We start from the raw sequence: 43489 nt of genomic DNA, 5'->3' as shown, positions 1-43489 counted from the left end.
CCGGAAGCGAATCCACGGTTCATTGGGTTACCTATCTCCTGACCGATTTGAAGCTGAGTACTATAAAAGCATTTGTAAGCAACGTTAGTTGGTGTCTACTTTCTTGACAGAGGTCCAAAAAACCTCTTACTGATGACAAATCGTCGTAAAAACGCTTCGACTATCGCTGTAAGGTGGAAAAATCGCGTTACAGCACGGAAAAATAAAGCGAGTTGCGCTGTAAGGCTGAAAAACCTTCTTACAGATGACAAGGCGTCTTAGAATTCCCTTCGGCAATCGCGACACAGCGGGAATACCGTGTTACAGCATGGATTAGTACCGCGAGGTAAGCTTGATATTCGAAATGCAAGCGACAGCTGATACAGCCCCGGCCCACCCAGATGCCCACTAGATCTCGACAGCCTGAGACACCTGTTAGAGTGTCTTTATGTTTGTATTGGCGAGGGACTAGGTGTGGCTGTTTTGAACTATAATTTGCCGCCGCGTGATGATCCGAATGATTGGCCTTGGCAGCCGAGCCTTGATTGTTCGTGATGGTTCCAACTAATTGGGATCTTCGATATTGTTACCATCTCGGTACGGTCGGTTATCCTAATTTTCGTGACTAATCAGAATATAACTGTGCAATCGTCATACTCTTCACATTGATTATAAAGCTCTTTCATTACTAAACGATCTACACGATCGTTTTCCTCAACGATGCAGAAACAGTTGCCCGTTGCAGATGCGGTGATCCTTGCGAGCTGCTTATTGCCTCTCCAAACAGAAAGCACATAATCAAATATGAAATTAATCTCATACCTATCATCTATAAACTCAATATCTCCTATTTCTACCTGGTTGCAATCAAGCACCTCGACGAAATCGTACTCACTGTTTTTATTTTCAGATTGAAATCCATTTACAAAACACTGAACAAATTTAGAAGCATGACTTAAATTCTGAATATACTTGGACGCTGCTTCTTCTATTAGCCACTCATCTAACAATCTATCTTTCAGCACATCTATTTTCAATTGCGGCTTGTCTCCTTTCTTTCGATGTAGCGTAGATCAAATGACTTCCAAAATGCATTAAAAGAGGGATAGTAAAATCATTTCTGAATCCCTTATTCAAGTTATTGGAAACGATGCAGAAAGTCAAGATTGCTTGGTTTTACATGGTGGAGGAGAGAGATTTAAATTCCTATCCGAAGACAACGCCACGCTTGCTTCTACGGGTGTAGCCACAGTTTTGATCTCACCTGAGTTTCAATCTCTGCTACTACTAAACAATCTTTATTATTCTTCAAATCATATGTATAATTGTTATAACAGTTGAATAGTATAATAAGGAGTGAATTGTATGGGTAAGGTGATAGAGATGGAACGTAAAGTTACAAAGTTCGGCAATAGCCTTGGGATCACGATGACAGAAGCATTGAAGCAAATCGGCCTTGAGCTTGGTGACACTGTCCATATTGATGTGAAAGAAACAGATGGAGAAATCATCATTCGCAAGGCAAATAAAGTTGAGCTGCCCGTTGGTATTGGCCCCGACTTCTTAGAAACCCTCTCACAGGTCATGGAACAATATGATGATACCTTAAAAGGGCTGAAGGATCGCTAGTATGGAGATCCGTTATTTATCTGTTCAAGAGGTTATTGCGATTCATGTAGCTATGATTCAAAAATATAGTCCAAGTGAACACGTTGGAGTCAAAGAGAGCGGCTTACTGGAATCAGCTGTTCTACGTCCACGTTCATCCGCCTTTGGTGATGATTCCTATCCTTCATTATTCGATAAAGCCACTGCTTATTTTGAATCGTTAGGAATGAACCATCCATTCCAAAATGCTAATAAGAGAACGGCCTTTGCATCTCTTGTTATCTTCCTACAGTTGAATGGATATCGATTTGTGATGAATCAGCAAGATGCTGAGGATATGACTGTTGATATGGTGAATCACAAATATTCTTTCCAAGAACTCTCTACTCTTATCGAGCAGCACTCCGTAAATAGAAAGTCATAGCAAAAACCCGACCGCATTTGGTCGGGTTTTCATGGTATTGGTGAAGCCGAAGTGTGGGGAGGCAAATCCACCCTTCTGTATCCCTATTTCACTGCTTGACTCTCGCTGTATTGATACGCTCTCATTGCAACAACGAAAGCCATCTCTCTTGTTGCTGTATCCTTCGGATTAAATCGGTCAGCGTAACCCGTCATAATGTTTAACGCTGAAATGTCCGCAACATGTCCCTGTGCCCATGATGCAATTTGGTCACGGTCTTGATAGGCAGCGCTTGATTGCGCCGGCTCCCGTTTCAACACTCTTGCAATCATTGCCGCCATTTCTTCTCTTGTAATTGTGTCATTCGGCAGGAATTGTTCCCCGTCCCCTGCAACTATCCCTGCCGCATAAGCGGTGTTGACGTAAGGATAGAACCAGTTCGTTGCCCCAACGTCACGGAAAGGACTAGCTGTCCCACCGTCTGCCTGAACGTTAAAAATTTCCACGATCAGCTTGGCAAATTCAGCTCTGGTAATTTCTTTTTTCGGATTTAGTCTGCCGTTATAACCTTCAACAAACCCTTTCTCTGTTGCTTCTATAATGAGATCATGAGCCCAGGAAGAGATGTCTGAGCTGTCTGTATAGACGTCTGCCAAAGAAATTTCTTTCTTGGCATCAGTTGCATACAAAACGAATGCCGAGAAATGATTCGTTTTGACAACAAGATCCCCGCCATCAACATAAGCATACAACACATCTGAACCTTTTACTGCTGCTTTCCCTTCATCGTCCGTCGAGTAGATTGTTATTGGAATCCACTGGCCCTTATGATCGATCATGCCGATCTGACGATCGCTCACACCTTGCAGCCTTAACGTTACGGGCTGATTAAATAAAGTTGTCTTGGACGAATCGCCCATTTCAAAAGCTTCAACCCTCGATGCCTTTTTATCTATCAGGTGCCCATCGATGAGCTTCGTCAGTTTTTGCTGCTGATCGCTCATCTGTGCAAAGAGCTTGATCTTGCTCTGTTCGGAGCCCAGCTTGGTTCCACTCTCGATAATCAGCCTCTTGTTGCCCCTGTTCACTTCAATGAACGGAACATCCTGTTTGACAGCCTCCAAATCCAGCCACACCGTTACCTCTTCGTCTGGAATGTTAACCGTAATTTTGCCCGTTTGGTTTGATCCCTTTGAGATCGTTACGACATAGGCTCCATTGTTAGCCTTAGGCACATCAATAACCTGATTCTTGTCAGTAGGATCGACCATAATTTTCGTGCTTTGATCGCTTCCGCTTGCGCCTGTACCTGTGCTTGCGCCTGTATCTGGATTTTCTTCCCATCCCGAAGGGTCCTGACCCAAATCGATGCCAAGATTGGTCGTATAGCGCCATTGAACTCTGTCACCCTGTTTGAGCTTATATTGACTCGCGCCGTAGTTAGGGTATGTTCCATTGACGCTATACATCCAGCCGCTGCCGCTGCCATGATCAAACTCTCCATCGCCTGCAATGGACTCGATATAGACACTGTTGTATTTATTCGAGAAAGAGTAATCATAAGCGATACCGCGTTGATCCAGCTCTCTCTTCAAAACATCCCAGACCGATTCGCCCGGTTTGAATTCAACCGTTGTTGGCGACAATACATGGCCTTTATTGATCGTTATTTTGTCAATCGATAATTGAATCGTTGATTTCTCAGGGGTTGATCCGTCCCCGCCACCGTTGCCGTTGCCGTTGCCCGGCTGAGTGCCACCGCCATTATCAGTCTTGTCCTTAACCGAATAGACGGCAAAGTCTGTAAAGTGATTCGTTTTAACAATAAGGTTATTTCCATCTTCATACGCATACTCATGCTTGCCGCTTGCCAATCCTTCCTGGTCGCTGGCAAACTTTTGAATAGCGGCAAGCTGGCCATTTTGAATAAATACGGCCTCTTTGCCCTTCATGCCTGCAAAGGTGAACGCAACAAATCCATTCGTAAAGCGGATCGGTCCGTCTCCGCCGATCGTGAAAAATTCATGAACAGCATCTACTTGTTGATCCGCATCGAGCAGACCGATCAGACTCGTCTTAAGCGCCGCATCAGCTTTATTGTTGGACGTGATCAGTTCAAGCGCTTTATTCGACTCGCCATCCATTGTAATCCCTTGCGGGAGTTGGACAGTGATGCCGCCTCTTGCGATAGACAGATGCGGCAGCGCAACATTGGCGGGCAAATCGATGAATGTTCTCGATTGCGTTTGATCAGGCAGTACGATGGATACCTGCTTATCTCGATCTGATTCTTCCACATGTATCGTGTAGTCTTTGCCATCGTTCGGAATAACGACAGGCTGCCCGTTGTCAGGGAGTTGAACCGTTGCATTCGGCTCCGTTTCCTCCTCAAGGACAACATCAGTCATATCATACAGACTGGTATCTCCATTCAGAAAACGGGCGTAAGCGACAAGGGCATAGGTCCCTTGGTCTGTTGCCATTCCATCCACATTGCCGCCTTTGGGATGAACAAATCCGCCTGTCGGCACCGTATAGGTCAGCAAATTATCGACTGCTGAATGGCCGTTCTTGTTAAACCTCTCATCCGTATGCGGATCAATGCCCAGACTGGTTAGCGCAACGATCACTTGGGCGACGCTTTGGACATTCTCAACGCCCCAGCTCGAATAACCGCCAACCTCGTTCTGTACAGAAGAAAGCCAGAGGACCGCCCGATCTGCAGCCGCTTTAACCGCTTCATTCTCATCATAATAAGGGGCTAAAGCTTGAAGCGCCATTGCCGTTATATCCGGATCAGCAGCTCCCGACAAGGACCAGCCTCCGCCGGAAACTTCTTTCTCCACAATATAGTTAATCAGCTTGCCGCGTGTTGTTGGATTCGTGGTCCCGTCTACTACAGGGACATCATATTGATGGCTGTCGAGTGCAATCAGTGCAAAGATCGGCCCGTTAATCCCTTGCTTGGTTACGTAATTGAAATCGGCTAACGCTGCGCTGATATCATATCCGGCCACATCATAGATGTCTTTGCCGATTGCCGTAAGACCTAAGATGAGCCTCGAATGCTCTGTGCCCTTATTGGAATGCAGCTTTCCTTTAGGCATTAAGCTTTCGACTTCACGAACTACATTGCTGTAATACGTTGCGAAATAACCCTCAGGAGCCTCATAGTTCGCACGCGCAAGAGACAGAATACTCCATTCCCCGCCATTCGTACCGAATGTAGGGTCGCTTACAGTTTCAACCAAATAAGCCAACTGCTTATTCAACTGTTCGTTTATTACGTTCGGAGCGTCTTGTTTCAATCCCGGCTGCTTGGCACTGTTGAAGGAGTCGTGCGCTTGATCTAGCGCCAGTACTTTTGCATCAACCTCATCTTGACTGGCATTTTCGTCGGCGATTAAAGCTTGGGCAGCTTCAATAAGCTGAACAAATTGACTGTATACTTCTTCTGTCACCCAATATTCGCTTGGATGAACATCTGCTCCGTCTGTGCTGACAGAGACCGATTGCAGTTCTCCATTCGCATTGTCAACAGCATGCTGTAAAGCAGTCTTATCCGCCGGAATCGGCTCATCTGCCTTAACAATTACAATCTCGGGAAAAATACTATAGTATCCTTCTCTAGTCTGCGCCGTGAAATTAGGGTTAGCCCCTATTACCGGATCAATATTACGATGATCGCCAATGGGACTTCCGAAGAAGCCCAATTTAATATATCCGTCATGCAGACTGTAGCTTCCTTCCAAATCGTTTGGCACTTTGAACGTCAAGCTATTGGCCTGGGTAGTAATGTTATACTGTTTCACAAGACCGGCAAGCAGCGCCCGCTCTGGTCCCGCCAGAAAATTGATTTGCGCATTAAAATTGTAAATACCCGATAATTTATTGGCTGGGAACGATAGCCCATTCAATACAACCGTGACTTGATCACCGGGGCCAGCTTCTTCTCCCGGACGAGTCACATTGTCGATTGTTACGGTCAGCGGCCTTGCCGTCATGACCTGGTATTCTGCCAGACCGTCTCTTTCGACCTTGACAATGTTTCTGCCTTCCGTCAGCAGCACACTGAATGAACCATCATGATGCGAAGTCACATTTTCCGTTGAAAATGTACCGTCCCCATAATTTGCAGTTCCCGCTGCATGATTAATTTCAGGACGAAGTACACTTACTTCACTGCCTGCGGAAGGGGTGAACGTATAGATCGCTCCCGGCTCCGTATCAACGAAGTACACACTATCGATATCCGCATCGAATGCACCATTTTGAAGGTTCATCACATTATTGCCGGTCTTGCCTTCATTGGCCTTTTGATTGCGTTCCTTGTTGCTCTCCATGCCGGTAGAAATACCTGTCTCGCCTTGACCTACCGTGACGACAAACAGACCAACATTTTCCGGCCAAATCGCACTGAATGCATCGCCTGCATCTTTAATATAAGTCGACCCGTTTACCTTTAGAGCATCGTAAGTCACTTTAACAATCGCTGTACCATTTTCTTTCGCACGGATCGTTGAATAACTGCCGGGCTCGCCTGCAGAAATATCAATGACATCGTGACCCGCAACGATCTCATAATGAAAATCAGGCTCAAAGAAGTAATTATTAATGCCTTCAATTAAAGCTTGCCAGCTGCGCAAACTTAATAGCTGAAATTCATCGCCTGGCGCTGCCAGCTTCAAATGATTTTGTTCGTTGATATTGAGATAAATATTCCCTTCCAGATAGGTTCCCCGGTTTAAAATCGAATCGGGCGAAAGCACATTTAATTGTGCTTCCGTAATCTCCATCGACGCATTCGCATCATTCGCTTTGAAGGTCCCTGTGTTTGTAAGCTTGCCCTCTTGACTTACCCTGTAGTTATAATCGGAATTATTCATCAGTTTGAAGCGATATACTCGTTTGCCGTCCTGACTCGTCGTTTCCAGAGGCTCAACCTCTTCAAATGACACAAAATGCTTTATTTTCCGACCAAGAAATAACGTGGCTTCCTCAGGCACTGTGAACGTAATCTCTCGCGCTAACGGAATCGCTCCGGTAACATTTTGTGCGGAAGTGGCTATCGTGACTGTAACGCTGTTGCTAAGTGCAATATAACCAGCAGCTACACGCGCTTCGCTTGGCTCAAAAGAATAGAAATACGTACTGCCCGCAACAACGAGCACGGGATATTGACCCGCAGCCGTCTTCGTCCCCAACGTCAGAGACGTATCGCTTGGACTGTTTTGACCGATCCTTACCGTATAATCAACATCCACGTTCCATCCAGAATTATTTGCTTTCAGGTTCAATTGACGGAATTCAAATGTTTGAGTCGGCTCCGTTGTTACCGTTAACCCGCCTCCGCCGATACTGTTCCCGTCACGATCAAATCCTTTATAACTATAGTCGCCCGCAGGCAAAGAAGCTGTATATACTTTATAAGTACCCTCTACACCCGCGCCGATATCCACCAACTGATCTTCAGCATTATAAAGCTCTATCGTTATCGTTTTAGGTGCAGCCGTAAACGTGATATTAAATTCAGGTTGAACGACTTCTTCCCATAAACCCGGTTTTTTCGCTTCATTGAAGGCCGTTTGGGCCTGTTCGAGCGCTAATACTTTTGCATCCACGTTATCTTGAGTGGCATTTAAATCAGCGACTAACTGTTGCGCCGATACTATCACATCGACCAAAGCGTCAAGCTCTGTCTGGACAACCCAATAATCCGTTGGAATGACATCGGACCCGTCCGTACTAACCTTCACTGATGCTTTGTTTAACTCTGCCGCTTCAATGGCAGCTGTCAATTCAGCCGTGTTGATTTCTTCGCTCTCATCCAATGCTTCAATTAAATCGGCCAGAGCCGTGTCAACGACAGCTTGACTGCTCTCCATGTTCGTGAGTGCAGCATAAGCGTTGTCATACGCTAATCGAACAGCATCCTCTGCAAGAATTTCTGTTTTATCTATGTGGCTGTTTATCTCTGCTACTTCTTTAGTTAGTGCATCTTTGTTGGCAGGTTGAATAAGTTCGCTTGACCCTTCAAAGCTGCTTCCCAAGTCCTCCCCGTACCCATAAACCGTAAATTGCCAACGAATGACATCGCCGTTCTCCACAAGGGTTTCTGAAGATCCGACATTCGGGAATGCATTGTTGACTGCGTACATCCAGCCCGATTGATCGGAGTAATCGAATTCTCTTAACCAATCTGCGTTCTCCCTCGCGCCGATCTCCCCTGCTCCTCCAATGGCTTGCAGGATATAGGCGGGAATGTTGACCTCTCCTGCGGCAGGGTCGTATACCCCCGATAAATAGAAGCTGTTCTCCACAGTGCCGCCATGCCGATAGCGCTCTTCTCCTAAAAGATCTGCAATGACTTCCGCCGCATTGTCTCCTTCTTGAAAAGGAACACGAACCGGCTCATGTATGTAGCCTTGTCCCAATGTAAACTTCTCAACAGATACCGTCACATAGCCCTCAGCATCTGAATCTTCCCCCGCTGCCATCGCAGCTGTTGGGCTGAATAATGAAAAAATCATCAATAATGTCAGGCATAGTGCTATCCATTTCTTCCCTGTTTCTCGCAACAACATGACCCATCTCCCCAGACTCTATTTATTTTGACAAAACAAAAAAACACCTATCACTAGTCATTGTGAAAGGTGTTTGACATACGGACATAAAAAAGTCCACATAAGTGCACAGTTAAACATCTCTCCTTTCATCCTCGTGAAATCGCAGAAAAAAGCAAGTGGCATGTATCCTGGCTTAGCTTCATCGTATGACTAACTCCTTCCCGTATTTAAAATACAGTGGAAACACGTTAGCATACTAAGCGTTACAGTGGCGGGACCGCGTCAGATTTGCACTGATCTTCCATTTTAAGCTGTGTAAACACAGCACCATTTACCTAAGTATTATGAAGTTGTCGTGTAATGCTGCCGATTTGAAAGTAGACCTCTGAAATCGGCGGAAACAAACCGATCAAATAAACGGAATATGCGTGCTGATCTGCTCCTCCTCATGGATTCCGTTAATTGGCTCGATTCTATCACCATCAGCATGCAGCGTAGCCCACACAAATGGACGGCGCTCATTGAAGAATACCCCATTTAAGAACGGAGTGCAATCGTTACTTCGTGACGAAGAAGTGAATGATGTTATATCGATGGCCGGTTGCTGCGAGAAAGGGGACTATTCACCATGTATGTCTACCTGGATTCCAGGCTAGCAGAAAACCCAGTCCTCATGCTCATGCGGACTGGGTTTTTATGGAAGAAAAACAAGGATTCGAATAACTGCCCGAAGACATGTTACATAGGCATCTGTGGGTGTAGTCACTGTTTGATGTCACCTCAGGAACTCCCGTGAAATAAAACAAGACCAGCACGAGGCAGCTCCTAGACAGAACCACAACACCAGTCTTTATTAAAATTATACTTATGATTTGGCTAAAGTCAACTATAATCGAAGTTAATTAGATGAGACCAGCACGAGGCAGCTCCTAGACAAAACCACAACACCAGTCTCATACTATACATACCCCAAATCGACTTTTTATTCTAAGTATTCATTAATAATCTTAATGGGAGCTTGTATATACCGTGTAATTGCTGTCCTCCATTCGGAGAAGGCACAACACAAGATCTGGTTTGAAGCTTTGAATACAATTCATTGATCCATGTAGAGAATGGATCAATTATCACGTTTCCGACACATAACTCATTATATTTTCTAATTATCCCTGCACATAAATCTGCAAGCTGTATTCCCTCTTCAACTCTTGAACTTACAAAAAAGGCTGATTCAACAATCGAAGTACAGTGATTCCCTTCTGTCGATCGGAATAGATAATTTTTCATTTTATACGAAATCAGCATATCATTTGCTTCATCTTGAGAATCAAAACAAACAACACATTTTTTTCTTCTCATGGAAGAATACCCATTAATTCGTTGCAACAAAAACCGATAATGATTCGGAAATGTACCTTCTTCTGGTTGAAGAGGGGCATCTGGCTTTTCCATAACAATTGCAAAAATTTTGAGGTTTAAAATATTTACTAATATTTCATTAACAACTCTATCCGTAAAAACTTTATTATTCGTGTTTTTACTTATCGACTTCGGCTTTAATACATTCACAGCTTTTAACTCCACATCATGACGACCATAGACATCCATCTTAATATTATACATTCGTTGCATGATAGTTCTAATCTCATCCTTTGGAATGCAAACAGCGGCAAGCACTGGGTTCTTAGTTTCATCGTTTGGATGAGGAAATCCACTTTCATCTATGTACGCTAGCAAGTAACATCCCCCTTAGATCATATATACCATATTATAGTACTAAACATTATTGCTTTATTAAACGAAATCAGTTCTTGACACGCTAAACTCCGGCTAAAAAATGGAAAAGCATCTGTCAATCCTGTATTGTTGTAAGTCCCCACCAACAACAAAAAGGAATATACAGATGCAGATGGACAAACGCAACGGTAGAAGGCCGACATAATCGTATTAAAGCCTTTCAGCGCCGTCATTACTTTACACGGAATCGCAGACGCTATAAAGCAATTATTCTCATTGAATGCAATCGTCATCGAATATGGAGCTAACAGTCAAGCACTAATCCGCCCTATACCCCTATACCCCGAATATAGTTGAGCAACCTATCATTTAGAGATAAATATATTGAAACAGCCCTAAAGGTTGATTACATGAGGGCCTCAGTGCTTCCGCTTGCAAAGGGTGACTAAGTCACATAAACGCCTGCGCCGCGAGTAGTCTTCGTCAATTATCTATACGAGTCGCAGATACATATCGAACGTTTGCTCCAAAGTCCCAGTAACCAATGAAACAAACATTGTATTATCCTTGCTTGTATGAGCGTGGTCCAATGCGGTGTAATACTCGCTTCGATTCTCCTTTTGAATAACAATGGGAGGATAGCCGTTTTTCATTAGCTCAAAATTCAACAACAAACGCGCTGTTCTTCCATTCCCATCAATAAAAGGATGGATTCCAACAAAATCAATATGAATGATCGATGCCCTTTCAATAGGATGCAGGTCCTGACCCTCAAGCTCATACCAATTGGCGAACTGCTCCATCTGAGATTGGATCTGCACCGCATCGGGCGGGATATGACGCGCACCGCTAATGATCACATTTTCTTTTCTATATACGCCAGCATGCTCATCTTCAATTCCCTTTAATATGAGTCGATGGATGCTTTTGATCTGCCATTCCGTTAAGCCCTCTTGCTTCTTGACGATCTCTTCGACGTATAAAATAGCATCTTTATGATTAATAGCTTCCAAATGCTCCTTTATCGTTTTACCGCCCACTGTAATGCCTTCGAGAGCTACTTTCGTTTCCGATAAGGTTAATGTATTTCCCTCAATAGCGTTGGAGTGATAAGTCCAATTGATGATCAAGTGCTCTCGTATGCTCCTGAGCGTGTGGACAGGCAAGGGCCTTTTTTGATCGAGCAATCTTTTTTTCCTATCGATTTGTTCAAACACTTCTCTCACTCCAAACGTACTTAATTCGAATCTTAAAGATTGATCATCATTATATCATAATGCTCAAATAATCAGCACTTTAGCCTAATACGAATGCTGCTAGTCTTCCACAGAGAAACAGCTCTTGTGAGTAAGCTATTAAAATCCCGCAAGCCGAAGAACATTCCTATTTCCATCGAATGACTTCCCTTTTTCCATTCCATTACTTATAATGATAATCATTATCAATGATAAAGGGGGTGTTGATTGTATCGATGAATATGAGCAGTCATCTCTTATTATGGAATCATGCCTTTATTAAAATTATTGATGTTCGCCATGCGAATCTGGAACAGGGAGAAGTGCTTCCTAATTATTCCCTGCCCACAAGTGCATTTCTATATACGGTGCGCGGCAGTGCCACTATTAGTATTGACCATCATATTCATATGGTGGATCGCTTCTATATTTTTCACGGGGGAAAAGACTCGCGCGTCCATATTGCTGCCAAGGAATGGTTTGAATATTATTGGATTCTATATCAAGCAATCCTGCCATTGCCTTCACGCCAAGACATCATTCGATTATGGGAAAACAATAATTCGTTTCAGTCCCAATACACCTTTGTACCCTCGCATCCGTTATCGCTTTATAGCAGTGTTGAACAGATGCATCAGCAATGGCAGCGATCCGATGAATGGGAAAGGCTCCATGTGAAGGCTTTATTGTACCAGTTCATCGCCGAGCTGTTCCGGCAAATGCAGCTTCAGGAAGTTGAACCCGTCAAACCGGATTTGACAGCGCAGGCCATTCGCTATATTCAAGAAAATTATCAGAAACCTATCTCTCTCGATACGATTGCTGGTGAATTTGAATGCAGTGTCGGCTATTTGTCAAAGTTGTTCAAGAAACATATGAACACAAGTCCCATTCATTATCTCGGTGAAGTTCGCATACATCATGCGAAGAAGCTGCTGCTTCAAACTGGCGCCACATTACAGGAAATCGCTGAACACACAGGTTATCCGGACGGATACTCCCTTAGCCGCAGCTTTAAACGTTATGAAGGAATACCCCCTGTTCAATACAGGGATCGCTTGCAAAAGCATGGGGCCGATGAAGAATTGCTACGCCACAGAAGAAAATATGCTATTCTCCCTCCCAAATTAAGACGATACAATGATAGTGATATTGAAAATCATTATCAATTAAAGGGAGATGAACCGTTTACGATGTACAGAAATATGAAAGTAACTGCAATGACATTCGTACTATGCCTTACCTTGCTTATGAGCGCTTGCTCTGGCGCGCAGAATACGACGACCGGAAACTCGCAGTCATCGGTCAATCGCGTAGAAGCACAAGGAAATAACAACGCATCGGAGCAGCCAGCGCCAACTGCCGCTACCAGAATCGTTTCAACACCAAAGGGCGATGTGGAAATTCCGGCAGAGCCTCAGCGTGTTGCCTCTGATCAATATATGGGACACTTACTTAAGCTTGGCATTGTTCCTATTGGAGTAAGAGAAGGCATGCTGGATGAAGGCTGGATTGAGAAATCCAATATCTCGCCAGATGTTATTGCTCAAATCGAGAGTTTGGGCGCATTCCCAATGAATCTTGAGAAACTAACAACACTTGAGCCAGACCTGATTATCGGCTCCATAGAAGATAATATTGAACAATATCAGAAAATCGGAACAACGGTGTTCATTCCGTATTGGGAAGGTCTATCAACGGCTGATCCTTTAGAGAAATTCAGAAGAGTTAGCGACATATTCGGCAAACGACAGGAAGCTGATGCATGGATTGCCGAATATGAAGCGAAGGCAGAGCAAGCGAGACAACAAATCAAAGGCATCATTAAAGACGGTGAAACAGTATCCGTCGTGCAGATAGGCTCGAAGGCTCTCTATGTGCTTGCAGCCAAAGGCGGAAACTATGGCAGTCCAACGATCTATCAGATGCTTCAGCTCCCTCCAACTGAACAGGCCAAGCAAATGGGTGAAGGATTCGATAACGTATCCTTAGAGCTGCTTCCTGAATATATGGGCGATCACGCATTCGTATACGTGAATTCGAAAGCGGATGCCGATGAGATCATGAACAGCGCTGTATGGAAAAATTCCAAAGCAGTGAAGAACGGCAATGTCTATATGTATGGCGAGTTTGGCGACGAATTTGTTATGGAGGACCCCTTTTCTCTGGAGCAGCAGCTGGATACCATTACAGAAATTTTATTGGCGAAGAAAAAATAAACGAGGCACGATCATGAATTTCAGCCGATGAGATGAAAGGACATAGTGCCATGGAAAATAAACAAGTTTTTGATGTAACGATTGTTGGCGGTGGACCTGCTGGATTATATGCGGCCTTTTATGGCGGATTACGGGAAATGTCAGTCAAAATCATTGAGTACCAGCCGCAGCTCGGAGGAAAGGTGCACGTCTATCCCGAGAAAATGATTTGGGATGTAGGCGGGCTAAGACCGCTATCCGGCGCACAGCTTATTGAGCAGCTCGAAGCGCAAGCGCGTACCTTTGACCCTGAAGTGGTGCTGGGTGAGAAGGTAACGTCCATCTCAAGAGATGCCGATGGTATTTTTACATTACATACCTCAACGGAGCGCAAGCATTACTCCCGAACGGTTATTTTTGCAGTGGGCGGCGGCATTCTCAAACCTACCAAGCTGAATCTGGAAGGCGCTGAACGATTCGAAGTAACCAACCTGCATTATACTGTAAAGTCCCTCGCATATTTCAAGAACAAGACTGTCCTGATTTCCGGCGGCGGCAATGCAGCGATTGACTGGGCGAATGAGCTAGAACCCCTTGCCAAGAAGATTTACTTAACCTATCGCAGCGATCTGTTAAAGGGACATGAGGCTGAGATATCACGCCTTCGCAATAGTACTGTCGAGCTGCTGCTTAATACAACGATTGAAACTTTAATTGCTGCAGAGGATCATGAGCTGATAGAGCGTGTTATTTTGCGCAGCAATGATGAGGATGCTGAGCTAGCGCTTTCTGTTGATGAAGTCATTATTAATCATGGCTATGATCGTGAAACAGAGCTGCTCAAGCAAAGCAAGCTGCGAATCGAGCTGAAGGATAATTATTGGATTGCAGGCAGCCCGATGAGTGAAACCTCAGTTGAGGGGATTTATGCCGCCGGTGATATTTTGCATCATGAAGGCAAGCTTCACCTCATTGCCGGAGCGTTTCAGGATGCTGCCAATGCAATTAATAGGGCTAAGCAATATATTGCTCCTGATGCAAGAGCTTATGGAACCGTATCGTCACATAATGAATTGTTTAAGAAAAAAAATCGCGAGATATTGAAGGATTTGTTCACGTCCTAAAATAAGGCTGTCCAGAAAGTCTACTATCCAATGCGTTAGTCCCATATGATGTGAAAAGATGCCTCCAAAACCACTACTATAAAAGTGGCGCTGGAAGCATCTTTTTCTATCCTATATAGGGGGCTTAGATAGGACTCTGAAATCATTAGCCGACTTTCTGGACAGCCCCATGATGAAGCAAATCTGCATTCCCGAGATTATTCAATCGCTTCCGGCTCTACGAACAGATGCTGATACTTCTCATAGTCCGCCCTCTTGCATTCCATCGTGAGGCGGGTTCCGTTCGGCTCATAGCCAGTTTCCCGGACATGCGCATTCGCGTTGAAATAAGCGACCAATCGGCCCTCTGCGAAAGGAATGATGACCTCGCACTCCATATAATCCTGGAAGATCCGCTCCTTCACAAGCGTAATCAACTCCTCCAATCCAGACTGTTGCTTGACAGAAAGATATACCTTGTCTCCGTTCACCTGCGGATACCGCTCGCCGGTCAGATCGGTCTTATTGTACGCATAGATCATTGGAATATGGTCAGCGCCCAGCTCCTTGAGTGTCGTATTGGTCACTTCAATGAGTCGTTCGTATTCCAGATTGGAGTAGTCAACGACCTGTATCAGAAGATCGGCCTCAGTCACCTCTTCGAGGGTGGAGCGGAACGCTTTGACCAGATAATGCGGCAGCTTGCTGACGAAGCCGACTGTATCCGTGAGTAGAAATGACTTGTTATCCGGCAGCTCAATGCTGCGAACCGATGTCTCTAATGTGGCGAACAGCATATCTTTAGCCAATACCTGTTTGTTCGAGTCCGGCATATATTGATCCAGCATCGCATTCATGAGACTGGACTTGCCCGCATTCGTGTAGCCGACGAGACAGACGACAGGCACGCCGGTTTTCTGGCGCTGTTTGCGCTGAACCTGACGCTGTGCAACGAGCTTCTCCAGCTCGGTCTGCAGCGCGGAGATTCTATCCTCGATACGCCGGCGATCGAGCTCCAGCTTCGTCTCCCCCGTCCCTTTGTTCTTCATGCCGGAGCCGCCGCCCTGGCGGCCGAGTGATTCACGCAGACCGACAAGTCGCGGCAGCATATATTGCAGCTGCGCGACTTCCACTTGCAGCTGCGCTTCACGCGTTCGGGCCCGCTGGGCAAAAATATCAAGAATCAGAATCGTCCGGTCGATCACCTTCTTCTGCAGCGCACTCTCCAAATTACGAATTTGCGAAGGGGACAGCTCATCATTGAAAATAACGGTCGATGCGTCCAGCTCTTCCACAAGCGCGGACAGCTCCACCACTTTACCAGTACCAAGATATTGCGAGCTGTTGATCTTGGCCACCTTCTGTGTCAGCTCCCCGACCACATCGATATTGCATGCGTCCGCAAGATTGCGCAGCTCCTCCATGGAGTACGCAAAGTCGGGCCTATCCTGCACATTAACGCCGACGATAACAGCTTTGTTGTTTGGTTGTTCCATATAAGAATTCCTCCTTGGATATGACGAAATGAATGAAAAAAAACGCACTGGCGCTGCGGCCTGTGCGTTCGGTTTACGAACGAATAGAGGAGCTTGGATGCTGCCCTGATGAAAGCGGCGCTTGCCGCTTTGCGGGCAAAAGGTCATTTTCGAGCATCTACAGGAAAGAAACCCACCGCTATGGCGAGCAACTAATATATGCATCGAATATTGCTGTTCTTAAAGGCAACACGAGACCAATATCCCGGAGCATCTCGTGATAAATACAAGTATGTGGGTTACCTTTAATGGGGCAGACCTATCCTAAGTCCTCTGCACACAGGCAGAGCCTTGGCGCTATTCAATTAGCCGCGCAAAGTTCTAACTCGGATATAGTCTATCACACGTAACCCTCCGTTCCAATTTAAGTAAACCCATTCTAACATACGCCTTTGCAGAGTTGCAACCCATTAGATGCAACCTGCTTTATTGGATATTCGCAAGTGAGAAAGCAGCCCGGAGATTAGGGTAGTTTTATCTTTTGCAGCTCGTCAATGAGAGCACGCCTATTCGGATAAGCTAGACCCAGTTGTTCGATGATTTCCTTCGCATGGGCTTCTCCGCCTGCCTTAATGAGGTGACGGATCACCTCGCACACCTTCTGATACTCTTTTCGATTGGAAGATCGCGCCGTTTGATTCATTATAAATTGATGGAATATAACGAACACTTCTTCCGCATGCTCGCCGACGAGATGAGGATAGTACTCCACAACGGTGCTTTCTTGCTTCTGAACATAATCCAGCAATCTCTTCGTTTCTTTTTCTTCTACAAGTACCCGGGTGTATAAGTAATCTGCATTCCAGTTTTTTCTTCTAGTAGTATCCAACCTGTCCAGAATCCTCTCGTATGCAGCCGCCCAATCATCCTTGCCATATAATCCTTTTAACCGTGCATAATACGAATATTCACCCTCTATTACGAACTCCTCGGCAAGCTTTATTTGAAGCCCTACTTGGCCGGTAAGCTCATATATTTCATAGCGGAGCTTTTTCCATTTAACAACAAGACCAGGTTTAGCTGCGTCCTGATGTTCACCTTGTTCGGCTAATTGAAGCGCTTGGTCAAACCGTTCACTCTTCATTGCAGCTTCTATCGCCCATTGACGAAAAGCCTCAATATGGAGATTATCATGTAAGAAATTCAATGCCAGAGCTTCACCATCAAGCTTTTGAATCACGTTATATCGGAGACCGGCTGCCTGCTCAGAGAAATATTGGCTGTAAGAAGAATCACCCTTTTCCATGCTCTCTAAAAGCTGATCCCACATTTTTCTTTCCGCAGCACTCGTTATTAAGTATATAGCACTTTCCAGAAGAGATAATTGCCATTCATTCCATCCCTCCAAACTCGGATGAAGCGCCTCTTTTAGCAGCAGCTGAAAAATTACCGATCTATCCTTGGCGACGATCCTTTCGAGTTGACTCCCTGTATGATGGATTAATCTTAAGCAGTCCTGAATCATGGCTCCAACGTATCCGTCAGAATCATCGCAGGTTTGCATCAACTCCCCCATTTCATGCATGATGCAAAAGCAAATTTCAACCGTACGAAGATGACTTCCTTTCTCAGAGGCCTCCTCCGCTTTCTCCATTATTTTCTCGGCACCGGATATGGCATAGAAGACATTACGATAAGTAACAAAGCCATGACGATCGGAATGCTTCTTAATAGAATCTCGGATAATTTTTTTATATTGGCGCAGACCCTCATTATGATCGGCATCGACAAATTTCAGAGAAAGCTCTTGCTCTACTCCCTCTATTTCTTTGGATAAATGGATAAGCAACGCAATCAGCTCATCCTTGCCAAGCTTGAACAGGTGGTCCGTGAGCTTCGCAGACTTGCTCTTGGGAGTTTTGGGAGCCGCCTTCACTTCGTTGGAGGTCGGCTCTCTGATTTCCAGAAGGACAGCTGCTATATGTTTGCATATCGGAGTATCCTCGTAAAGACATTCACAATCCGTAAAAGACACATTGTCGCTTTTACTAAACTCAATACTCACATTGTAAAGCTCACTCCCCTGAACCTGGGCATAATAAACCGTAGGACTCGTCTCTTCTATGGAAAGGATGTGCCCGTTTTTTCGATACTCCTCTGCTCGCTCAAGAATGATGGGATCTATGAATCTCTCCAATTGTTTCAGCTTCATTCGACAACCTACTTTCTCCACGTAATGATCTATCTCCATATTATCTAGTAGATCAGGAGTAGGGCACGTAAAGTTTGGGTCATTCCAGTCAAGGTCACTCCACTTGTACAAAACCTAACTTACGAGAACGCTCTTCCATCATCCATTCGTGGCTGCGTCCCTTGGCAAAATCTGCTTTCATGTCGGCAATCAGCTTCTCCAGGCTGAGCTCGTTCTCATAGTGCATCTGCAGCGCGGCCGAGGTATATAACTCGCTTAGCTGGGCGAGCGTAAATCCTTCCGTCCTGCGGGCTGCCAGCGCGACGGCCTCCTCATCCGCGAGACGCCCCATTCCTTTATGATGCAGATAGGAACAGCGCAGCGTCTCGCTCGGCGGCTTCACCTCGTATGCCCGGTCGAATCGGCCTGCCCGGTTCATGAGCGCAGGATCGATTTTTTCCGGGTAGTTCGTCGTGCCGATCAGGTAGATCCCCTCCTTTGAAGTCGCACCGTCCAGTGTATTCAGGAAATAAGATCTGCAAGAGGCCGGCATCGAATCAATGTCCTCAATGACCAGCACCATCGGAGCCATCTGCGAAGCAGCCTCGAATACCCGTTGAATCGAGCCGCTGGTCGTGTACTCGGTGATCTGCCAGTAAGCGACGGGTGCTCCGGTTGTGGAAGAGATCGATTTGACCAGTGTCGTCTTACCGTTGCCCGGCTTGCCGTAGAGTAGAATTCCTCTTTTGTAAGGAATGCCGTAGGTTTGAAAAAACGAACGGTCCTTGGAGAAAAATTCGTCGATCGAACGGTAAATTTGCATCTTCAGCTCTTCCTCCATGAATACGTCGCTTCGATTGACAGAGTCTGCAACCCGCTCGCGAGTCTGATCCAACCCATCGCTTGTATCGGTAAATACAACAATTTTGGGGTTTGCAAGCTGGCGCTTCCTCATCTCTTCCAAGAATCGGACCAGACCCTCATCGGACTCGCCGAAAATGAGATCTTCATAGCCGAGACCGTGCTGCGTTAACCTCGGAACTCTGGCAAGCGCGACTCGATGCTCTGGATAAGCAAATAAGTTATTGCGCACACCGGGCTTGATCGCATACCCCGTTTGCGTCGGATCAGGATCGGATTCATAGTCGAACACGCTCGTCTCCACCATGTCGAACAAGCTGGCCATATGCTCCACACCGTCATATCCGCTGCGAATATCTTCCTCCAGTCCGTTCCACACCTCGTACCCGTCTTCTTGCTCGTACAGACGGAAGCTGCACCCAAACTGCTCGCCAAGAACATGAACGATGGCTTGAACTGCCGCGATATAGTTAAAATAGCTTGCAGCGTCCAACGCTTGACCGGGGGCATGATCCGCCCGAATCAAGAACCGCAATTCCTTCGCTTTCAATTGTATAGTCATATCGATTACACCCCTTTTACCGCCGCCAGAGGGCGGCACTTGGCCACGACAGAGGCCAGACCCGCCTGAACGACGCTCTCTATAATTTGGTCTACATCCTTGTACGCTTGAGGTGACTCATCAATCAGCGCTTCCAGCGCCCGATGATTGAGCACGATCTCGTCCTCCTGCCCGATGCGAAGGGAGGATGCGAACTCGTCTAGTGTGACGAGCTGCTTGGTCGCGTTCCGTGAACGGACCCTGCCTGCCCCGTGGCAGATCGAATGATAATTCCGTGCACCTTCCGGCAAGCCCGCCATCAAGTACGAGGCAGTTCCCATGGAGCCAGGAATAAGTGCAGGATGTCCCGTGTCGCGATAGGGCTCCGGATTGCCGGAATGTCCGGCCGGAAGCGCACGCGTAGTGCCTTTGCGATGAACGAACAGCGGCTCATCGCCATGGCTTTCCTCGCAAGCGTAATTATGCATCAAATCATAAAGCGTGCTCAGCTCCGCCTTGGAACCGAACGTCTCCCGAAATGCGTCACGGACGGCGAAAGCCATCAAGTGCCGATTGGCTACGGCGAAGTTGAGCGCCGAATACATCAGATTCGTGTACGTCTGGCCAGCTTCGCTATCCAGCGGCGCGTAGGCGAGCTTGGGATCAGCTGTCCCAAGTCCGAGCCTGCTCATCGTCTTTACGACTTGCGAGCTGCAAATTTGGTTGACTGTACCGCCCCAGGAACGGGAGCCGGAATGGATCATAACGACGACTTGACCGTCCCTTAACCCCCAGCGCTCCGCGATATGGCGGTTCTCTTCGTTAATGCTCAGAGCCTGAATTTCGATAAAATGATTGCCGTTGCCAAGAGTGCCAAGTTGGCGATGTGCCCGATGCCATGCCTGTTCTGGAATACGGTCGAGTTCACTTTCATCGAACCGGAACCGGCTGCATTCAACATGGGTGAGCGAGGTCGCCTTTCTCGGCGTATACATATCAGGAACATACTTGCCTGGCAGGCCGTGAAGGCCCTTGCGCAGCACATCCTCCAAGCGGATGTCGGAGAAATAGCCTCTCGCATGATTTTCCACTGGTATCCGCTTCTCGATCGCTTTGACCAGCTTGCGGCGGAGCTTGACGTCCTGCAGCTCATGCGCTTGCAAATTCGTCAGATGCACCCGCATGCCGCATCCGATATCGCTGCCGACGATGGATGGCGACACGAAGCCGTCCTCTGTCCCCCAAACCGCCGTCGTACCGATACAAGTGCCCACTCCGACTTGGGCATCGGGCGTGTAGCTCATATACCGGATATTAGGAATCTGCAAATTGTTGTTCGCCATTTCGAGCACTTTGGCCCCCAATGGCATGGAATAAATCATCATGCGCGAATACGTGCAGATCTCCCGCAGGAAGATCGATTCGCCGATAATAAGGATCGTTTGAATTCATATTGTCAGTTGCTTCCTCTCTTTAATAAATAAAAATGATAGTCATAATGGGAGAATGAGCCGTCAACCGGTGATTCTAGTGTTAAGCCCTAATGAGAACGCAAAAAGACCGTAAGCCCCATCGCTTACGGTCTTCGCGCAATGTGAAATTAGAGGTTAGCCGTTCTTCTCCCATTAAGGGGAGAGAAGACGTTATCCTTGTCTTTTCTTTGCTTGGGCCCGTAGAGGCCGATGGACAATGAAGCGATTATTTATTTGCGACGATTTGGCAGCATTGCGGCGATTGTGAAGTACGGTCATGTCTTGTCGGCCTCCTTTCTAATTAAGATAGTGTTTATCATAATGCTTTCAGGGAATGGTTGTCAATACGTTTTCATCCAGTAATGTTTTCATCCAGTAAGCGGCTTGCAAGCTCTAGAATCGCAAGATCCCTGCGAAGCATAAACATCTCGGAATACTCATCACAATGACGAATTGAGTATTTCACTTGGACAATAGCATCTTCGAGGCTCATCCATTTCAGCCGCAAGCCAAGTAGAATCTCGTCCTCCGTTAACGCCGCAGTCCCTTGCTCGCTCGCGACCTTGGCGATATAGCAATAGGATCTTTGCATATATTGATTCCTATATTTATGTTCATCCATGTACCCTAGTTCAAGCAGAATGACAGCATCGAAGCCCGTCTCTTCCTTAAGCTCACGCAAAAATGCCGTTTCTCTATCCTCCCCCTCTTCTAAACCGCCACCGGGCAGCTTATATAAATTGAGGCTCGACATTTCCATCATAGCGACTTGCCTATCTTCATTGATCAGCACGCCCCTGGACGCATGCCGAGACACATAGTCCAAGAATAGCGGTTCCCCGCCGAAAAAATCACTATCCGTAATGCTCATAATCAGCCGCACACTTCTCACCTCTTCTGTCTGGGATCAACTCCACCGTTCCTAATGGAGCACACTTTCAAGCAACTGTAATCAAAATCAGACTAACCCCTAAAAGCAAGCAAAGCGGGGAAAAAAGAACGCTATCCCACTCGGCAAAGGGAGTCCCTTTGTTGCTCTTGAAAAACCCTAACCATCTAAAATCTCCGATTGCTCGCAAAATAAACAAGATTGCCAGGCCCCAGCCGACATACAGAAATAGCCACTCGGGGAAAATCGGCTGCCCATACCCGCCCAATTGAAAGACGAACCAACCCATTGCGGCCAATAATACGGCAACAACACCTGTGGCAGATTTAGATGGACGGAACAACGGCTCCTCCCCCGCGGTTGGAACAGCGATGCGAAGCCCTTTCCTACCGCCTGACACCCAATAAACATGAACACCACTTAAGAGGAACGAGACTGTTCCAACAAACCAGGTCAGCAGTTCAACCATATGACGCCCTCCTTAAAGCTGTATCAGATGCTCTCGAAGCAAAGTTACATGATGAAGCACGTCTTCCTCCGTGAGCTGATGCAATTTGTGCCGCTCATACCATCCAAGGTAATAATGGTAGAGAAACCAAGCCTTATGAGCAGCAGCCTCTGCGGGCAAGCCAATCTGCATGAATAACGCTTGTGCAACGTTCATTCTGGCCCGCTCCATTTGATCGAGCACTTCCTGATAATCAGATTCTTCCGCTGACAGCTTTCGGAGATAGAATAGAAAATCCCCCTTCCGCGTAACCGCGAACATCTGGCAAAGCAGCTCTGTCAGCTTTTCTTCTGCCGCAATTGGCTCCAATGAAGCTGTTATCACCTGTTGTGTCGACTTTTCGATCCAATCATCCACGATTCGCCGAATGAACGCACTACGATTGGTAAAATACCAGTAAAAGCTGCTTTTACTGCACTTTAGCTCCGACGACATACTCTCAATTACTAATGCTTCGGGCCCGCCCCGGGCAAACCGTTCTGCGCCTAACTGAATCCACTGTTCTTCCGTCACAATAACTTTCGGCATGGCAATCGTTCTTTCTGTACGATATCGTCTAGATACATCCAGTATATGCTATATTCTTGCTTTGCACCACATCTGTACGATAGCGTTCATAAAATCGTAAAAAAAGATCCCCTGCCGTTCAGGGGATCTTGATAGAGAGGCGGAGTACCGCCGCCAGTATGAAACAATATCTTGAAGTAACAGCTATACTCATAGCTGCAATAATCTTGATGTAACTTCTCGGCTTGACCGTGGCTGTGCAAAACCACAATACGCCGCCGAGCACAATTGAGAATGTTCGATAAGGTTGCACATGCCAACCCCTCCACCTAAACCATGTCGTTTTCGGCTATATCGAAGCAGAGGCTAGATGCATGTATTCTTTTATTTGTTGTTTCCAATCAGTAAATTAACGATGATATCCAGCTGTTGTTCTACTGAAATCGGATCACTGGGAAGAAATTGATCGAAATCAATATTGTAGATCCTTCCCGCTTTCCCTGCTGGCGAATTCTGTATTAACTTTTCTACCTCCTTCATGTCTCCCTCTGCTCCTTCATTCACAGCCAGAAATAATCGATCACCTATGAAATCCGGAATCACCTCCGCAGATATTTCCCATGTTTCACCATTAATGACGTCAGTTTTTACTTTTTCGTTTGACTTCAAACCCAGATACTTGTAAATAATGTTGCCTCCCATATTGGTATCACCGTAAACATAAAACGCACCGGGACGCACATTCAAAATCGAGAAGGTTTCATCAGCCCCAATAAACGGGCTAATCTTCTCTCTATATTCGGCTATTTTTGTCGCAAATGCCTCATTCCATTGCCGCGCTTCCTCTTGCTTGCCGAGAATATCACCAAACATTTCGACATCCTTGACCGGATCATTGTACTGCTCCACAACAATTGTTGGCGCGATCCGGTTCAGTGCTTCGTACCCGCCCTCTACTACCTCCGCGAATGGCCCCGTTGTAACAATCAGGTCGGGCTCCAGCGACAGAATCATCTCCACATCAGGCGGAACTCCAACATCTGCAATATCAGAAGTATCGCTTAACAGCGGATTATTCAAAATGTAGGTAGTTGCACCTACCGGCTTTACCCCAAGCGCCATCAGTTCACCTAAATGAAAGAGGCTGATCACCCGCTGAGGCTTCACAGGAATTTCCGTCTTGCCCTTCAAATGCTCGTAAATACGTGTTTCCACAGCCGTGTTGTCCTTAGCGGTATTTGCTGGAGCAGGCTGGGAGTCCGTCGTTCCTGTGTTGCTGCTTGCCTGACATGCGCTCAGAAGCAAGGTTGTGCATAATAGCATCATTGCTCCGAACGATGGTCTTGAAAATCTGAACATCGATGTGTCCCCTTCCCCAATCCATTGATAATAACTCTCATTCTCATTATGAGAAACTGGCTTTGGGGATACAATAGACGATTTTAATAGACATAATGGATTATTCTGAACAGCCTGCCGATTGTCTTCCCGAAATTGAAGCGGAGAGCAGCCCGTATGCTTTTTGAACAAACGACTGAAATAATAGACATCCGCATAACCAACGCTGCCGGCTACTTCCTGAATACGAGCCTCCGATTTCAGCAAAAACTGCTTTGATTTGTGAATGCGAACATGAATCAGGTATTCAATCGGACCGACTCCAAGCTGGTTTTTGAACAAACGAGACAAGTAGCTCACGCTGCAATTGTAAATCCCGGCCAATTTCTCGGCTGTAATCGACTCTCTGTAATGCTCATGAATATAGTGTATCGCTTCGGTTACCGAGTTCGGTCTGCTGTTGTCCGCTGCTGACGTGCAGATTTGCCGCATAACCTCATACACAAACGAAAGAAAGGCAGCCTGCGCCTGCAGTTTGTCCATCGGGGTTGCTTGCTGCCACAGTCGATTCATGGCTTGACACTTTTCCTGCAGCGGCAGCAGCGCATAAGGAGTGAATGCATACGGCATATAGAAGCTCTCCCAATCCTCCGGCGATTCACAAGCGGCTTTATACAGAATCAAATAGCAGGCAAAATTGTTTCCTAGCGGCATAAAATCCACCTCCGCTTCCTTTCCTCCGTGCAAAATGTGAAGAGTACGGGTTTGATAGACTGTTCCCGATAGACTCACTCTCGCCTCTCCACGAGTAGTAACTACGAAAAAGCTGGTATGCGCCACAAAGCGATCAGGGACAGTTCCATTCTCCATGCAATACTGTCGAATATCCAGTAGTCTAACAGCGGTTCGGCTCCACCGTTCGATGTGAGCTTCCCAATCCATACGTTCTCCCCCTCTCACCGTTGCCGTGAATTCACCGCTGTTACATTACGTTTGCTTCGTGACCATATAACGACTGGAATAAGCAGCAGTGCAAGTCCACCGCCAGCAAGTGAAAGGGTTGCATAACTTGAATGTGATACAACCATACCGGATAGTGCTCCACCCGAGGCTCCAGCTAATGCAAGCAATACATCAATGGTTCCCTGCGTTTTTGCGCGGGTGGTGGGATCAGTTGCATCTACAATGATTGCCGTACCGCTGATTAAGCCGATATTCCAGCCGAGTCCAAGCAAGGCAAGAGCAATAATGAGTACCAGCATCGAATCTGGAGGAGCTATTGCCGCCACAATACCTGCAAGCAATAGAACCGCTCCTGAAGCCATTGACATGGCATTACGGCCAATCTTATCGACTAAAACGCCTGTTATAAGCGAGGGCAAAAACATCGCACCTATATGGATGCCTATAACTAGTCCTACGTCTCCCAGGCTATGACCATGATGCTTCATGTGTATCGGCGTCATTGTCATAATCGCGACCATGACGATCTGCGTTAATATCATTACCGCTGCCCCTACAACCAGACCTCTGTTGTCATTAAGGCGCGATTCCGTATTGTCGGCCGCCGGTGAATGCTGTTCGATTTTCTTGGCTAGCTCTCTGGCGACAAGCAATGGATCCGGACGGAGAAAGATCAGCAAGACCAAACCCGCCACGATAAAGGCCGTGGCAGCTAAAAGAAACGGACCCGTAAGGGCTGGAAAACCGATTGCCGTGGCAAATCGGCCCGTAAGCTCAACCGTATTGGGACCCGCAACGGCGCCGAATGTAGTCGAAACCATCGCGATACTAATCGCCTTGGCCCGCTCGTTCGGCATTGCCAAATCTGTTCCTGCATATCGCGCTTGCAAGTTCGCTGCCGTTCCTGCTCCATAGATAAGCAGCGATACGAACAACAGCGCCACACTATTCATTTGCGCGGCCGCTATGACGCCGATCGCTCCAAGTCCTCCGGCTATAAATCCTCCGGCAAGCCCCAACCGGCGCCCATGCCGTTGCGACAGTCGACCCACCAGCAAAGAAGCCATAGCTGAGCCCAGCGTAAGCAATGCTGTGGGAACGCCTGCATAGCTTTCCGACCCCAACATATCCTGTGCAAGCAGCGCACCTACAGTAACCCCGGCAGCAAGTCCTGCACCTCCAAAAACTTGCGAAAGGACAACGATGAGCAAGGATCTTTTATATAGCTTTCGCTGCATATCTATAGAGTCGACATAAATACGATTACTACTGTCTGTTGTACGCCGGGGTTCATGCGTCATCGCTTAGAACCACCTTTCTAGTTGTTAATATGGTCAACGAAACGTTTATGGTTGAGATCGCCCTCATCAAATCGACGATAGTTTGGAATCCTCCATATAGCGCTTCCATTCATATACGCCTTCCTCTAAGCGAATAGCTTTGATCCCCTTGCTCTTCAAGATTTCAACCGCTTGTGCAGACATTAGACAATAGGGTCCGCGGCAATACGCCACTATTTCCTTATCCGCGGGTAATGACGACAGCTGTTTCTCTAGTTCTTTCATAGGGATCGAGATTGCCCCGGGTATATGGCCCATTGCGTATTCATCTTCTGGTCGTACATCCAACAAAACAACTTCTCCTCTATCCATTCGCATCAGGAGCTCTTCCATAGCTATTGGTTCCATACTTATGCCATGATGCAAAATTTCAGATTTCAGCTTCTGAATCTCTACTAACTGGTTTTCACTTAGACGGTGCAAGGATACCATAAATTCAGCGACAGACGGCTCGGCAATGTCATAAATCACAAAGTTTCCTCTTTTATGGGAACGAACCAATCTTGATTCATGCAAGGTTTGCAAATGCTGCGACACATTTGCAACACTCATTCCGGTTATTTTAGCGAGTTGATCTACAGCTTTGGGGCCTTGAGCAAGCAAGTCGATCAGCTCTAATCGTTTCGGACTAGACAGGCACTTACCAATGCGAGCAAACTCCTGATAAAGTTGATCTTTCCATTCGCGTTCTGCTTTCATAATAAACTCACCTCAACTATTCAATTGTTTTATTGAATAGTTATATGTTAAAGCCGACACCCTTTAGTGTCAAGAATTATCATTCATGTTCCGTTGCTTCGACGTTTTCAAAACAATAAGAGCAGTCAACCCTATATTGGTCGCTGCCCTTATCACCAAACTATATCCATACTTTGTTCATCCTACATCCTAAAGTGACTAAGCTGCTCTTTGGACAGGTTCGTCATTTGGAGCAATTCATCTGCAGACTCCAGCAAAGTCTTCATTACCCTTGCCTGGCTGGTCATCGATTCCGATGCGTATTTGGTCTTCTCTGCTGATTGCTTGGCAATGTCAGACACTTCATGGACGGATGCGGTAACCTCCTCTGAGCTTGCGGAGATCTGCTCTGTCAGGCTCGTGACCTGCTGCACACGATTGACCAGTATTTGAGAAGACTCCAGTATTGCAGTGAATATGTCATTTGCGCTATGGATCGCATCAATTCCTTTATCGACCTCTACGATTTCGTTATTCATCGATACGCCTAACCTGTTGATTTTCTCCGTAATCGCTTCTAATTTCGCTGAAATATCATCTGTGGAGCTCTTGGACTGGCTGGCCAGCTTTTGAATTTCAGCAGCTACAACGGCGAAGCCTCTCCCATGCTGGCCTGCCCGTGCGGCCTCTATCGAAGCGTTCAGCGCAAGGATATTCGTTTGAGCTGAGATATGCGCAATGACGCCAACCATATCTTGCACCTGCAAAGATTGGCTTGTCAGGAATTCTACTAATTCACTGGAGCTTTTAACAGAGCTATTAATTTTATTCATTTGATTAAAAGCACCATCGATAGCCAATTTGCCTTGAATAGCTTGTTGATGGGAATGGGATGATTCCGTAAGAACGTCTTGAGCGGACTCCGCTATATGCTGTATGTGATTGGCGATCTCGTTCATAGCTGTCGAGCTTTCTTCAGAATTGATGTATTGCGTTTGTGTTCCGCTCCTTAACTCGACCATCTCATTATTGATATGATCCATTTCCTCCACAGATTGTGTAATCGCCTCTGTTAGAGCGGATGAGGATACAGAAACTTTGCTGCTCGTAACTTTACTAGCGCTAATCATATTTCTAAACTCACTTATCACTGTATTTATCGGCTGGACAATGTCTCCCACTTCGTCCTTCGTATAGGGAACAAGCCTGTTCGTCAAGTCTCCCTGACTGACCTGAATGAGAGACGTATTAATATAAGCAATCGACTTCTTGACCGAGATATAGAACCCTATGAAAATATATAATAAAATGATGAAGCCAATAATAACTGCGATATTAAAAATCAGTGCTTTATCTTCATAGCCATCCACTCTATTCTTGATTAACCCATCTAATAACGTTAACTCCAACTGATACAGCTCCGAATTATTCTCGATGAACGCTGTCGATATTTGATAATATTCACTGGCCGGAAATCCCAGTGTGGATGCATGGAGCAGTTCCCTGTTAACTAGCTCGATAAATTTATTTCGTTCTTCTTCAAGCTTTCCCCTGGCTGCTTCGAGCTCTGAGCTGAGAGAAGGATTTTGTTCCATTACCAGGTTAATTCCATTGCTAATATCATTCGTGGAATAGTTCAATAAAGAGATCAAGGTCAACAGATGATCCCTCTGTTCCACGGTCATGGACTTAGCCATTAAGTATTCTGACCCTATATCACGAATTTGCGCCAGCTTCTCCGTTGCAAACGGCACTTTATTGATGACCCCATCCATCAAATAGTAGCTATCCAGATCCGGGTCAAGAATTAAGTTCGATGAATCCCCAACTGCTGCAATGAGTTTGATGCTGCGGTCAATGATCCCTGTGCGGCTGTCCAAGCCATCGGCAATGCCGATACTTTTCCAATCCTCATAGATTTCATGTATCGTTCCTTCAACCTTTAATTCTTCTCCCAGCTTGTCATCGACTGCAAAAACCTGTTGAAACGCTTGTTCCATTTCAGAATTGCTATTGTCGATCCCCTCTTTTACCGAAGCAGCCTTGTTGGTTACATATAGATGATGCACGCCTCGATTTTGCTGCATTTTCGTTATTAATTGTTGCAAAGGAGCTATATATTCTACGCCTAGTCTCTCTTTCGTATTAAACGAAATGAGATCGCTGGACTGGCCTTGATACATATAGGACATCACTACCATTGGAATAAAAATCAATAGGCCGATAACGATGAACTTATAAGCATACCTCAACCTTCGAATCAACTGCTCCGACAACCAAAAGACATTCATCAACGCTTCCCCCTACTGATCATGGACTCTCGCTACTGTTCTTCGACATTGGTTCGAACAATATTTCTACAAATTTCGATTAAATCCTTTATATGGTTAAAAAATATTTTCCGGAATCCTACTTAGGCCTATAGTCCTTCTTTAATACGTAAAACCGCCATTCGCAGGAGTAGACTTACTTTGAAGCTCTGGAGCAACAAAAAATCCACAGCCTCTTACGGCTGTGGATCGATAAGGTCTAAGCGAACCGTAACAATCGGCGTGCTTACCGGTCTCGGTTAACGATATAATTCATTAAATGCTTCAAAAAAGCGGTACGGCGAGGCGTCTCTTTCAACGCTTCCAGGGCTAGACAGTAATGGTCCCACATCGCTTTTTGGGCGCCTTCCTTCCCCAGGACCGTTACGAAGGTCGAGGTGTTGTTCTCGGCATCCTGACCAACAGGTTTCCCGAGCACCCGCACATCCCCTTCCAAATCGAGCAAATCATCCTTAATCTGAAAAGCGATGCCCGCATGATAGGCGAATGTTTTCAACATTGCGATTTCCTGCTCGTTAACCTGCGCGAGAATGGCGGGCATAACCAGAGCAGCCTCAAACGCAATTCCGGTTTTGTGGAAGCAGATCTCATTCAATTGCTCCAACGTTAATGCCTTGCCTTTGGAATTCAAATCCATCGCCTGCCCGATGCACATATCCTCCGTCTTTTGGGCCGAATATTGCATCAAGGCAATCACGTTCTTGGCATCGAACGATTCCAATGACGCTTGTTCCTGAATCGCCTTCTGCATCAGTACCAGACCGGTTAATTCCGCAGTGGCGCTATTATGCACCTGATGCAGCGTTGGACGCCCTCTACGGGTAGACGCGTTGTCCTGGGACGGCAAATCATCGAAGATCAGGGATGCTGTATGCATATACTCTAATGATCGCAATAAGGGCACAATGGATTGTGCACGCAGTCCATATTCTTGCACGCCCATGACCCAGGTCAAGATGGGACGCAGACGTTTGCCGCCCCCTTCGAGACTGTAATTCGCCGCATCGATGAGTGTTTCTCTCATCGGCAGAATCCCGTCAGGCTTGGCAAGCCGCAGCATGCTGTTGATCTGTTCGCGGGCCGTTGCAATCGTCTCGAAGAAGGCTTCTTTCTCCTTCCGATCGTTTCTTAGAATGGCAACCATCTGGTCCCGAAGCAGCTTGTCGAGGAAATCCACATCATCCGCTTTTTGAACCATATGCTGGACAAGCCGATTGAACGCCGGATTTCCGCATGCGAATATTTCCATGATGCTGTTATACTTTTCAGCGCCGAGCCGTGCTTTGCACCGTTTTAGACCGTTGATGGCACGATCCAGTATGATCTCACGAGTCTTGGCATCGGAGTGGTACACGTTATGAATGAGATGGACTATGACCGTCCAGTATAATTCAAAGGGATTAATTAAATCCGGACGCTGGTCGCGGTAGGTCAAATAATAGGTGTAGGGAGTTACCGCGCCGTCCCTCTGATCGTCGAACATATCCGCAAAATCGTCAGCCAACTGGTTGTAGATGCCATAGAAAAACGTCCGATTCTCAAAACCCTCGTCTTCGGGAGCACGAATAACGGAGCGGGCGATCAAGCGGGAAGAAGCAGACTTCAGAATGATCGGTATATAAAGCTCTTCATTGGTGTACGTAGAATTGGACAGCTCCTTGGCACGGTCCAATTCCTGCGAGTGAAAGAACACATAGGTTTGCTCGAAGAACAGATGCTGCGTCTCCGGCTGCTGCTGGTGCTTAATATACTCGAAGGCTTCCCGCAGCTCCGCATGTACGAATTGAACCATCGTCTTGCTCGTTCCGCTCCACTCGCCCAGTTCCGGCACCGTTCCGGTGAGCAGCGCGGTCCGTATGACATCGGAATATTGCGCTTTCTCTTGATCGGTCAGAACCTGCGCATCCAGCAGATCGTCGATGAACGGATAGGTCAGACCATAGGAATAACCGAGTCTGATCGCTTCATCAAGTCTCCGGGCACGTTCCGCAGGCGATCGTTCATCACCCATCTCTTCGATCACATGCAGAACTACGCCGACAATGATCTTGATCAGTTTGCGCTGAGCGTGCTCGGCATTCATTTCCTCTGGAATATGGGTCGATACAAGCCTCAGTTTCTCGATCACCCAGATCGCGGCCGTTTCAACGCCTTCCTTCTGGGCCCACCGATACAGCCCCGCCAAACTTATAAAATCTGGCTGTTCTCCCCGATTCGTTGCGGTGGAATGAATCAAGCGATGCTTGATGTCGGCGGCTAAACGCTGGATTCTGGCCTGTGTGTCAGGAGAATCCATGACTTTGCCCAGATCCCTCATGTAAATATAGGAGACGCTTCGATCCAGATAGTCATCCAGTTTGCCTGTATGCTTCAACCATTGGATATGTCGATAATAATTTTTAGTATCCGATTTCCCCTTTCCTCGCGATAACAAGGAAAACCAGGATTGGAGAGGAATATGGCTTCGTTTCCATAGTCGGATGTCTTCAGTCAGGGCAGGCACGTACGTCTTCGCCATGACCTGCTCATAAAGCGACGCAAAGTAGCTGGCGGCCTTCTGCTCAGCCGTCCGATAACAGCTATCGGCATGAACTATTATTTTTTCATTCATATGGCATATGACCTCAACTTCTATTGTTGTTGTTACAGTATGCATACTGGGAGGATGAGGTTTCTCCATACGCTGCAACAGGTTGGAGCGCTTCCCGCAGCAGCCTCGCCCTGAACCATTATCATATTCTAAATACGGTAGAGGAATTTTTAGGTTGCGAATTCATTATAAGGGTATGGGACCAACCTCTCAAGAAGGAAAAGCGAACATTTATATCAGGTTTCATACATCCCATAATGGATAGTCGATCCAGCGCGAGACGTATCCCCAGCCAATCTGTTTGAACATGCCAAAAAAGATGGACGAAACTTAAAGTTTTATCCTTTTATTAAGAGGGTTAGTTTATCTGCTGTTGTTTGATTAGTGGGATCTTCGGAAAGTTCCATAATTAGTTGTTGTATTTCTTTAGCATTTATAATCACTTGTTCGTTTAAGTATTTTTCACGAATAGTTGTAGCCAAGACAGATATATATGAATCCAAATAAATATTCGTTTTTTTGTACGATGCAAATTGAGAAAGTGTAACTGCTTTGAATACATGTTCAACTGCCAAAAAGCTTACCTTTTCACCCTCCTCAAAACCTCCTGACATTCTTGCCAAAGAAGCTATAAACTGACTATCTATTTTTTGAATATACTTATGATCATTTATGGTAACACCTTGATATACATTGCCTACTAATAAAATAACAATAATAAATAACAAAATTAATGTAGTTTTGTTCATTTTACTTCACCTCTTTCTATAAATTAAGCTTCTCGGAATAGCTAGATCTCTTACTGGAAATGAAGATTGGGTGATTTTATTGCTTCCTCTCCCACGTCCTCATCCCAAGTACATCCGTTTTTCTGGCCTGAGAACCTTAAGGATATCACTGATTCGCCTGATTGGGTCATTTTACTATTTGACGATTTTCGACAAAAACTATTTCCTGTCCAGTGATTATTCACTCATGTTATTATATTTTCAGGATTAGTTGGTTCAATATTCCATCAGAGGAGCCTGTTCATGATGTTTAATCGATTGCTGCTTATATGCTGCTGCTTGCTCCTTCTGCTCACAGCCCCTCAATCCAGCTCTTTCAATAAGGGGGACAGCGAAACAACATCTCGCAAACCCTTCGCTGCAGCAAATACGGTTTCACCTGCCGCAATTTCCATTGATACCTATTTACAAGAAAATCAATTCCAAGGAACCATTCTGATCGCTGATCGAGGGACCATTCTGTTAAACAAGGGTTACGGGATGGCCCGTACGAATGAAAACATTCCCAATCATCCCCAAACGATCTTCCGTATTGCCTCTCTTACTAAAGCATTCACAGCTTTAGCTATTATGCAGTTGCAGGAAGCGGGCAAGCTGCATGTACAGGATCCTCTTAGTCGTTATTTGCCGGACATGAAGGCGGGCGATCAAATGACGATTCATCAATTACTTGCTCACTTGTCCGGTTTGCCGAGAGAATTTGAGGAAGAGGTTTGGGATGATCCAGCCAAGAGGCTGCAGGAAAAGCTTCAAACGGACTTCACTTTACAATCAGAACCCGGCAAGACTTACTCTTATAGTAATGTTGGTTACGTGATTCTAGGCCATCTCATTGAGAAAGTATCGGGACAAGCATATGAGGATTATATGAAGGAACATATTTTTGAACCGTTGAAAATGAAGCATACCTTCGTAGAATCCTACATAGATTTGGAGCTGGATGAACAAGCGGAGGGATACGAAACCAATTTATTCGGCTTCCGTCGTCCAGTGGATTTCTTCCGTTCAGATCCAGGACCGGGCGGAATAAGCTCTACAGTAGAAGATCTGTACTTATGGGATCGTGCCTTGTATTCCAACCAGCTAGCAAGTATGGAAACACGAAATGCCTTATTTGCAGACCATGATCCTTCTATGGGGGCGTATGGTTATGGCTGGGGAATCGATATTACCAACTCGGGGGTTTACTCTCATCAAGGTTACATACCCGGGTTCTATTCCTTCATTAGCAGGGACACAGAGAAGCAGCAAACTGTTATTGTTTTGAGCAATCATGGTGAAGAAGGCTATAATCTGTTCGAACAACGCGAGGTCCATCAGCTGATTGAGAAGCTTTTTAATGAATAAGTACGAATTTGAGGAACTTGTTCAGCTCATACAACAAAGTATCACAATCCAATGAGTCAATCCCAAATGATGTGAAAGGATGCCTCCAAAACCACAATAAAAGTGGGGCTGGGAGCATCCTTTTCATCGTATAAGGCGATAATGCCCATCGAGCATAATTGCATAACTTGCATTGTTTCTTAAAGTGCATTATTGCACATTGGGCAATCATATGTTAACGTATACCCATACAGAACCAATGTCTCCCTGAAGAATGGAGGTGAGTGTACACGATGAATAAACCAAGCTTGCGTGAACTCAAAAAAGAGGCGACTGTCCATGCGCTGGCTGACGCGGCATTCGAGCTTGCGCTTGAGAAAGGATTGGACGGCTTTGTCGTCGATGATGTCGTGCAGCGCGCGGGTTATTCCAGAAGAACGTTCGCGAACCATTTCTCCTGCAAAGAAGAAGCTGTCGTAATGGCTGCTGTATCTTTCAAAGGCATCGATGAAGCAGAGTTTGACACAGTGGATTTACCCGAAGGCACAACCCCGCTTGATGCCTTGCATCAATGGATGAGGCTGCAGCTTACAACCGATATGCTCTGTAAAATGCGCGTTCTCGTGACGCTGTCCAAAAGCCATCCAACGCTGGAGCCGTACATTCTCGGCGCATTCCATCAATTGCAAAAGCGTGCCCAGGAGACGTTGAGCGGTTTCTTCCATGACCGTTATCCGGAGGAATACAGCCATATTGTCGTGGGAGCCGTATATGGAGCTATTCTGCCGATTGTCGACGGCAGCATAAACGTGCAGCTTCCGGGCGAACCGGCAGACGAAATGCCCAATGCCGCGACATTTGATCAATACTTGGATACGACGTTCGGCTACCTGCGCAATGGATTCTAAATTTTCAGATTCACATGTTTAGAGATATGAAGGAGAGGAACCGTCACGATGTCAAAATTATTGTACAAAATAGGAAAAACCGCCTTTGATAAACCATGGCTCTTCATTGCAAGTTGGATCGTGATCGTTGGAGTCGTCATCGCGATGATCGGCAGTAACGGTATTCACACAAGCTCTGAGATGAAGATCGAAGGCACGGAGTCGCAAAAGGTGCTGGACAAACTGGAGCAGGAGCTGCCAGAAGCGTCTGGCGGTCAAGGAAGCGTGGTGTTCACGGCGCCTGAAGGGGAGCAGCTCAATACCCCCGAACGATTGTCCGCAATCACCGCGGCGATTAACAGCGTGTATGAACTCGACTACGTAATCAACCCCGCAGAACTCGCAGCTGCGGCTGCAGCTGCGAGCGGTGCGTCCCCATCTGGCGAGGCTTCCCAAGGCGATCAGACAGCGCAAGCTAGCAATGGTCAGACTGCGAATCAAGCTGATGCAGGAGCCGCTATGGCAGAAATGCCGCCATACGGCCCGCTCATTGTGGACGGGATGCCCGTACCGGGCATGCTGATTGCAACTGACGGCAGCGTGGCCCTGTTCCAATTCCAGTTCACGGTGCAGCAAAACTCGCTGCCTGCGGGCGTCACAGATTCGGTCGTCGAGGCAGTAACCGAAGCGGAGAAGGGTACCGGCATTACAGTGCTGCCGAGCGACTCCCTGAAGTCGCCAGAAATTCCGATCGGGATCAATGAGGTTATCGGATTGATCATCGCTGCGCTCGTCCTGGTCATGACGCTCGGATCGGTCGTAGCAGCCGGTTTGCCGATTGTAACTGCGCTCTTTGGCGTCGGGATCGGTGTCGGCGGCGCCTTCGCCATCTCGAATTTCGTCACCATGACCTCCTTCACGCCGGTCCTGGCCCTTATGATTGGTTTGGCCGTAGGTATCGATTATGCACTCTTTATTGTGAACCGCCAGCGACGCCTCATTTTCGACCAGGGACTGACGGCTCGTGAAGCTGCAAGCAGAGCTGTGGGCACAGCGGGAAGCGCGGTATTCTTCGCGGGACTTACGGTAATTATCGCCCTGTGCGGACTTCTCGTCATTGGGATTACCTTTCTGAGCATGATGGCGATCGTTGCTGCGGTCACCGTATTCCTGAGCGTACTCATTGCACTCACGCTGCTGCCAGCGATGCTCGGCCTGGTCGGCGAGCGCATCTGCTCCCGCAAAGCACGAGAGAAGAGCAGTTCAAAGTCATCCGACAAGCAGCATGGCGTTGCGGACGGCTGGGTGAAGGGAATCGTGAAATTCCGTTGGCCCGTAATTATAGCTGTTGTCGCAATCCTTGGCATAGCGGCGATTCCGGTTGCCGAGATGAAGCTCGGGATGCCCTCCGGCGGCACCGCGAATCTGGACACCGCGCAGCGGCAGAGCTACGACGCGATCTCCAGTGGTTTTGGAGAGGGATTCAACGGTCCTCTTCTCATCGTCGCCGAACCGAAAGATACGGACGGAACGATCACACCTCAGGCGCTTGCAGGGATCGTACAGGACATTCAACAGGTTGACAACGTGTCGGTCGTATCACCGCTCGGTGTGAACGAAAACGGAACAATAGCTATCCTGAGCCTGATTCCGAACACAGGACCCACTGATGCGGAGACGAAGAATCTCGTGCAGGAGCTGCGTGCGGCCGACTCGGCGATTGCCCTCAATCATAACGTTGTCCTTGGCGTTACGGGGTTCACTGCAATCAACATCGATATGTCGGCCAAGCTGGCAGAGGTCTTTCCACTCTACGTCGGAATCATCGTCATCCTCTCGCTAATTATTCTACTGTTGGTCTTTCGGTCCATTCTCGTCCCGATTAAGGCAACGGTCGGTTTCCTGCTTAGCGTGCTTGCGACGTTCGGGATCACTACAGCCGTGTTTCAGTGGGGCTGGGCTAGCCAAATCTTTGGAGCTGACACTGGCGGCCCGCTTATGAGCTTCATCCCCATCCTGGTCACTGGTATTCTCTACGGATTGGCGATGGACTACCAGGTCTTCCTGGTCTCCTCCATGCGAGAGTCCTATGTGCATGGGTATAGGGGCAAGCAAAGCGTCATTCATGGATACAATCAGGCCAGCCGTGTCGTAGTTGCTGCCGCTGTCATTATGGTGGCTGTATTCGCAGGATTCATATTCACGCACGACATCATGATTAAGCAAATCGGTTTCGCTCTGGCGATCGGCGTACTGATCGACGCATTCATCGTCCGCATGGCGCTTGTTCCTGCCGTCATCGCCATCTTTGGCGACAAGACCTGGTGGCTGCCGAAATGGATGGATCGTCTGCTGCCGAACCTGGACGTCGAGGGCGACAAGCTCATCGCCGAGCTTAACGCCAAGGACGGCGCTAACGCGCATAAGTCACACTAAAATAACAATGAGCGCCGGTAAATACCTGTACCGTTACAGATATTTTTACCGGCGCTCTTCTATTGTCATATCAATCCAAAACCTTCTGACGATATTGCCATCGTCCTCTGTAAATTCGGATTCAAAAATGCCGCCTTGCTTCACAATTGTTTTCTCCGAGCCATTGTTGCCTTTATCGCATACCAACAGCACTTTATCGACGCCGATCTGTCGAATAATTTGTAATGCCTGAGCTAATATTGCACTCCCATACCCCCTTCGTCTAAAAGAGGGCCGTATTCCATAGCCAATATGACCGCCGCCATTCAGAAGCTTCTGGTTCAAACGGTGTCGGATGTTTACCGCGCCTACAAGCGAATCTCTTTCGTCTATTAACCAGTAGGTCGAATGAGGCACCCAATCAGAATGAGTTAGTTTCTCCTCGCTGTCTTCCGAATAGATAAATTCCAGCATCGCCTCGAAATCGCTGGGGTCTCTGTCAACAACCCAAGGTACGATGTCTTCACCGCTGCTGATCCAGTCATTGTAGAACGATAAATACTGATCACGAAATTCGATAGAAGGTCTGATTAGTCGGACTGTGTTCATTCGTTTCATCACCCCTCAAAGGACATCACCATACAGGCATCTGCGGGTGCAGTCCTGCCCATCGCATCCAGGTCTAAAAATCCATCCAGAAAAATTGAGAGACCGCTAGAACGAGCCCAATAGCATTCACGACGATAAAAAACCACTTTTTGGCCCTTCGGCTTACTGGCTCTAGCCCTGTTAACAAGGTCCAAACCATAATTCCGTTTAACACAACCATAATAATGAGAGCGAACCACCAATTAGCTGCCATTACGATTTCATCCTCTCCTGACCCCGCTGCCTATTTTTTGAAATTATCTTTTTAAATTACGTTAATCCCCTTTTCTTTGTCAAGCTCTAGAATCAGATTCAACCTCCGCTCCCACAAGCAAAAACCCCAACCTCTTGCGGTCAGGGTTTTACATGATGGAGGCGAACCGTGGATAAGCAGGTCCACAATTCGCCGCAGCAGCCTGCTATGTTTAAGAACCCGCACTATCGTAACGCATTACCCCACGGCGAAAAATCCATATCGCGACCGCGAACAGAACGGCACCAACCGCCAGCGAGCTGTAGCTGTACAAGTTCGATAGTTCGGAGCTGCCGGCATGATCCTTTCCAAAAAAAGCTGCCGCCGGATAGTAATTGACGAATGCATAAGGAATCGCGAATGTCAGCAGTAGTTGAATCGATCTCCCGTATATGCTGATAGGATAATTAATGAAATTTCGAATCGCATAGATCGAAATATCGACGACGGTCCCTGACCGTACGACCCAGAACGCACTGGAAGCCGCTGCAATGATAATGCCTGCTTGAATGAGCGTTCCGCCCAGGACGCAGAGAAGCAAGAATGCGATATTACCGGCCGTCCAATGGATCTGAAGCTGGATGGTGCACAGAACCATAACGGTTCCCGCTACGATGATGTGTCCAATGAACGTATGCTGAAACTGTCGGAATACGAGCAGTTTCAACGGTCCAAGCGGGCGGACTAGAAATTGATCAAACTCTCCGGAACGAACCAAATGCTCCAACTGTTTCATCGGTCCCCAGAAGAACAACGAACTGATCGCATAAGTCAGCAAATTCAGATTGTACAGGAAGACCACCTCCCAATAATTCCATCCGTTCATCGTGGGGAAAGTGTTAAACAACACCCAGAAGCTCAAGTAAAGCGTAACGAAAGTCATCATATTAACGAATATATCTCCGAAGAAGGAGAACCTGTACTCCAGCTGCGTTTTCATGTACGTTCGCAGAAAGCGCCCGTACAATCGGAATGGGTTTGGCATCTTGTTTATCAGCCTCCTTGAATGACCAGTTTTCTTTTGCCCAAGTGCCAGACCATGACTGCCGCTGCCGCAAGCAGCGCGATCCACACGCAGCCTTTGGCCAACATGACGCCGATCTCTGCATACTTCGCCTTACCCAGCAAGACGGACAACGGCGCATAATAAACAAGGTCAAACGGCAGCCATTCCATAACTGCACGCAGCTCGCGAGGAAAAAACCATAACGGAATCAGTAAGCCCGAGAAGAAATTCATCACATGGTTAAGCATAAATTCCAGATGGAACGTGCGAATATACCAGAAGCTGCTCATGCCGACGATGAACGTCATCAGGAAGAATGTCGTAAATGCCACGACTATCATGATCATGAGCACCGGTATCGCCTCTATCGTTGGCAGTGGAAGCCCAAACACGAAGTGGCTCACAATCATTACCGGTATGATCTCGAACAGGATCATGAATACCTTGGAGCCAAGCGTCTCGCACAGCAAGGAACGAAACAGCCCAATCGGACGGATAAGCGTAGTAACGATATGGCCCGTCTGGATTTTATCGCTGAGTGAATAAATGTTGCCATTGGTAACAATCATGCCAAGCAAGCTGCTGTAGACGACATACATCCACATCTCCTGCAGCGAAGCCTGCGCAATCTCAATTTGAAACGACTGCGCCCCTTTGTATAAAGCCGTCCATAAGGAAATCTGCACGAAAATGCCGATCAATCGCTGAAAGGTCGTTACGAACGTATGGAAACGATAAGCCGTACTGCTTTGAACCGCATTCAGCATTAGTTTGTAATAAACGTTCATTGTACCTCCCCAAGCTCGCAGCTTGTGGAATCCTGGTAAATATCCCGTATCACATCTTCCACCTCAGCCGGTTTGATTTCAAAATCGTGGACCACAGTCCGCTCCATGAACCATGCCAGAATAGAAGCGGGTTTAGCATGGCGTTTATCATACCGAAGCAGGATCGAGCCTGACTCTGGATGATAAGTAAAGTCTGTAACCCCCAAGTGGCTGATGTTCCCGTCAAACCCGATTTCGTCGTGATCAACATGCAGAATCATTGTTTCATCCGCACTGTAATCGGATTTTAGCCGCTCCAGATCGCCGTCGAACATTTTCCTGCCATTATTGATTATAATCACGCGCGAACACAGCTTCTCCACATCGGACATGTCATGCGTAGTTAGCAGAATCGTTGTTTGGCGCAGGGCATTCACTTCGAGCAAAAATTCCCGAATTTTCTTCTTTACGACAACATCGAGTCCAATGGTAGGCTCGTCCAAGTAAACAATGGAAGGATTATGCAGCAGAGCTGCACACAGATCGGCCCGCATCCGCTGACCCAAGCTCAGCTGGCGCACGGCAACATGCATGAAATCCTGTATGCCGAGCACATCAGTGAACAGCTCTATGTTCCGCTTGAAATCCGCTGTTGGGATGTTGTACATGTACTTCATGAGCTCGAACGTTTCGGAGACGGGGATATCCCACCACAGCTGGGAACGCTGACCGAAGACGACACCGATCTTACTCGCATTCTCCTTGCGGTTCTTGTACGGGATTACGCCGTCGACTCGCACTTCTCCGCTCGTTGGCACGAGGATGCCGACCAGCATTTTGATAGAGGTCGATTTTCCCGCTCCATTAGGACCCAAATACCCGACAATTTCACCCCGTTCAATAGTGAACGAGATACGGTCGACGGCCGTTTTCTCCTCATAACGGCGATTGATCAGATCGCGAATCGCACCTAATGCCCCTGTCCCGCGAATCGGTCTGTGAAACGTTTTCGTTAGTTGATCCACCTGAATGATTGACAATCTATCTCACCTCTGCGAAATAATGATAGAATGAATATATAAGTAAACCTTGCATGTGGATAGATACAAAATCACAGAAAATACCTGGGACAGATGGTGACGAATGTTAAGCTTGATGCCGCCTTTAAAGAAGCAAAGCCGTACGCCGATTTACCTACAGCTCTATACGTTTATCAAAGAGGAAATTCTGTCCGGACGCCTGCAAGCCGGGTGCTGTCTGCCCCCGATTCGGGAATTGGCGCATACACTTTCCATCAGCAAGAATACCGTCAGCACAGCCTATCAACAGCTAATTGCGGAGAGCTATGTCACGAGCAAGGATCGCAGCGGGTTTTACATAACTATGCATTCGGATGCATTCCCCGATTCGATGGCGGCCATGATCGCAGTGCCGGAGAAGATTTGGCGAAGGCCTGATCCGGACGAGCACATTCGATGCAATTTCTACTCGGGCCCGATTGATACATCGGCATTTCCGATCGACATCTGGAAGAAGTGTTTGCTGGACGCCTTGTATTCCCCTGTAAAAAATTCGCTGGGCTACAGCACCTCACAGGGCGACTACGAGCTGCGCGAAGAACTCGCAGAATACCTGTTCCAATCGCGGGGAATCTCTTGTTCCCCGGATCAAATATTTCTATCCTCGGGCACTCAGCATTCGCTCAGCCTGCTGTGCCAATATCTTCAATGGTTAGGCCAGAGTGTTGCCATGGAGAATCCGGGGTACCGCGGAGCGCGCGTTGCATTTCAGAATCAGGGCTGCCCGCTGGACGATATTCCGCTAGATGAAGATGGCATTGGGATCGACTATCTATATGCTTCCTCAGCGGGCATGGTCTATGTCACGCCGTCCCATCAGTTCCCGATGGGGATGGTGATGCCCGTTCACAGACGCCAGCAATTGCTGCAATGGGCGCATGAAAGGAAGGGCTGGATTATCGAGGATGACTATGACAGTGAATTCCGCTACCTTGGCGAACCGATTCCTGCCATGAAGGCGATGGACAGCTATGATCGGGTAATTTACTTGGGAACCTTGTCGAAAATATTTCTTCCTTCTGCGCGGCTCAGCTATATCGTGGTCCCCCGCTCGCTCGTCGCAACCTTTCAACAGAAGAACCAATTCTACAATCAATCCGTTTCCTTGCTGGTGCAGCATGCTGTGCATCTCTTCATGAGAGATGGACACTTCACGAGACACGTCCGCCGAATGCGGAAAATCTACCAGTCCAAATACGAAGTCTTAACCTTGGCAATTGGCCGGTTTATGAACGATAACGTTACAGTGCTGGGACATAATGCGGGCCTGCATCTTCTATTGAAGCTGAACGCCGGATTTGACGGCACCGCTCTATTCAGAGCGGCCCGTGAAGCAGGCATCATGGTCGAGCCGGTTACCAATCACTGGTCAGGCCCGGAGGATGCGTATGCAAATACGTTCATCCTTGGATTCGGCGCATTGTCGGCAGAAGAGCTGGAAGATGGTATCCAACAGCTGGCGGAGATTTGGTTTGGCTCCAAGTAAAAAAGCAATCCACAACCGCATGCGGTTGTGGATTTTCGTGGTGTTTCTTCTATACACTCAATTAGGTAACCATCCTTTTATATCCAGGACTTATGCAGTTCATGAGATTAATCGGTAATGATGAGAATCTATGCTTGAATAAACCGGCCACCAGGTCATTCCGAGATCCCTTGGCCAGTAGGCTGAAATAAGACTTGAAAAGCGAAGCGCTTCTGTGTCAAAATCAATGTAGATTCGCTCAGAGCCTTTGTGGTTTCTGCTACGAACCTGACAACGAGTATGGAAGAGGCCGCTAACCATTTCGCCGTGGGTGCAGCTTTCA

The 43489-nt window shown here is 47.0% G+C and carries 30 protein-coding genes, 2 pseudogenes and 1 riboswitch (1 of these 33 running past the window's edge); of the genes and pseudogenes, 9 read left to right on the top strand and 23 right to left on the bottom strand.

Annotated elements, in window-relative coordinates:
• Positions 1-608: 608 nt before the first annotated feature.
• The gene (locus L6H65_RS19855) at positions 609-1016 is read right to left on the bottom strand and encodes a hypothetical protein (protein ID WP_236344397.1); all 408 of its coding nucleotides are present in this window, start codon (positions 1014-1016) and stop codon (positions 609-611) included.
• Between the two features lie 328 nt (positions 1017-1344).
• On the opposite strand from L6H65_RS19855, the gene L6H65_RS19850 reads away from it, so the two are divergent.
• Both L6H65_RS19850 and L6H65_RS19845 read left to right on the top strand, forming a co-directional pair.
• The gene (locus L6H65_RS19850; RefSeq protein ID WP_236344396.1) at positions 1345-1608 is read left to right on the top strand and encodes an AbrB/MazE/SpoVT family DNA-binding domain-containing protein; all 264 of its coding nucleotides are present in this window, start codon (positions 1345-1347) and stop codon (positions 1606-1608) included.
• 1 nt (position 1609) lies between these two features.
• Complete coding sequence (locus L6H65_RS19845) at positions 1610-2011, top strand: type II toxin-antitoxin system death-on-curing family toxin (protein ID WP_236344395.1); 402 nt, start codon at positions 1610-1612, stop codon at positions 2009-2011.
• A gap of 83 nt (positions 2012-2094) precedes the next feature.
• Here the strand turns inward: L6H65_RS19845 and L6H65_RS19840 are convergent, their stop codons facing one another.
• Together L6H65_RS19840 and L6H65_RS19835 are read right to left on the bottom strand one after the other, a co-directional pair.
• Positions 2095-8574: an S-layer homology domain-containing protein gene (locus L6H65_RS19840; RefSeq protein WP_236344394.1), complete on the bottom strand. Its 6480-nt coding sequence runs from the start codon at positions 8572-8574 to the stop codon at positions 2095-2097.
• A gap of 143 nt (positions 8575-8717) precedes the next feature.
• Positions 8718-8903: riboswitch (cobalamin riboswitch) on the bottom strand.
• Between the two features lie 640 nt (positions 8904-9543).
• On the bottom strand, positions 9544-10293 hold the full coding sequence (locus L6H65_RS19835; protein WP_236344393.1) for a DUF3800 domain-containing protein: 750 nt from the start codon (positions 10291-10293) through the stop codon (positions 9544-9546).
• A gap of 161 nt (positions 10294-10454) precedes the next feature.
• On the opposite strand from L6H65_RS19835, the pseudogene L6H65_RS26915 reads away from it, so the two are divergent.
• Positions 10455-10601, top strand: a pseudogene (locus L6H65_RS26915) (ISL3 family transposase); the annotation flags it as partial.
• Positions 10602-10784: 183 nt separating this feature from the next.
• Here the strand turns inward: L6H65_RS26915 and L6H65_RS19830 are convergent.
• The gene (locus L6H65_RS19830) at positions 10785-11510 is read right to left on the bottom strand and encodes a Fic family protein (protein ID WP_236344392.1); all 726 of its coding nucleotides are present in this window, start codon (positions 11508-11510) and stop codon (positions 10785-10787) included.
• Between the two features lie 254 nt (positions 11511-11764).
• Between L6H65_RS19830 and L6H65_RS19825 the strand changes: the two genes are divergently transcribed.
• A complete protein-coding gene (locus tag L6H65_RS19825) occupies positions 11765-13747 on the top strand; it encodes an AraC family transcriptional regulator (protein WP_236344391.1) in 1983 nt (660 codons plus the stop codon).
• A 50-nt stretch (positions 13748-13797) separates the two neighbouring features.
• Positions 13798-14850 (top strand): NAD(P)/FAD-dependent oxidoreductase, encoded by a 1053-nt coding sequence (locus tag L6H65_RS19820; protein WP_236344390.1) that lies wholly within the window; start codon positions 13798-13800, stop codon positions 14848-14850.
• A 197-nt stretch (positions 14851-15047) separates the two neighbouring features.
• Here L6H65_RS19820 and hflX read toward each other — a convergent pair whose 3' ends face one another.
• The 13 genes and pseudogenes from hflX to L6H65_RS19755 all read right to left on the bottom strand — a co-directional run bounded on the left by hflX (position 15048) and on the right by L6H65_RS19755 (position 33261).
• The gene (gene hflX, locus L6H65_RS19815) at positions 15048-16325 is read right to left on the bottom strand and encodes a GTPase HflX (protein WP_236344389.1); all 1278 of its coding nucleotides are present in this window, start codon (positions 16323-16325) and stop codon (positions 15048-15050) included.
• Positions 16326-16827: 502 nt separating this feature from the next.
• Complete coding sequence (locus tag L6H65_RS19810) at positions 16828-18627, bottom strand: SWIM zinc finger family protein (protein WP_236344388.1); 1800 nt, start codon at positions 18625-18627, stop codon at positions 16828-16830.
• On the bottom strand, positions 18611-19918 hold the full coding sequence (locus L6H65_RS19805) for an AAA family ATPase (RefSeq protein WP_236344387.1): 1308 nt from the start codon (positions 19916-19918) through the stop codon (positions 18611-18613). The genes L6H65_RS19810 and L6H65_RS19805 overlap by 17 nt, the downstream gene beginning before the upstream one ends.
• Before the next feature lie 5 nt (positions 19919-19923).
• Positions 19924-21349: pseudogene (locus L6H65_RS19800) on the bottom strand (RtcB family protein).
• A 372-nt stretch (positions 21350-21721) separates the two neighbouring features.
• Positions 21722-22252, bottom strand: a complete 531-nt coding sequence (locus tag L6H65_RS19795; RefSeq protein WP_236344386.1) for an NUDIX hydrolase — start codon at positions 22250-22252, stop codon at positions 21722-21724.
• A gap of 55 nt (positions 22253-22307) precedes the next feature.
• Positions 22308-22727, bottom strand: coding sequence for a DUF3995 domain-containing protein (locus L6H65_RS19790; RefSeq protein ID WP_236344385.1), 420 nt, complete (start codon positions 22725-22727; stop codon positions 22308-22310).
• 12 nt (positions 22728-22739) lie between these two features.
• A complete protein-coding gene (locus tag L6H65_RS19785) occupies positions 22740-23294 on the bottom strand; it encodes a TetR/AcrR family transcriptional regulator (RefSeq protein WP_236344384.1) in 555 nt (184 codons plus the stop codon).
• Positions 23295-23657: 363 nt separating this feature from the next.
• A complete protein-coding gene (locus tag L6H65_RS19780) occupies positions 23658-25553 on the bottom strand; it encodes an AraC family transcriptional regulator (RefSeq protein WP_236344383.1) in 1896 nt (631 codons plus the stop codon).
• A 14-nt stretch (positions 25554-25567) separates the two neighbouring features.
• Positions 25568-26875 (bottom strand): MFS transporter, encoded by a 1308-nt coding sequence (locus L6H65_RS19775; protein WP_236344382.1) that lies wholly within the window; start codon positions 26873-26875, stop codon positions 25568-25570.
• A 66-nt stretch (positions 26876-26941) separates the two neighbouring features.
• Positions 26942-27613, bottom strand: coding sequence for an ArsR/SmtB family transcription factor (locus L6H65_RS19770; RefSeq protein WP_236344381.1), 672 nt, complete (start codon positions 27611-27613; stop codon positions 26942-26944).
• A 182-nt stretch (positions 27614-27795) separates the two neighbouring features.
• Entirely contained in the window at positions 27796-29883 is a 2088-nt protein-coding gene (locus L6H65_RS19765) for a methyl-accepting chemotaxis protein (protein ID WP_236344380.1), read from the bottom strand.
• A 265-nt stretch (positions 29884-30148) separates the two neighbouring features.
• The gene (locus L6H65_RS19760; RefSeq protein ID WP_236344379.1) at positions 30149-32533 is read right to left on the bottom strand and encodes a polyprenyl synthetase family protein; all 2385 of its coding nucleotides are present in this window, start codon (positions 32531-32533) and stop codon (positions 30149-30151) included.
• A gap of 317 nt (positions 32534-32850) precedes the next feature.
• Entirely contained in the window at positions 32851-33261 is a 411-nt protein-coding gene (locus L6H65_RS19755) for a hypothetical protein (protein WP_236344378.1), read from the bottom strand.
• 282 nt (positions 33262-33543) lie between these two features.
• On the opposite strand from L6H65_RS19755, the gene L6H65_RS19750 reads away from it, so the two are divergent.
• The 3 genes from L6H65_RS19750 (at position 33544) to L6H65_RS19740 (ending at position 37949) form a co-directional block, all read left to right on the top strand.
• Positions 33544-34647, top strand: coding sequence for a serine hydrolase domain-containing protein (locus tag L6H65_RS19750; protein WP_236344377.1), 1104 nt, complete (start codon positions 33544-33546; stop codon positions 34645-34647).
• 272 nt (positions 34648-34919) lie between these two features.
• Complete coding sequence (locus L6H65_RS19745) at positions 34920-35534, top strand: TetR/AcrR family transcriptional regulator (protein ID WP_236344376.1); 615 nt, start codon at positions 34920-34922, stop codon at positions 35532-35534.
• A gap of 48 nt (positions 35535-35582) precedes the next feature.
• Positions 35583-37949, top strand: a complete 2367-nt coding sequence (locus L6H65_RS19740; RefSeq protein ID WP_236344375.1) for an MMPL family transporter — start codon at positions 35583-35585, stop codon at positions 37947-37949.
• Positions 37950-37994: 45 nt separating this feature from the next.
• On the opposite strand, the gene L6H65_RS19735 is transcribed toward L6H65_RS19740, so the two are convergent.
• From L6H65_RS19735 to L6H65_RS19715, 5 genes are all read right to left on the bottom strand, one after another.
• A complete protein-coding gene (locus L6H65_RS19735) occupies positions 37995-38537 on the bottom strand; it encodes a GNAT family N-acetyltransferase (protein WP_236344374.1) in 543 nt (180 codons plus the stop codon).
• A 73-nt stretch (positions 38538-38610) separates the two neighbouring features.
• Positions 38611-38790, bottom strand: a complete 180-nt coding sequence (locus tag L6H65_RS19730) for a hypothetical protein (protein WP_236344373.1) — start codon at positions 38788-38790, stop codon at positions 38611-38613.
• A gap of 211 nt (positions 38791-39001) precedes the next feature.
• Positions 39002-39814, bottom strand: a complete 813-nt coding sequence (locus L6H65_RS19725; RefSeq protein WP_236344372.1) for an ABC transporter permease — start codon at positions 39812-39814, stop codon at positions 39002-39004.
• A gap of 8 nt (positions 39815-39822) precedes the next feature.
• A complete protein-coding gene (locus tag L6H65_RS19720) occupies positions 39823-40623 on the bottom strand; it encodes an ABC transporter permease (protein ID WP_236344371.1) in 801 nt (266 codons plus the stop codon).
• Positions 40620-41642: an ABC transporter ATP-binding protein gene (locus tag L6H65_RS19715; protein ID WP_236344370.1), complete on the bottom strand. Its 1023-nt coding sequence runs from the start codon at positions 41640-41642 to the stop codon at positions 40620-40622. The genes L6H65_RS19720 and L6H65_RS19715 overlap by 4 nt, the downstream gene beginning before the upstream one ends.
• Before the next feature lie 103 nt (positions 41643-41745).
• On the opposite strand from L6H65_RS19715, the gene pdxR reads away from it, so the two are divergent.
• A complete protein-coding gene (gene pdxR / locus L6H65_RS19710) occupies positions 41746-43167 on the top strand; it encodes a MocR-like pyridoxine biosynthesis transcription factor PdxR (RefSeq protein ID WP_236344369.1) in 1422 nt (473 codons plus the stop codon).
• Between the two features lie 99 nt (positions 43168-43266).
• Here the strand turns inward: pdxR and L6H65_RS19705 are convergent, their stop codons facing one another.
• Positions 43267-43489, bottom strand: the end of a protein-coding gene (locus tag L6H65_RS19705; RefSeq protein ID WP_236344368.1) for a transposase. It continues 1277 nt past the right edge of the window; only the last 223 of its 1500 coding nucleotides appear in the window; its start codon lies beyond the right edge, outside the window — the gene reads right to left on this strand; its stop codon occupies positions 43267-43269.

It is taken from the genome of Paenibacillus plantiphilus, from assembly GCF_927798095.1.
Classification (GTDB): Bacteria; Bacillota; Bacilli; order Paenibacillales; family Paenibacillaceae; genus Paenibacillus_Z; species Paenibacillus_Z plantiphilus.
Note: the sequence above shows the minus strand (reverse complement) of the source record. Positions and strands in the feature narration are given on the sequence as shown.

Bases quoted from the DNA above. Each gene is read 5' to 3' on its own strand.
- L6H65_RS19735 (WP_236344374.1), bottom strand. From the start codon at position 38,537: ATGAACACAGTCCGACTAATCAGACCTTCTATCGAATTTCGTGATCAG.
- L6H65_RS19730 (WP_236344373.1), bottom strand. From the start codon at position 38,790: ATGGCAGCTAATTGGTGGTTCGCTCTCATTATTATGGTTGTGTTAAAC.
- hflX (WP_236344389.1), bottom strand. From the start codon at position 16,325: ATGGAACAACCAAACAACAAAGCTGTTATCGTCGGCGTTAATGTGCAG.
- L6H65_RS19820 (WP_236344390.1), top strand. From the start codon at position 13,798: ATGGAAAATAAACAAGTTTTTGATGTAACGATTGTTGGCGGTGGACCT.
- L6H65_RS19745 (WP_236344376.1), top strand. From the start codon at position 34,920: ATGAATAAACCAAGCTTGCGTGAACTCAAAAAAGAGGCGACTGTCCAT.
- L6H65_RS19780 (WP_236344383.1), bottom strand. From the start codon at position 25,553: ATGGATTGGGAAGCTCACATCGAACGGTGGAGCCGAACCGCTGTTAGA.
- L6H65_RS19720 (WP_236344371.1), bottom strand. From the start codon at position 40,623: ATGAACGTTTATTACAAACTAATGCTGAATGCGGTTCAAAGCAGTACG.
- L6H65_RS19755 (WP_236344378.1), bottom strand. From the start codon at position 33,261: ATGAACAAAACTACATTAATTTTGTTATTTATTATTGTTATTTTATTA.
- L6H65_RS19845 (WP_236344395.1), top strand. From the start codon at position 1,610: ATGGAGATCCGTTATTTATCTGTTCAAGAGGTTATTGCGATTCATGTA.
- L6H65_RS19790 (WP_236344385.1), bottom strand. From the start codon at position 22,727: ATGGTTGAACTGCTGACCTGGTTTGTTGGAACAGTCTCGTTCCTCTTA.
- pdxR (WP_236344369.1), top strand. From the start codon at position 41,746: ATGTTAAGCTTGATGCCGCCTTTAAAGAAGCAAAGCCGTACGCCGATT.
- L6H65_RS19775 (WP_236344382.1), bottom strand. From the start codon at position 26,875: ATGACGCATGAACCCCGGCGTACAACAGACAGTAGTAATCGTATTTAT.
- L6H65_RS19750 (WP_236344377.1), top strand. From the start codon at position 33,544: ATGATGTTTAATCGATTGCTGCTTATATGCTGCTGCTTGCTCCTTCTG.
- L6H65_RS19725 (WP_236344372.1), bottom strand. From the start codon at position 39,814: ATGCCAAACCCATTCCGATTGTACGGGCGCTTTCTGCGAACGTACATG.
- L6H65_RS19740 (WP_236344375.1), top strand. From the start codon at position 35,583: ATGTCAAAATTATTGTACAAAATAGGAAAAACCGCCTTTGATAAACCA.
- L6H65_RS19825 (WP_236344391.1), top strand. From the start codon at position 11,765: ATGAATATGAGCAGTCATCTCTTATTATGGAATCATGCCTTTATTAAA.
- L6H65_RS19850 (WP_236344396.1), top strand. From the start codon at position 1,345: ATGGGTAAGGTGATAGAGATGGAACGTAAAGTTACAAAGTTCGGCAAT.
- L6H65_RS19760 (WP_236344379.1), bottom strand. From the start codon at position 32,533: ATGAATGAAAAAATAATAGTTCATGCCGATAGCTGTTATCGGACGGCT.
- L6H65_RS19805 (WP_236344387.1), bottom strand. From the start codon at position 19,918: ATGACTATACAATTGAAAGCGAAGGAATTGCGGTTCTTGATTCGGGCG.
- L6H65_RS19770 (WP_236344381.1), bottom strand. From the start codon at position 27,613: ATGAAAGCAGAACGCGAATGGAAAGATCAACTTTATCAGGAGTTTGCT.
- L6H65_RS19785 (WP_236344384.1), bottom strand. From the start codon at position 23,294: ATGCCGAAAGTTATTGTGACGGAAGAACAGTGGATTCAGTTAGGCGCA.
- L6H65_RS19765 (WP_236344380.1), bottom strand. From the start codon at position 29,883: ATGAATGTCTTTTGGTTGTCGGAGCAGTTGATTCGAAGGTTGAGGTAT.
- L6H65_RS19840 (WP_236344394.1), bottom strand. From the start codon at position 8,574: ATGTTGTTGCGAGAAACAGGGAAGAAATGGATAGCACTATGCCTGACA.